Origin of the sequence: Vibrio sp. NFR (assembly GCF_027587095.1) — a bacterium.
Classification (GTDB): domain Bacteria; phylum Pseudomonadota; class Gammaproteobacteria; order Enterobacterales; family Vibrionaceae; genus Vibrio; species Vibrio harveyi.
On sequence record NZ_JAPPTN010000014.1, the window covers coordinates 1 to 57,671 of the forward strand.

Annotated in this window: 52 protein-coding genes and 8 tRNA genes (1 of these 60 running past the window's edge); 16 read left to right on the top strand and 44 right to left on the bottom strand. The window is 46.4% G+C overall.

The window, feature by feature from the left end; translation table 11 throughout:
• Positions 1-156: 156 nt before the first annotated feature.
• The 8 genes from fusA to fkpA all read right to left on the bottom strand — a co-directional run bounded on the left by fusA (position 157) and on the right by fkpA (position 6,196).
• Positions 157-2,256, bottom strand: a complete 2,100-nt coding sequence (gene fusA / locus OH463_RS21610) for an elongation factor G (protein ID WP_005451470.1) — start codon at positions 2,254-2,256, stop codon at positions 157-159.
• A gap of 138 nt (positions 2,257-2,394) precedes the next feature.
• Positions 2,395-2,865 (bottom strand): 30S ribosomal protein S7, encoded by a 471-nt coding sequence (rpsG, locus tag OH463_RS21615; RefSeq protein ID WP_005438390.1) that lies wholly within the window; start codon positions 2,863-2,865, stop codon positions 2,395-2,397.
• Between the two features lie 100 nt (positions 2,866-2,965).
• Positions 2,966-3,340 carry a 30S ribosomal protein S12 gene (rpsL, locus tag OH463_RS21620; protein WP_004399892.1) on the bottom strand — a complete coding sequence of 125 codons (375 nt, stop codon included), beginning with the start codon at positions 3,338-3,340 and terminating at the stop codon, positions 2,966-2,968.
• Positions 3,341-3,518: 178 nt separating this feature from the next.
• A complete protein-coding gene (gene tusB / locus OH463_RS21625; protein WP_005438388.1) occupies positions 3,519-3,794 on the bottom strand; it encodes a sulfurtransferase complex subunit TusB in 276 nt (91 codons plus the stop codon).
• Between the two features lie 7 nt (positions 3,795-3,801).
• Positions 3,802-4,158 (bottom strand): sulfurtransferase complex subunit TusC, encoded by a 357-nt coding sequence (gene tusC, locus OH463_RS21630; protein ID WP_009697550.1) that lies wholly within the window; start codon positions 4,156-4,158, stop codon positions 3,802-3,804.
• Positions 4,155-4,550 carry a sulfurtransferase complex subunit TusD gene (gene tusD / locus OH463_RS21635; protein WP_005438379.1) on the bottom strand — a complete coding sequence of 132 codons (396 nt, stop codon included), beginning with the start codon at positions 4,548-4,550 and terminating at the stop codon, positions 4,155-4,157. The genes tusC and tusD overlap by 4 nt, the downstream gene beginning before the upstream one ends.
• A gap of 2 nt (positions 4,551-4,552) precedes the next feature.
• The gene (locus OH463_RS21640; RefSeq protein WP_005438378.1) at positions 4,553-5,269 is read right to left on the bottom strand and encodes a helix-turn-helix transcriptional regulator; all 717 of its coding nucleotides are present in this window, start codon (positions 5,267-5,269) and stop codon (positions 4,553-4,555) included.
• A 144-nt stretch (positions 5,270-5,413) separates the two neighbouring features.
• A complete protein-coding gene (fkpA, locus tag OH463_RS21645) occupies positions 5,414-6,196 on the bottom strand; it encodes an FKBP-type peptidyl-prolyl cis-trans isomerase (RefSeq protein ID WP_005451465.1) in 783 nt (260 codons plus the stop codon).
• A gap of 128 nt (positions 6,197-6,324) precedes the next feature.
• Here fkpA and OH463_RS21650 point away from each other — a divergent pair, with 128 nt between their 5' ends.
• Positions 6,325-7,311 (top strand): WD40 repeat domain-containing protein, encoded by a 987-nt coding sequence (locus OH463_RS21650; protein WP_005451464.1) that lies wholly within the window; start codon positions 6,325-6,327, stop codon positions 7,309-7,311.
• Positions 7,308-7,535 carry a SlyX family protein gene (locus OH463_RS21655; protein WP_005451463.1) on the top strand — a complete coding sequence of 76 codons (228 nt, stop codon included), beginning with the start codon at positions 7,308-7,310 and terminating at the stop codon, positions 7,533-7,535. The genes OH463_RS21650 and OH463_RS21655 overlap by 4 nt, the downstream gene beginning before the upstream one ends.
• Positions 7,536-7,629: 94 nt before the next feature.
• Here the strand turns inward: OH463_RS21655 and OH463_RS21660 are convergent, their stop codons facing one another.
• The 5 genes from OH463_RS21660 to kefG form a co-directional block, all read right to left on the bottom strand.
• Complete coding sequence (locus OH463_RS21660; protein ID WP_256902373.1) at positions 7,630-8,571, bottom strand: isoaspartyl peptidase/L-asparaginase family protein; 942 nt, start codon at positions 8,569-8,571, stop codon at positions 7,630-7,632.
• A 130-nt stretch (positions 8,572-8,701) separates the two neighbouring features.
• The gene (gene slyD, locus OH463_RS21665) at positions 8,702-9,277 is read right to left on the bottom strand and encodes a peptidylprolyl isomerase (protein ID WP_005432768.1); all 576 of its coding nucleotides are present in this window, start codon (positions 9,275-9,277) and stop codon (positions 8,702-8,704) included.
• 88 nt (positions 9,278-9,365) lie between these two features.
• The gene (locus OH463_RS21670; RefSeq protein ID WP_005432753.1) at positions 9,366-9,566 is read right to left on the bottom strand and encodes a YheV family putative zinc ribbon protein; all 201 of its coding nucleotides are present in this window, start codon (positions 9,564-9,566) and stop codon (positions 9,366-9,368) included.
• A gap of 35 nt (positions 9,567-9,601) precedes the next feature.
• On the bottom strand, positions 9,602-11,398 hold the full coding sequence (kefB, locus tag OH463_RS21675) for a glutathione-regulated potassium-efflux system protein KefB (RefSeq protein WP_005451461.1): 1,797 nt from the start codon (positions 11,396-11,398) through the stop codon (positions 9,602-9,604).
• Positions 11,382-11,969, bottom strand: a complete 588-nt coding sequence (kefG, locus tag OH463_RS21680) for a glutathione-regulated potassium-efflux system ancillary protein KefG (RefSeq protein ID WP_009697547.1) — start codon at positions 11,967-11,969, stop codon at positions 11,382-11,384. Before kefG ends, kefB begins: the two co-directional genes overlap by 17 nt.
• Positions 11,970-12,146: 177 nt before the next feature.
• On the opposite strand from kefG, the gene OH463_RS21685 reads away from it, so the two are divergent.
• The 6 genes from OH463_RS21685 to crp all read left to right on the top strand — a co-directional run bounded on the left by OH463_RS21685 (position 12,147) and on the right by crp (position 17,799).
• The gene (locus OH463_RS21685) at positions 12,147-14,066 is read left to right on the top strand and encodes an ABC transporter ATP-binding protein (protein WP_269992612.1); all 1,920 of its coding nucleotides are present in this window, start codon (positions 12,147-12,149) and stop codon (positions 14,064-14,066) included.
• Entirely contained in the window at positions 14,063-14,542 is a 480-nt protein-coding gene (locus tag OH463_RS21690; RefSeq protein ID WP_005451456.1) for a TIGR02444 family protein, read from the top strand. The genes OH463_RS21685 and OH463_RS21690 overlap by 4 nt, the downstream gene beginning before the upstream one ends.
• Before the next feature lie 100 nt (positions 14,543-14,642).
• Positions 14,643-15,650, top strand: a complete 1,008-nt coding sequence (locus OH463_RS21695; RefSeq protein WP_269992614.1) for a hydrolase — start codon at positions 14,643-14,645, stop codon at positions 15,648-15,650.
• Between the two features lie 70 nt (positions 15,651-15,720).
• Positions 15,721-15,933 (top strand): YheU family protein, encoded by a 213-nt coding sequence (locus tag OH463_RS21700; protein ID WP_005432763.1) that lies wholly within the window; start codon positions 15,721-15,723, stop codon positions 15,931-15,933.
• A 124-nt stretch (positions 15,934-16,057) separates the two neighbouring features.
• The gene (locus tag OH463_RS21705; protein ID WP_005432770.1) at positions 16,058-16,927 is read left to right on the top strand and encodes a phosphoribulokinase; all 870 of its coding nucleotides are present in this window, start codon (positions 16,058-16,060) and stop codon (positions 16,925-16,927) included.
• A gap of 239 nt (positions 16,928-17,166) precedes the next feature.
• Positions 17,167-17,799, top strand: a complete 633-nt coding sequence (gene crp, locus OH463_RS21710) for a cAMP-activated global transcriptional regulator CRP (protein ID WP_005381432.1) — start codon at positions 17,167-17,169, stop codon at positions 17,797-17,799.
• Between the two features lie 189 nt (positions 17,800-17,988).
• On the opposite strand, the gene OH463_RS21715 is transcribed toward crp, so the two are convergent.
• From OH463_RS21715 to OH463_RS21745, 7 genes are all read right to left on the bottom strand, one after another.
• Positions 17,989-18,780 (bottom strand): DUF1338 domain-containing protein, encoded by a 792-nt coding sequence (locus OH463_RS21715; protein ID WP_005451448.1) that lies wholly within the window; start codon positions 18,778-18,780, stop codon positions 17,989-17,991.
• A gap of 264 nt (positions 18,781-19,044) precedes the next feature.
• The gene (gene astD / locus OH463_RS21720) at positions 19,045-20,502 is read right to left on the bottom strand and encodes a succinylglutamate-semialdehyde dehydrogenase (protein ID WP_269992618.1); all 1,458 of its coding nucleotides are present in this window, start codon (positions 20,500-20,502) and stop codon (positions 19,045-19,047) included.
• 28 nt (positions 20,503-20,530) lie between these two features.
• A complete protein-coding gene (astA, locus tag OH463_RS21725) occupies positions 20,531-21,550 on the bottom strand; it encodes an arginine N-succinyltransferase (protein WP_005438349.1) in 1,020 nt (339 codons plus the stop codon).
• A gap of 108 nt (positions 21,551-21,658) precedes the next feature.
• Complete coding sequence (locus OH463_RS21730) at positions 21,659-22,870, bottom strand: aspartate aminotransferase family protein (protein WP_269992622.1); 1,212 nt, start codon at positions 22,868-22,870, stop codon at positions 21,659-21,661.
• Between the two features lie 361 nt (positions 22,871-23,231).
• On the bottom strand, positions 23,232-23,819 hold the full coding sequence (locus OH463_RS21735; protein ID WP_050922681.1) for an aminodeoxychorismate/anthranilate synthase component II: 588 nt from the start codon (positions 23,817-23,819) through the stop codon (positions 23,232-23,234).
• 189 nt (positions 23,820-24,008) lie between these two features.
• Complete coding sequence (locus tag OH463_RS21740) at positions 24,009-27,179, bottom strand: ExeM/NucH family extracellular endonuclease (RefSeq protein ID WP_269992624.1); 3,171 nt, start codon at positions 27,177-27,179, stop codon at positions 24,009-24,011.
• A gap of 21 nt (positions 27,180-27,200) precedes the next feature.
• Entirely contained in the window at positions 27,201-28,277 is a 1,077-nt protein-coding gene (locus OH463_RS21745; RefSeq protein ID WP_009699971.1) for a porin, read from the bottom strand.
• 624 nt (positions 28,278-28,901) lie between these two features.
• Here OH463_RS21745 and OH463_RS21750 point away from each other — a divergent pair.
• Positions 28,902-29,297: a hypothetical protein gene (locus OH463_RS21750; protein WP_005451435.1), complete on the top strand. Its 396-nt coding sequence runs from the start codon at positions 28,902-28,904 to the stop codon at positions 29,295-29,297.
• Positions 29,298-29,348: 51 nt separating this feature from the next.
• Here the strand turns inward: OH463_RS21750 and trpS are convergent, their stop codons facing one another.
• The 5 genes from trpS to nsrR all read right to left on the bottom strand — a co-directional run bounded on the left by trpS (position 29,349) and on the right by nsrR (position 35,164).
• Positions 29,349-30,386, bottom strand: coding sequence for a tryptophan--tRNA ligase (trpS, locus tag OH463_RS21755; RefSeq protein WP_009703488.1), 1,038 nt, complete (start codon positions 30,384-30,386; stop codon positions 29,349-29,351).
• Between the two features lie 116 nt (positions 30,387-30,502).
• A complete protein-coding gene (locus OH463_RS21760; protein ID WP_005438341.1) occupies positions 30,503-31,189 on the bottom strand; it encodes a phosphoglycolate phosphatase in 687 nt (228 codons plus the stop codon).
• 125 nt (positions 31,190-31,314) lie between these two features.
• A complete protein-coding gene (rlmB, locus tag OH463_RS21765) occupies positions 31,315-32,058 on the bottom strand; it encodes a 23S rRNA (guanosine(2251)-2'-O)-methyltransferase RlmB (RefSeq protein ID WP_005451431.1) in 744 nt (247 codons plus the stop codon).
• A 76-nt stretch (positions 32,059-32,134) separates the two neighbouring features.
• Positions 32,135-34,621 (bottom strand): ribonuclease R, encoded by a 2,487-nt coding sequence (gene rnr, locus OH463_RS21770; protein WP_005451428.1) that lies wholly within the window; start codon positions 34,619-34,621, stop codon positions 32,135-32,137.
• Between the two features lie 117 nt (positions 34,622-34,738).
• The gene (gene nsrR, locus OH463_RS21775) at positions 34,739-35,164 is read right to left on the bottom strand and encodes a nitric oxide-sensing transcriptional repressor NsrR (RefSeq protein ID WP_005451426.1); all 426 of its coding nucleotides are present in this window, start codon (positions 35,162-35,164) and stop codon (positions 34,739-34,741) included.
• A gap of 111 nt (positions 35,165-35,275) precedes the next feature.
• Here nsrR and hmpA point away from each other — a divergent pair, with 111 nt between their 5' ends.
• Positions 35,276-36,460: an NO-inducible flavohemoprotein gene (gene hmpA, locus OH463_RS21780; RefSeq protein ID WP_029789504.1), complete on the top strand. Its 1,185-nt coding sequence runs from the start codon at positions 35,276-35,278 to the stop codon at positions 36,458-36,460.
• Positions 36,461-36,566: 106 nt separating this feature from the next.
• On the opposite strand, the gene motX is transcribed toward hmpA, so the two are convergent.
• Both motX and OH463_RS21790 read right to left on the bottom strand, forming a co-directional pair.
• Positions 36,567-37,202, bottom strand: a complete 636-nt coding sequence (motX, locus tag OH463_RS21785) for a flagellar protein MotX (protein WP_005451422.1) — start codon at positions 37,200-37,202, stop codon at positions 36,567-36,569.
• 230 nt (positions 37,203-37,432) lie between these two features.
• The gene (locus OH463_RS21790) at positions 37,433-38,749 is read right to left on the bottom strand and encodes an adenylosuccinate synthase (RefSeq protein ID WP_005451418.1); all 1,317 of its coding nucleotides are present in this window, start codon (positions 38,747-38,749) and stop codon (positions 37,433-37,435) included.
• 173 nt (positions 38,750-38,922) lie between these two features.
• Between OH463_RS21790 and OH463_RS21795 the strand changes: the two genes are divergently transcribed.
• Entirely contained in the window at positions 38,923-39,108 is a 186-nt protein-coding gene (locus OH463_RS21795) for a DUF2065 domain-containing protein (protein ID WP_005451416.1), read from the top strand.
• A 107-nt stretch (positions 39,109-39,215) separates the two neighbouring features.
• Here OH463_RS21795 and hflC read toward each other — a convergent pair whose 3' ends face one another.
• From hflC to tsaE, 8 genes are all read right to left on the bottom strand, one after another.
• Positions 39,216-40,196: a protease modulator HflC gene (gene hflC / locus OH463_RS21800; protein WP_005438334.1), complete on the bottom strand. Its 981-nt coding sequence runs from the start codon at positions 40,194-40,196 to the stop codon at positions 39,216-39,218.
• Positions 40,197-40,198: 2 nt separating this feature from the next.
• Complete coding sequence (hflK, locus tag OH463_RS21805; protein ID WP_005451415.1) at positions 40,199-41,401, bottom strand: FtsH protease activity modulator HflK; 1,203 nt, start codon at positions 41,399-41,401, stop codon at positions 40,199-40,201.
• Between the two features lie 45 nt (positions 41,402-41,446).
• Complete coding sequence (gene hflX / locus OH463_RS21810) at positions 41,447-42,736, bottom strand: ribosome rescue GTPase HflX (protein ID WP_005451407.1); 1,290 nt, start codon at positions 42,734-42,736, stop codon at positions 41,447-41,449.
• A 38-nt stretch (positions 42,737-42,774) separates the two neighbouring features.
• Complete coding sequence (gene hfq, locus OH463_RS21815; RefSeq protein WP_005451405.1) at positions 42,775-43,038, bottom strand: RNA chaperone Hfq; 264 nt, start codon at positions 43,036-43,038, stop codon at positions 42,775-42,777.
• Positions 43,039-43,232: 194 nt separating this feature from the next.
• Complete coding sequence (miaA, locus tag OH463_RS21820) at positions 43,233-44,165, bottom strand: tRNA (adenosine(37)-N6)-dimethylallyltransferase MiaA (protein ID WP_005451402.1); 933 nt, start codon at positions 44,163-44,165, stop codon at positions 43,233-43,235.
• Complete coding sequence (mutL, locus tag OH463_RS21825; RefSeq protein WP_269992629.1) at positions 44,162-46,225, bottom strand: DNA mismatch repair endonuclease MutL; 2,064 nt, start codon at positions 46,223-46,225, stop codon at positions 44,162-44,164. The genes miaA and mutL overlap by 4 nt, the downstream gene beginning before the upstream one ends.
• 18 nt (positions 46,226-46,243) lie before the next feature.
• Complete coding sequence (locus OH463_RS21830) at positions 46,244-47,974, bottom strand: LysM peptidoglycan-binding domain-containing protein (RefSeq protein ID WP_050940799.1); 1,731 nt, start codon at positions 47,972-47,974, stop codon at positions 46,244-46,246.
• Positions 47,968-48,432 (bottom strand): tRNA (adenosine(37)-N6)-threonylcarbamoyltransferase complex ATPase subunit type 1 TsaE, encoded by a 465-nt coding sequence (tsaE, locus tag OH463_RS21835; protein WP_005438321.1) that lies wholly within the window; start codon positions 48,430-48,432, stop codon positions 47,968-47,970. Before tsaE ends, OH463_RS21830 begins: the two co-directional genes overlap by 7 nt.
• 297 nt (positions 48,433-48,729) lie before the next feature.
• Here tsaE and queG point away from each other — a divergent pair, with 297 nt between their 5' ends.
• The gene (gene queG / locus OH463_RS21840; protein WP_005451394.1) at positions 48,730-49,857 is read left to right on the top strand and encodes a tRNA epoxyqueuosine(34) reductase QueG; all 1,128 of its coding nucleotides are present in this window, start codon (positions 48,730-48,732) and stop codon (positions 49,855-49,857) included.
• A 528-nt stretch (positions 49,858-50,385) separates the two neighbouring features.
• On the opposite strand, the gene OH463_RS21845 is transcribed toward queG, so the two are convergent.
• From OH463_RS21845 to orn, 9 genes are all read right to left on the bottom strand, one after another.
• Positions 50,386-50,462, bottom strand: a tRNA-Met gene (locus OH463_RS21845).
• Between the two features lie 280 nt (positions 50,463-50,742).
• Positions 50,743-50,818, bottom strand: a tRNA-Gly gene (locus OH463_RS21850).
• Positions 50,819-50,853: 35 nt separating this feature from the next.
• Positions 50,854-50,929, bottom strand: a tRNA-Gly gene (locus OH463_RS21855).
• 35 nt (positions 50,930-50,964) lie between these two features.
• Positions 50,965-51,040 (bottom strand) — tRNA-Gly (locus tag OH463_RS21860).
• Between the two features lie 18 nt (positions 51,041-51,058).
• Positions 51,059-51,135 (bottom strand) — tRNA-Met (locus OH463_RS21865).
• A gap of 39 nt (positions 51,136-51,174) precedes the next feature.
• Positions 51,175-51,250: transfer RNA gene (locus OH463_RS21870), tRNA-Gly, on the bottom strand.
• An 18-nt stretch (positions 51,251-51,268) separates the two neighbouring features.
• Positions 51,269-51,345 (bottom strand) — tRNA-Met (locus OH463_RS21875).
• Positions 51,346-51,400: 55 nt separating this feature from the next.
• Positions 51,401-51,476: transfer RNA gene (locus OH463_RS21880), tRNA-Gly, on the bottom strand.
• A 156-nt stretch (positions 51,477-51,632) separates the two neighbouring features.
• On the bottom strand, positions 51,633-52,178 hold the full coding sequence (gene orn, locus OH463_RS21885) for an oligoribonuclease (RefSeq protein WP_005448335.1): 546 nt from the start codon (positions 52,176-52,178) through the stop codon (positions 51,633-51,635).
• Between the two features lie 129 nt (positions 52,179-52,307).
• Between orn and rsgA the strand changes: the two genes are divergently transcribed.
• The 4 genes from rsgA to OH463_RS21905 all read left to right on the top strand — a co-directional run.
• Positions 52,308-53,372, top strand: coding sequence for a small ribosomal subunit biogenesis GTPase RsgA (gene rsgA, locus OH463_RS21890; protein WP_005448333.1), 1,065 nt, complete (start codon positions 52,308-52,310; stop codon positions 53,370-53,372).
• Between the two features lie 116 nt (positions 53,373-53,488).
• Positions 53,489-54,346: an archaetidylserine decarboxylase gene (gene asd, locus OH463_RS21895; protein WP_038898566.1), complete on the top strand. Its 858-nt coding sequence runs from the start codon at positions 53,489-53,491 to the stop codon at positions 54,344-54,346.
• 174 nt (positions 54,347-54,520) lie between these two features.
• Positions 54,521-55,936, top strand: a complete 1,416-nt coding sequence (locus OH463_RS21900) for an SLC13 family permease (protein ID WP_005448329.1) — start codon at positions 54,521-54,523, stop codon at positions 55,934-55,936.
• A gap of 278 nt (positions 55,937-56,214) precedes the next feature.
• On the top strand, positions 56,215-57,671 hold the 5' portion of the coding sequence (locus OH463_RS21905) for a methyl-accepting chemotaxis protein (protein ID WP_017190943.1). Its footprint extends 424 nt past the window's final position; only the first 1,457 of its 1,881 coding nucleotides appear in the window; it begins with the start codon at positions 56,215-56,217; its stop codon lies beyond the right edge, outside the window.

Consider the following 57,671-nt stretch of genomic DNA (forward strand, 5'->3'; position numbering starts at 1 on the left):
CAATCGTGTTCCTTCCTAGTTATGATTCGCCGTGATCATTATTGATCTCGACGCGCCAGAAATTGTTATTTTATGCGCCAACGCCTGTTAGCGCAATATTTGGACGCATTGATCTTTAAAAAAAGCTGGACTTTTTTTCAGCTCAAAGCGTTTTAATTAGTAACCACGGTCTGCAATGATTTTATCTGCGAAGTTTTTCGGTACTTCAGCGTACTCGTTAAACTCCATAGAGTAAGACGCACGGCCTTGAGTTGCAGAACGTAGGTCAGTTGCGTAACCAAACATCTCAGATAGTGGAACTTGAGCACGAATGATCTTAAGACCAGCCACACCTTCATCCATACCTTCGATCATACCGCGGCGGCGGTTTAGGTCACCAACAACGTCACCCATCCAATCTTCCGGCGTAGTTACTTCAACATTCATCATTGGTTCTAGAATCACAGGTTGTGCTTCTAGTGCACCTTTCTTGAATGCCATCGAGCCAGCGATCTTGAACGCCATCTCGCTTGAGTCAACATCGTGGTAAGAACCGTCAAATAGTGTTGCTTTAATATCTAGAACAGGGTAACCCGCTAGAACACCACTATTCATTTGTTCTTCGATACCTTTCGATACCGAGCTGATGTATTCCTTAGGAACCACACCACCCACAATCTCGTCTACGAATACGAAACCTTCACCAGGCTCTGAAGGTTCAAGTTTGATCCATACGTGACCGTATTGACCGCGACCGCCAGATTGACGAACGAACTTGCCTTCTACTTCCGCTTTACCACGAATGGTTTCACGGTAAGCAACCTGAGGTTTACCAACGTTACAGTCAACGCTGAATTCACGCTTCATACGGTCAACGATGATATCTAGGTGAAGCTCACCCATACCAGAGATCAGAGTCTGACCTGTTTCGTCATCCGTTTCCACGCGGAATGATGGGTCTTCCGCTGCCAGTTTACCTAGCGCGATACCCATTTTCTCTTGGTCTGCTTTAGAACGAGGTTCTACAGCGATCTGAATTACAGGTTCAGGGAATTCCATGCGTTCTAGAATCACTTTGTGGTTCTGGTCACATAGTGTGTCACCTGTTGTAACGTCTTTCAGACCGATAGCAGCTGCGATATCACCAGCGCGAACTTCTTTTACTTCTTCACGCTTGTTCGCATGCATCTGAACGATACGACCGAAACGCTCTTTCTTGTCTTTTACTGAGTTGTAAACAGCATCACCTGAGTTCACAACACCTGAGTAAACGCGCATGAAAGTTAGCGTGCCCACGAATGGGTCAGTCGCGATCTTGAATGCTAGTGCTGAGAACGGTTCGTTGTCGTCTGCGTGACGCTCAACTTCGTTCTCTCTTTCGTCGATACCTTTAATTGCAGGTACGTCGATTGGCGATGGCAAGAACTCGATCACTGCGTCTAGTACTGCTTGAACACCTTTGTTTTTGAACGCACTACCACAAGTAGCCAGTACGATTTCGTTGTTTAGTGTACGAGTACGTAGAGCTTGTTTGATCTCTGCTTCAGACAGTTCACCTTCTTCAAGGTACTTGTCCATTAGCTCTTCAGTTGCTTCTGCTGCCGCTTCAACTAGGTTGTTGCGCCATTCTTCTGCAAGCTCTTGCATGTCAGCTGGAATTTCGTCGTATGTGAACGACATACCTTGGTCGGCTTCATTCCAGTTGATCATCTTCATCTTGATAAGGTCGATAACACCACGGAAATCATCCTCTGCACCAACGTTTAGTTGGATTGGAACAGGATTCGCACCAAGACGGTTTTTAATTTGGTCCACAACGCGTAGGAAGTCAGCGCCTGCACGGTCCATCTTGTTTACAAATACCATACGTGGAACGTGGTACTTGTCAGCTTGACGCCATACAGTTTCAGACTGAGGTTCAACACCAGATGAACCACAGAACACAACAACTGCACCATCAAGTACGCGTAGAGAACGCTCTACTTCGATAGTAAAGTCAACGTGTCCAGGAGTGTCGATGATGTTAACGCGGTGCTCTTGGAATTGTGCTTCCATACCACGCCAGAAGGTAGTAGTCGCCGCAGACGTGATTGTGATACCACGTTCTTGCTCCTGCTCCATCCAGTCCATGGTTGCTGCGCCATCGTGAACTTCACCGATTTTATGAGACAGACCAGTGTAGAACAGAATACGTTCAGTAGTGGTTGTTTTACCTGCATCTACGTGAGCACAGATACCGATGTTACGGTAGCGCTCAATAGGAGTTTTGCGAGCCACGATTGAATCCTCTTAACTTAGAGATAGGGACTATTGCTATAACTAAAAAATGCTATCCCCTAGATATAGCAATAGTTCCTAGCATAGGCATAGGAACTAAAGAAGTGCTGCAAGGAACCTTGCAGCACTGAAAAGGTATTACCAACGGTAATGAGCGAACGCTTTGTTTGCGTCAGCCATGCGGTGAACGTCTTCACGTTTCTTAACCGCAGTACCTTTGTTCTCAGACGCGTCTAGCATTTCAGCAGCTAGGCGTTGAGCCATAGATTTTTCACCACGCTTACGCGCAGCTTCAACCAACCAACGCATAGCAAGTGCGTTACGGCGAACCGGACGTACTTCTACAGGTACTTGGTAAGTTGAACCACCTACACGGCGAGATTTAACTTCTACCGCTGGGCGAACATTTTCAAGAGCTTCTTCAAAAATAGCTAAGTGGTCTTTACCAGACTTTTCAGCCATAGAATCTAGTGCAGTGTAAACGATTTTTTCTGCAGTAGATTTTTTACCGTCAACCATTAGGATGTTAACGAATTTTGCCAGCAGTTCAGATTTGAACTTTGGATCTGGAAGGATCTTACGCTGACCAATGACGCGACGACGTGGCATGGATTTTCTCCGTTGTCTTCTTCAGGTTTTATCCAAAACTTTTCAGTTTTTTCAAAAAATTAAAAATAATTTAGTGTTTGGCCTTACTTAACGGAATCCATTAAGACTTAGGACGCTTCACACCGTACTTAGAACGACCTTGTTTACGGTCGTTAACGCCAGCACAGTCAAGTGCACCGCGAACAGTGTGGTAACGTACACCCGGAAGGTCTTTTACACGACCGCCACGGATTAGTACAACACTGTGCTCTTGAAGGTTGTGACCTTCACCGCCGATGTACGATGTAACTTCGAAGCCGTTTGTCAGACGTACACGACAAACTTTACGAAGTGCTGAGTTAGGTTTTTTAGGTGTAGTAGTGTAAACACGAGTACATACACCACGTTTTTGTGGGCACGCTTCTAGTGCAGGCACGTTGCTTTTAACAACTTGCTTTGCACGTGGCTTACGTACCAACTGGTTAATAGTTGCCATTAACTAGCTCCTGATTTACTTGAAAGTAAGCTTTGTGAAAAATCTATCCCTAACAGCACTTGGCAGTTAGGGACGCAAAATTCTATGCAGCAGTGAGAGGTGTGTCAAGAAATATACGGATCTTTTTTGTTCAATTAGGGTAATTAGTCCGTAAAGCTCAATCGACAGGAAAGAAGGGTTAATCCCAAGTCAGAGATTTGGCTTGTTTTGCTGTTAGTTCAACAAAGCCAGCATAGCCAATCACCTCAATAGATGGGCTGATACGATTGCTCATACCACGGGCTTCAATATCGCTTTGTAGCGCAAACACTGATGGACCTTTTACCTTGCTGAACGCCTTATGCTGAGGGTTCGCAGCATACACGGCATCTTCAATCAACAAGACATCATCTTGCTCACTGTACAGTGCCATTGCATCGTCTAATGCAGCTACGGATTTGATGATATGTAACATGGCTTCCTCAGAATGACAGCAGTTTGCCCGCTTGTTGTAGTTGAGCTTTTAGTTGCTCTGTATTTAGCGCCTCTGCATTAATGACTAAATCGGCTTGAGCCAAGCCACGCTCGGCAAGCGAATCGGCACAAACAAACACTTGCTCAATGTCGTACAAGTCGAACAACTTCAACATTGGAGCGTAGTCTTTGCTTAAGATGCCTTTAGGCTCTTGTCCAAGCAGTAACTGATACACACCATCCCCAACAAATAGAACGGTGATGTCTTCACAGTACGCAGACGCTGCTAACAGCGCATCCACACCTTCACGCCCTGCATTGTTACCATGAGGCGCGCTACGAAATAGGTAAGTTAACTGACTCAAAACTGAACCACTCTATCTTGCGTTAACATGGCTTCGGCTAAGCTCCCCAAACCGGCTTGCTCGAACCCTGTCGCTAGGTTGTTCTGCTCAAGACCATGTTGATTCGCCTCATCTTCGCTGATGATGCCGCGACGCAAAGCGGCTGCTACGCAGGTTTCCAAACGAACATCGTGTTGCTGTGCGAGTGATTGCCATGCTTTGGTTAGGTCAAACTCGTCGTTGGCAGGCACGCTCAAAGCCGTACCATTGGTGACGCCATCTTGGTAAAAGAACACACTCACCAAAGTATGTCCTTGTTCAATTACTGCTTGTGCGAATTGATATGCGCTGCGCGCCGATTGACTGCCGTAAACCGGGCCGTTCACTACCAGCGTGTAAGTTAATCCACTCACGCTTATTCGTCCTCAGTCTTACGCTGACGAATGTATAGGTAAACGGTGTGTTTAGAGATATTCAGGCGATCTGCGACACGGTTGATAGCGTCTTTGATATCGAAAATACCTTTGTCGTACAGTTCCATCACTATCTGACGGTTTTTGGTGTTGTTCGAGACGGATTTGTCGGCGTTGATCTCTTCAATCGTACGCTCAACCGTTTGGTCTACGAGTTCTTCAACATCACTTGCGAAGTTAACGGATGACGCCGCTTCTTTCGCTTCTTGCGTTGGCATGAAAGATTGCAGCACTTGAGAGAAAGGCGCATCAAGGTTGACGTTGATACAAAGCAAACCAATCACACGGTTTTCGCCGTTACGAATAGCAACGGTGATCGACTTCATTAATACGCCGCCTTTAGCGCGGGTGAAGTACGAACGTGAGAAGTTACGCTCAGAACCTTCGATGTCTTTCAGCATCTTAAGTGCTAAGTCAGTGATAGGAGAACCTACCTGACGACCGGTGTTCTCACCGTTAGCGATTTTGATTGCAGAGGTATTGAGGTCTTCCAGTGAGTGAAGAACGATCTCACAGAACGGACCAATAAGACTGGCAATGCCGTCAACGACCGCTTCGTAAGATCTCAAGATGATTTTATCGTGCTCGGTAAATGGCATCACGTTGACAGATTCCATTTCGAGCAACATTTCCGCATTTATTGTTTCTGTAGTTGTCATAAGCCTTCGAGCGAAAAATCAACAAATTGGTGTAAGTTTATCAGAAAATTTGAAAGGCAACCTAGCAAACTCACCAACTAGTGACCTAGAACAAAAAAGGCCCGTAAAACGGACCTTTTTTCATCGAGTTATCGCTAAGGATAATTATTGAGCAGCGTTGTCGTTCTCAATTTTTAGTAGCTCAACTTCGAATACTAGCGTTGAGTTAGCAGGAATGCTCGGTGTGTCTTGGTCACCGTATGCTAGCTCTGGCGGGATAACGAATTTGAACTTAGAACCTACAGGCATTAGCTGAACACCTTCAGTCCAACCTGGGATTACGCGGTTTAGCGGGAATGTTGCTGGTTCGCCACGATCGTAAGAGCTGTCGAATTGAGTGCCGTCGATCAGAGTACCTTTGTAGTGTACTTGAACTGTGTCGGTGTCTTTTGGCTTCTCGCCTTCAGCCGGTGTTTCAACTTTGTATAGAAGACCAGATTCTGTCTTCACTACGCCTTCTTGCTTCTCGAATTCCGCACGGAAGTCATCACCAGCTTTCTTCGCTTCAGCTGCTTTCTCAGCCGCTTGCTTTTGCATGGTTTCTGCAACACGCTTGTCTAGAGACTCTAGAGCGGCACGAGTTTCTTCTTCGTTTAGCGCTGCTTTATCTTTAAATACGTCTTCGATACCTTTAAGAACTAGGTCTTTGTTTAGGTTGATGCCAATTTCGCTTGGTTTTTCAATGCTAGTGCTTAGGTAGTTAGCAAATGAAACACCGATCGCGTAAGCCGCTTTGTCATCGTCTGTTTTAAAGTGAACTGCTTTACCAGTTTCTGCTTGAACTTGTTCTGCTTGAGGTGCTGCTTCTGGTTTTGTTTCTTCTTTTTGACAACCTACCGCTAGCATTACTGTTGCAGCAAGTAGCGACACTTTTAAAACTGATTTCATTAAATTCTCCCAATAATGGCTTAGCCACTGGTTGTTGTGCACAAATCTTCTATGAGACTAGTGAAGACAATCGTTATACCAATATACTAGCTATATGTCTTAAGACACAAACCGGATTATTAGATGTGATGCAAAGAATTTCTCATTTATTCCTATATTTAATTGTCATCACCACGTTAAATGGATGCTTTTTTACCGATCGTGATGTTCAACGTTGGTCACTCGAACCACAAGGTTCCACCAGCTTTGCGCTCAGCCGAGATGGTCGATTTGCGCTGCTGTACTCCAAAGAGCACCAATTGGTTCTTTGGGATTTGGAGCAAAACAAACAACTCGCAAAGCTGGGTGAACTCGATCAAGCCGCCAACGTGGTCTCCCATATTCGCATTTCAGACAATGGTCGTTATGCAGTCACAGCAAGCCAAATGAACTTCGCTGTGTGGGATCTCGGATGGACTCAAGCTGAAGGGCTGTGGTCTATCGATGACGCACTGATTCGAGACGTTGATATCACCAGTAACGGTGAACAGGTATTACTTGGACTGTCCAACGGTAAAGCGATTTACGTCAACTTAGTCACTGGTCGTCGGCTAGAGTTCCTTGCGCACCAAGAAAAAGTCAATTCTGTCGCTATCTCGCCCAACGGTCGCTTCGCTCTCACAGGTGGCAACGACTACAAAGCGTATCTGTGGGATACCGAAACAGGGCTGGTATTGCGTACCTTTGAGCACGACCAACGTGTAGTCAGAGTCGCTTTACAGAGAGATGGCAAACTGGCCATGACCTCAGACGGTGGCAACCAAGCCATCATCTGGAATTTAGAGACGGGTGAAGAAGTCACGCAACTGAGCAGTTGGTCTCGTCAGTTAATCTTTTCGACGGCGCGCTTCTCCGATGATGGCAGCTTGTTAGTAACTGGCACACCTTCAGGTCGTGTGATGGTGTGGGATACCCAGACCGGCAAACGCGTCGATGGATTTGAAGTTGAGCCGAAAAAAGATACTCGCCCTCCCCGCGCGGTCGTGTATGATGCAGCCTTTGATTCCAAGCAACGTGTAATTACTGCCACTTCTGCGGGCATTGCCCAAGCTTGGCAGCTAGAGAACGGATCATGACAGATAAAATCATTCAGCAATTGGAAGCACGCATCAATGACTTAGAATGTCAGCTTGCGTTCCAAGAACAGACTATTGAAGATCTGAACGGCGCCTTGTCGCAGCAACAACTGCAAATTACCAAGATGCTCGATCAGATGAAATATGTGGTAGGTAAAGTGAAAAATATGGACTCGTCGAATTTAGCCGATCCGTCAGAAGAAACCCCACCACCGCATTATTAAAATGCAGGCTCAAATAGCATAAAGCCCAGAACGTGTTCTGGGCTTTGTTGTATTCGCTACTTAAAAATGTTGCTTAGGAATGAGCGGGACGAAATTATTCGTCTGCGTAGATTTTAACGGTCAGCTCGCCTTGCGTATTGATGCCAGCTCGGTACATGCCAGAACTGTTCATCGCAAAGTGCAGCTCACCTTTAGCATCAATTGCAATCAAACCACCTTCGCCGCCCATTGCTTTTAAATCACCCTGAATAATGTGTTCGCACGCCGTATGAACGTCTTCTTGCAAATAACGCATGCGTGCTGCAACGTCTTCCGCAACACGTTTACGAATAAAGAACTCACCGACCCCCGTAGTGGAAACCGCGACGACACCATTCTCTGCCACCGTACCACAACCAATCAGAGCGGAGTCTCCCACTCGACCGTATTTCTTGTTGGTCACGCCACCAGTACTGGTGGCAGCGGCTAAGTTGCCTTGTTGGTCCAATGCCACTGCACCAACCGTACCGTGCTTACGATCATCTGGGTAACGAGATTCCGACAGAGCAAACAGTCCTTTCTCACGCATAGACAGCAACTGCTCATAGCGGCGATCGGTAAAGAAGTAATCCTGCTCGGTGTACTCATGACCTTGTTCAAAAGCAAACTTCTCTGCGCCCTCGCCCACCAACAATACATGGTTGCTGTTTCGCATCACGTCACGAGCGAGTTCAATGGGGTTTCTGATATGACGCACCCCAGCGACTGCCCCTGCGTCTTGATGTCGACCATCCATCACAGAGGCATCCATTTCGACCATCTCGTTATGGGTCAGTACTGAGCCTTTACCCGCATTAAAATTAGGAGAGTCTTCCAGCACTTTCACTGCCGCCACGACCGCATCTATGGCTTCACCACCTGTTGCTAGGATTTGATGCCCCGCTTTTACCGCAGCTTCTAAATCCGCCAAGATGGATTGTTGCAGTTCGTCACTCATCTGTTCACGCAAGATAGTGCCTGCACCGCCATGAATGGCAATCGAGAAAGGTTTCGTCATCGCTTTGTCCAACTGTTATTCCTTGTATGATTGGCACTACACCCCAGATAAACAAAAAGCGCAAGTTGAAACCTCAACCTGCGCTTTTTAAAGCTTTACTAGATAGCGTTATCTAGTGAAGAGCGTGCGATTAGTGAGAACCGCAACCGCCGCCGCCACAACATTCGTGGTCGTCAGCTTTTTCTTCGCCACCACAGCAGCCGCCTTCGTGATCGTGGTCGTGACCGCCACAGCAGCCGCCACCTTGGTGGATGTGACCGTGTTCGATCTCTTCAGCTGTCGCTTCACGAGTAGCCATAACTTCTACTTCGAAAGTTAGTGTTTGACCAGCTAGCATGTGGTTGCCGTCTACAACAACTTCGTCGCCGTCTACTTCAGTTACTTCTACAGGGATTGGACCTTGGTCAGTATCTGCTAGAAAACGCATGCCAACTTCGATTTGGTCAACGCCTTGGAATACGTCTGCAGGAACACGTTGCACTAGTGCATCGTTGTGGTCGCCGTACGCATCTTCAGGAGCTACTGTTACTGAGAACTTGTCGCCAGCCACTTTACCTTCTAGTTCTTTCTCAAGACCAGTGATTAGGTTGTTGTGACCGTGAAGGTAATCAAGAGGTGCTTCAGAAGTTGATTGATCAACAACAACACCGTCTTCCAACATTACTTTGTATGCAAGGCTTGCAACAACGTTCTTTTCAATTTTCATACTAACTCCAGGGAGATTAATTGACCTAACCAGAATGGGGTTAAGTACCGAGATGATAGTATTATGGGGATCAATTAACGAAGTTCAATTACTCAGGCTTAAAAATCCCGATCATTTCTTGTTCTGAGTGTTTATTTTTTTCTACAGATTGCGGTTTACGCTGCTCGGTATAATCGCAGTCGACACACTCAACCAGCTCAATGTTGTTATCAATCCACCAGCGCAGAGTATCTTGCTGACTGCATTGCGGGCAGCTTGCACCCGCGATAAAACGTTTCTTGGCTTTCACTTTTGTTCCTTTTCCCGCTTGATGCTGCGCGGGTACTACTTCCAATGATTTGGCGACTGTTGGTCGCTTTCCATTTCACGACCGAAGATTTCTTCTAGTTCTTTACGTGCTTCTTTCGAGCGTTGAGCGAGTTCTTTGTCCTCATTGTGCTGAGGCAACAAGTCTTTGAGCATAGCATTATCTAGCTTGCGAAAATGTGCTTCTGCCCGCTTTGCTTGATACGGGTGCATGCCTAATTCTACGAGCGCTTGGCGACCTAGATCTAATGCGCCTAAAAAGGTTTCTCGCGAGTAATTTTGCACGCCATGGTTCATTAACTGGTAGGCTTCTACGCGGCTGCGAGCACGGGCAAGGATCTTCAACTTCGGAAAGTGCGCACGGCAAATGTCGACAATCGCCATCACCTCATCTGGTGAGTCGGTACAGATCACTAAGGCTTCTGCTTTATCCGCTCCCGCGGCGCGTAACAAATCAATCTGAGTCGCATCACCATAAAACACCTTATAACCGTATTTACGCAGCAAGTGGATTTGGCTCGCGTCACTTTCTAGTACTGTTACTTTGATCTTGTTGGCGTACATCAAGCGGCCGACAATCTGACCAAAACGACCAAAGCCCGCGATGATCACACGTGGTCGACGATCCACCACATTGGTCGTGACGCTCTCTTCTTCTTGGTTAAGCGTGTGCGCAAACCATTTTTTCTGTCCCATGAGCAGCAGCGGCGTGGTCACCATCGACAAGCTCACCACCACCAACAAAAAGGCAACTTGCTCCTTGGTTAAGATACCTTCTTGGCTTGCCGCGGTGAAAATCACAAACGCAAACTCACCACCTTGGCTCAAAATCGCTGCCATACGACTGCGCGACTTCGCACGAACTCGAGCAGTGCGAGCCAAAACATACAGAACCAAACCTTTGACCACCACAAGAGCAATCACGGCACCAATAATTGCGAACGGTTGCAAGGCTAATAAACCAAGATTCACTGCCATACCCACAGCAATAAAGAACAAGCCAAGCAGCAGACCTTTAAACGGTTCAATCGCGATTTCTAGTTCATGACGGTATTCACTTTCTGCCAGTAACACACCCGCTAAGAAAGTACCGAGTGCCATCGACAGCCCCAGCTTTTGCATCGCAACAGAAATGCCAAGTACGACTAGGAGGGCGGCAACGGTGAAGAGTTCTCGCACACCACTCATCACCACAAAACGGAACAAAGGACGTAAGAGGAAATGACCGCCAACTAATAACGCAGCCACACTGCCTAATACCCAAATAGCATCTAACCAATCACCACCGCTTTGACCACCGGCGAGTAATGGCAGCATGGCGAGCATCGGGATGACGGCAATATCTTGGAACAGCAACACAGCAAAACCAGATTGTCCGGTTTCCGTGCCGGCTTGCCCCTGTTCTTCGATCACTTTTAGTGCAATCGCGGTGGACGAGAGTGCCAAGCCCATACCGATCACTAAGCTCACTTGCATGCTCAATCCAAACAGGCTGACGATGCTGCCTATCACCGCCGTGGTGACAATAACTTGAGCGCCACCCAGACCGAGGATTGGTCCGCGCATCTGCCATAACTTTTTAGGGTTGAGTTCCAAACCAATTAAGAACAGCAGCAACACCACCCCGAGTTCGGCGAAGTGGAGAATCGCGTCCACATCACTGATTAACCCCAGCCCCCAAGGACCAATTAGAACGCCTGCAATCAGGTAGCCAAGCACAGAGCCCAGACCAAGTCGCTGGGCAATCGGCACTGCAATAACGGCAGCAGAAAGGAATACCACACTACTTTGAAGAAACTCACTGGTTATCGCCATGGTAACCTCCTTGCTCATCCCACTCTCTCAGGGGGTTGTTCAGCCATTGACGATATTGTTCAGCATGCTGATAACGTTCGATGTCCGATACATTGCGCGACCAGTACAGCACTAAAGGCTCAATCCAATGCATCTGACATAAAGCGGCAGTCAGTTCAAACGGTTGTAGAATTTGCTCAAGTGGGTATTTGTTGTAACCCATCGGGCTGAACGCATCCTCTTTACCGCCAGTAGTGATCACACTGCGCCAGTACTTACCCGCTAATGCGCTACCATCACCGAACGCAAAACCTTTGCCCAACACACGATCCATCCATTCTTTCAACAGTGCAGGACAGGAATACATATAGAGAGGATGATGAAAAACGATCACATCATGCGTCATCAGCAGATCGTGTTCGTAGTTCACATCAATAAAGAAATCAGGGTACGCGCCATAAAGATCGTGCACGGTGACATGACCCAGTGATTCGATTTTTTTAATCATCACTTGGTTGGCAATAGAGTTTTGCGGTTCTGGGTGAGCATAAATAACCAGAACCCTCGGAGGAATGGGCGTAGCAACAGCCAAATGGTCGTCCTTGTGTTGATTTCTCAGGGAAAATTATCGTTATCAGTTTGTTATACTTTTTTGTATAGCATAATGCAATTAAAGCGCAGAGATCGACTTTTCCCGCCAATACCCCTACTATTCACCGCGAGATCAACGACCAAGAAACGCGCACTGCGCAAAGTGAATTAAAACTCTATGATTACCTTCTCTGATATTCAGTTACTGCGTGGCGGTAAACCTCTTTTAGACCAAACATCTGCAACCATTCACCCGGGCGACAAAGTGGGTCTGGTTGGTAAAAACGGCTGTGGTAAATCAACTCTGTTTGCCCTACTAAAAGATGAACTGTCGATTGATGCAGGCTCATTTAGCCAACCTCAACATTGGGAATTGGCTTGGGTTGCACAGGAAACGCCTGCACTCGACCGTAGCGCACTGGAATACGTGATTGATGGTGATCGTGAGTTCCGCGATCTTGAAGCTCAACTGGCGATCGCCGAAGAGAAAGACAACGGCACCCTAGTTGCGGAGATCCACGGCAAAATTGAAACCATTGGTGGTTACAGCATTCGCGCACGTGCTGCCGAACTGCTTGATGGTCTGGGCTTTAGCCAAGAGCAAATGAGTTGGAACCTGACTCAGTTCTCGGGTGGTTGGCGTATGCGCCTTAACTTGGCTCAAGCGCTATTGTGTCGTTCTGATCTACTGTTACTCGACGAACCAACCAACCACTTGGATTTGGACGCGGTAATGTGGCTAGAGCGCTGGCTACAAAACTACCCTGGCACACTGATTCTGATCTCGCACGACCGTGACTTCTTGGACCCGATCGTTGGTCACATCATTCACATCGAGAACCAGCAGTTGAACGAATACACGGGTAACTACTCGTCATTCGAAAACCAACGCGCACAAAAGATGGTGTTGCAACAGGCGATGTTCGAGAAGCAACAGAAACAGATGTCGCACATGCAAAGCTACATTGACCGCTTCCGTTACAAAGCATCCAAAGCGCGCCAAGCACAAAGCCGTATTAAAGCGCTGGAGCGTATGGAGAAGGTACTGCCAGCGCAGTTCGATAACCCATTTAGTTTCCAGTTCCGCGATCCTGCAGCCCTACCAAACCCAATCATGATGATGGATGAAGTATCGGCAGGCTACGGTGACAACCTGATCTTAGAGAAGATCCGCCTTAACTTAGTGCCGGGCAGCCGTATTGGTCTACTTGGTCGTAACGGCGCGGGTAAATCAACCTTGATCAAATTGCTGTCTGGTGAGCTCAAAGCGCAAGGCGGCGATCTCACTTATTCACAAGGCGTGAAGATCGGTTACTTCGCTCAGCACCAACTAGAAACACTGCACCCAGAAGAAACACCGCTGCAGCACATGATGCAAATCGCACCAGATCAAACCGAGCAGCAGCTACGTGATTATCTAGGTAGCTTTGGTTTCCAAGGTGATAAAGCGCTTGAGAAAGTCGCACCGTTTTCAGGTGGTGAGAAAGCACGTTTGGTATTGGCATTAATTGTGTGGCAGAAACCGAACCTATTGCTACTCGATGAACCGACCAACCACTTGGACTTGGACATGCGCCAAGCACTGACCATGGCACTGCAAACATTCGAAGGTGCGATGGTGATTGTTTCGCACGATCGCTACCTATTGCGTGCAACCACAGATGATTTGTACCTTGTGCACGATCGCCAAGTCGCACCATTCGACGGTGACTTGAACGATTACTACAAGTGGTTGACCGAGCAACAAAAAGCCGAGCGTAAAGAAGCACAAGCTGCTCAACCAGTTAAAGATAACGCCAACAGTGCAGCGGCGAAAAAAGAGCAAAAGCGACGCGAAGCAGAATTTCGTAAGCAGACCGCACCAATTCGCAAAACGCTGACACAGTTAGAAAACAAAATGGATAAGTTAGGTGAAGCTCTAGCGAAAGCAGAAGAGCAATTAGCGGATAACTCGCTGTATGAAGCCGAAAACAAGGCTAAACTTAACGAAGTGTTGGCGCTTCAAGCTTCTAGCAAAGCAGATCTTGAAGAAGTAGAAATGGAATGGATGTCTGCCCAAGAAACACTCGAGCAGATGGAACTAGAGTTTAATCAATGACAAACGAGCACGCAGAATACACTCTTACCCTAGAACACCTTTGGCAGTTCAGTCTGCAATTTTATGGTGTGCGAGAAGTGAAGGAAGCGTGCTTATCATTGCAAAACAACTACCACGGCAACGTGAACCTATTACTGCTGCTCAGATGGCTCGATGAGCAGCAGGTGATTTTCCAAGAGCAAGACTGGCACATGGTGCAAGGCTGCCTTGGTCGAAGTGAAACCCTGCTCCACTCTTACCGTGAACTTCGTCGCCACCTCAAATCACAAGTTAATGACGCGCTTTATCGCGAAGCATTACAGTTCGAATTGCAGCTCGAAAAACAGCAACAGTCCGACCTCGTCGACTGCGTCAACTCACTCAGATTAGTCAAGAATGATGGCGAACCACTGACGCTGAGATACTGTCGCCAGTTAGGTGGAGAGCATCTGCAACAGGCATTCTCCATTCCAGTTCCAAACATTCAATATCCATAAATCAGTCATAAACCAGTAAAATATCTATACTAAAGCTATAAAGGATTATATTAATAAGTTCTTCAGCGAACATTGAAGGACCATATAAGAGCAGTTAGGTATGACACAATTTTTCGCAGCCGCCGGGATTAAGAACCCGCATCTTCAGACGCTATTGCCACGCTTTATCCGCAAGAAAGCGTTGTTTACGCCTATTTGGCAAACACTCGATACACCGGATGGTGACTTCTTAGATTTGGCGTGGTCACAACAGCCAGATTCTGAAGCCGCTCACAACAAACCAATCTTCGTCCTCTTTCATGGCTTAGAAGGCTGCTTCTATAGTCCGTATGCGAACGGTTTGATGAACGCCTTCTCTAAATCAGGTTGGCTGTCAGTGATGATGCACTTTCGTGGTTGCAGCGGTAAGCCAAACAAGAAAGCCCGCGCCTATCATTCTGGCGAAGTAACGGATGCTCGTTTCTTTCTTGAGCAACTCAATCAGCAATTCCCTAACAACCCTAAAGTTGCGGTCGGCATTTCCCTTGGCGGTAACATGCTGGCGAACTACTTGGCTGAGTATAAAGACGACCCAATATTAAGTGCCGCAACCATTGTCTCTGCACCACTGGACTTAGCAGCATGTGCCAATCGTATTGAACAGGGCTTCTCGAAAGTTTACCGACGTTACTTGCTCTCTTCACTCAAACGCAATGCACTGCAAAAGCACGACTTAATCCAAGGTGAACTCGCCTTGTCGTATAACTCGATCAAACGCGTGACTCGCTTGTATGAATTTGATGACTTGATCACCGCGCCTCTGCATGGTTTTAAAGACGCGCAAGATTATTACGATCAATGTTCAGGCTTAAGCAAGTTGCAACAGATCACCTTGCCAACCTTGATCATCCACGCCAAAGACGATCCGTTTATGACCGAAGAGGTGATCCCAAAATTCGTATTGCCAGACAACATTGATTATCGGCTTTATGAACATGGTGGACACGTTGGCTTCCTGACGGGCACGGCATTAAAACCTAAGTTCTGGTTGGAAGAAGCATTACCGGCTTATTACGAAAGTATCGCTGCTGACTACCTTTCTGCTGTATCCGTACCGCGAACACAGTAAACTACCTAGGCGCGCCAGACACCAACAACCTAAGAGGCGCGCTTAAACATCATAAAAGTTTGAGGTATTTATGATCATTCCATGGCAAGACATTGCGCCAGAAACACTAGAAAACCTGATCCGAGAATTCGTGCTACGTGAAGGCACCGACTACGGCTCAGTCGAAGTTTCACTGCAGAGTAAAATCGATCAGGTCAAATCCCAATTAGAGAAAGGCGAAGCGGTCATCGTATTTTCTGAGCTTCATGAAACGGTTGATATCCAACTAAAAGCAAAGTTTTAGACCCTTCACATTTTACCGTATCCCACTCGATGACAAGGGCTTGTTACGTGCTATAGTGGGTTATCGACCGTGCAGCATACGTGTGCTGCACTTTACAGGTAAGTAATTTTCGACAAGGTTTGTCATGTCAGCGAAACACCCAATCATTGCGGTTACTGGTTCGTCCGGTGCCGGCACAACCACCACTTCTGAAGCCTTCCGTAAGATGTTCAATATGATGAACGTCAAACCAGCGTGGGTTGAAGGTGACAGCTTCCACCGCTTTACACGTCCAGAGATGGATGTCGAAATCCGCAAAGCGCGTGAGCAAGGCAAACACATCAGCTACTTTGGTCCACAAGCCAATGACTTTCCGGGGCTAGAAGAGTTCTTCCGTCAGTTCGGTGAAGATGGCACTGGCAGCGTGCGCCGCTATCTGCACACTTTTGATGAAGCCGTTCCATACAACCAAATGCCGGGCACCTTTACGCCTTGGCAAGATCTGCCAGAAAACAGCGATGTGCTGTTCTACGAAGGTTTACACGGTGGCGTGGTAGATGGTGATGTCAATGTGGCGCGTCACGTCGACTTTCTAATTGGCATGGTGCCGATTGTGAACTTGGAATGGATCCAAAAGTTTGTTCGTGACACGCGCGATCGTGGTCATTCAAGAGAAGCGGTGATGGATTCGATCGTGCGCTCGATGGACGATTACCTGAACTACATTACCCCGCAATTTTCTCGCACACATATCAACTTCCAACGCGTACCAACCGTCGATACTTCTAACCCACTTAACGCTAAAGGCATCCCTAGCTTGGATGAAAGCTTCGTAGTGATCCGCCTGCGCGGTATCAAGAATGTCGACTTCCCGTATTTGTTGGCGATGATTGATGGCTCCTTCATGTCTCGCCATAACACCATTGTGGTTCCTGGCGGTAAGATGAGCTTTGCAATGGAGCTCATAGTGAGACCGATTCTGCAGCAACTCATCGAAACCGGAAAAATTGGCTAAAAACCTCGTTAATTGAGTGTTTACTTTTCATACCGTGATCATGTGCACAGTTTTGCTTACAAAATCTCAATCATGGCACGATTAAAATCAAGAAATCGTTTCCGAAAAAGGATACTATTTCTAACCGAAACACAAGAGAGCTTGCAGCATATAAAAAGTGCTCTTATTCTAGTAAGCCAATTCAGGCTTAGCTAAAATATGGATAGCGCAAGCGTACCCTGCAGAGGAAGTGAGATATTATGGTTCTAGGTAAACCTCAAACCGACCCAACATTAGAGTGGTTTCTTTCACACTGTCATATTCATAAGTACCCATCAAAGAGCACGCTAATTCACGCGGGCGAAAAAGCAGAGACTTTGTACTACATCGTTAAAGGTTCTGTTGCGGTTCTTATCAAAGACGAAGAAGGTAAGGAAATGATCCTTTCTTACCTAAACCAAGGCGACTTCATTGGTGAGCTTGGTCTATTCGAAGAAGACCAAGAGCGTACAGCTTGGGTTCGCGCTAAATCTCCTTGTGAAGTGGCAGAGATTTCTTTCAAGAAATTCCGTCAACTTATCCAAGTTAACCCAGACATCCTAATGCGTCTTTCAGCGCAAATGGCTCGTCGTCTACAAGTTACTAGCCAAAAAGTGGGTGACCTAGCGTTCCTAGACGTAACTGGTCGTATCGCTCAGACTCTTCTGAACCTTGCTAAACAACCAGATGCGATGACGCACCCAGACGGCATGCAAATCAAGATCACTCGTCAAGAAATCGGTCAAATTGTTGGCTGTTCTCGTGAGACAGTAGGTCGTATCTTGAAGATGCTAGAAGAGCAGAACCTAATTTCTGCGCACGGTAAAACTATCGTTGTTTACGGGACTCGTTAATCTCGATTAACGTTTAAAAAATTTAAAAGCCACCAAATGCAAGTTTGGTGGCTTTTTTGTTTTTTGGGAGTTAGACATTGAGAGTCGAGAGCGCTGCGCTTCACAACGGACTTCATCCTTTGAGATGAAGCCTTCTCAGATTCCAAGTAAAAACCCTCTCGAAGCGAAGCGGTGCTCGTCTTGTATCTATTAACCGTTGGTACTCTCGAAGATCTTATCTGCCGATGCAGCTACAAATCCTGGGTACAACTCACCGTTATCCATTGGGTAGCGCTTGGCAAACTCGTAGAAGCCTCCAGGAATCACCTCAACGCCTTCAGTGAAGGTCACTGGCACTTTGTCTGCCATGGTCGATGATTGCTCTAGTAGCACCTCTGGCGTACCTTTTACTTCACCGCCATTCTCGTTGATGATAAAACCTACGGTGCGTAGGTGGTCGTTCACTTGCTTCACTTCTTCATGCTGATTGAGTTGATTCACACTCACCGTGAAGTGGTTCGCTCCGTAACCGTGCGCAGCAAGCCAAGAAGCGTACTCACTCTCTTTCGCTAAGATCTGGAAGTCAGCATAGCTAAGGTCCCACAAACGTCCGCCGTACAAGAAGTCACTGCTGGTCAATTTAGAAGCATCAACCTGCTCCACCAGTTTATGAACGATGGCTTGTAGCTCTGGTGAGCACTCATCCACTTTCAATTCACTGATGAAGACTTTTGGCTGTTTCGGATCTGGGTGCTCAAAATGTTTTGCCACCAGCTTTTTGCTTTCAAATACGTAGTCACCACAGGCTTTGTAACCCACCGCTAGGAATGGCTTCGCTAACGTTTCAATGCCTAGGGGAGCGACATTAAACGTACGTAGCGCAATATGGTCATTAATCAGAGGCTCATCTTCTTGAAGAAGCTGATGAACTTTAGCAGCAGAAGGGCAAAGACGTTGAATGTAGTCTTGCCATAGCGATTCAAATAACACATCGGGCGTCATAACGACTCCTTGTTATGAAATGTAGAGTTAGGGGTAAGAGGAAGTTGACCGCTCGTTCACAGCCCGTGGGCTGTCCAGAATCACGAACGAGCGGTCATCAACCTGTGACGGTATGTGTGGCATAAGTGCCAGTCAGTCAACACGCTCTGGAGAGTCTTAAGCTCGCCTTTGGCGTTTGCCAGCGCGCTTACCAGAATCCTAACTTGGTAAATAGCTCCGGCAGAGAGAAGCGGTGATACTTTGTCACCACTTCGTGTTTCTCTATTACAGGCTTACACCCGGGCTCAATGTGGCAGGTAAGACCGTCTCTTGTCCTTCCATTGATGCCATTGGGTACGCACAGTAGTCTGCTGCGTAGTAAGCACTTGGACGTAGGTTACCTGAGGCACCCGGACCACCAAATGGTGCATCACCACTTGCGCCCGTCAGCTGACGGTTGCGATTCACGATGCCAGCACGAATGTGGTCCACGAAGTATTCCCATTCTTGGTCATCGGTTGAAACCAGACCTGCAGATAGACCAAAGCGCGTATCATTCGCCAGCTCTACTGCTTTCTCTAGCCCTTCGTAGCGCACCACTTGCAGAAGTGGACCGAAGTACTCTTCATCTGGCAACTCAGCAATGTTCGTCACATCGATGATGCCCGGAGAAACAAACGCCGCTTCGCCTGCTTTTGCTTCAATCAAGCTTTCGCCACCCAGTGATTGCAAGTTCGCTTGTGCATCGAGAATGAACTTGGCCGCCGCTACCGAAATTTGCGGTCCCATGAAAGGCGCAGGCTCTGCAAATGGTTGGCCTACACGAATATTGTGTGTCGCTTCCACCAGCTTAGTAATGACTGCATCACCCTTATCGCCAAATGGAATGTATAGTCGACGAGCACAGGTACAGCGTTGCCCTGCACTGATGAAGGCTGATTGGATGATGGTGTAAACCGTTGCGTCTAAGTCACCGTAGTTATCCGAGATAACCATCGGGTTGTTGCCACCCATTTCAAGCGCCAGCATTTTGCCCGGCTGACCAGCAAACTGACGATGGAGAACATGACCTGTGTTTGCACTACCGGTAAACAGCACGCCATCAATGCCTTTCGCATCCGCCAGTGCAATGCCCGTCTCTTTCGCGCCTTGGACTAGGTTAATCACACCTTTTGGTAGACCGACCTCTTCCCACAACTTCATAGCGAGTTCACCCGTCCATGGCGTTTGCTCAGACGGTTTGAAGACGACGGTGTTACCAGCCAATAGTGCTGGCACGATGTGGCCATTTGGCAGGTGACCCGGGAAGTTATAAGGACCGAAGACCGCCATCACACCCAATGGGCGATGACGCAATACAATTTGGTTGCCTGCGGCTTCACGTGTCGCTTCACCCGTACGCTCGTGGTAAGCACGAATAGAAATAGCGATTTTACCCGCCATCGCTGCCGCTTCGGTGCGTGTTTCCCAGATTGGCTTGCCGGTTTCTTTGGCAATCACTTCAGCGATTTTTTCGCTGTTCTCTTTTACTTTCTCAGCAAAAGCCAGCACGATCGCTTCACGCTCTGCAAATGGGCGCTTCTTCCAATCAACAAACGCTTCACGCGCCGCAGATACCGCTTGGTTAACCTGCTCTGCTGTTGCGCCGTTGCCTTGCCAGATCACTTCTTGGTTGTAAGGCGACAGAGACGTAAATGCTTCACCCTGACCTTGTACCCATTCACCTGCAATCCAATGTGTCATTGTTTCTATCCTTAAATTCTGTCGTCAGTTACTGCGGAAGAAGGCGAACAAAATCCCCTTCCTCAACCAAGAGTGCATCCGCCAATTCTGGGGCTAGCACTACGCTTTGCGTTTCTGCGTCATACGCTGCTTTTGCTGCGGCTGCACGAAAGTTCTCGAATGATGAGTTACACATCAAGAAGTCTTGTGTGCTGGTGTGCTCCGAGATTTTGACTTGCGCGCGGAATGAGTGGCGTACCGATTCGATATTACGTAAGTCACACTCCACCGTTGGACCACCATCGAAAATGTCGACGTATCCACGGTTGGTAAAACCTTCACGCTCAAGCAGCTTCAATGCTGGACGTGTGTTGTCGTGCACTTTACCAATCACAGCTTGCGCTTCTGGGCTCAGTAGGTTGATGTAGATTGGCAACTTCGGCATCAAGTCGGCGATAAAGCCTTTCTTGCCGATACCAGTTAGGTAATCCGCAAGCGTAAAATCGATAGAGAAGAAATGCTCTTGAAGCCACTGCCAGAATGGCGAGTTACCGTTCTCGTCTGATACGCCACGCATTTCAGCAAAGATGGTTTCCGAGAAACGTTCTGGGTGCTCTGCCATCATTAAGAAACGGCACTTGGACATCAGACGCCCGTTCAAGCCACCACGGAATTTCTCACGTAAGAACAAGGTACAGATTTCACTGTTACCCGTGTAGTTATTACCAAACGTCAGCAGCTTCACCACGTTGTTTACGCCAAGCTTTGGTGACGAGTGCACCACTTTGCTGATGTGGTAAGAATAAAAAGGCACATCCCAGCCGATCGAAGCTTCAATACCTGTGGTACCTGCCACTTCACCAGTTTCAGATTCAAAACCCACCATTAGGTAGCCTTCATCACCGGCTTCCTTAACGTCAGGTTTGCCAAAACTGTATTCTGAGTGTTTGATTCGATTGGTTAACAGTTCTTCGTTAACCGGTAGAGATGTAAATCCATGACCTGACTCAACCGCACAGGTGTGCAGCGCGTCATAATCCGACATTGCGATAGGGCGAACTACTAGCATCAATACTCCCTCCAGATGCAAGAAGATCCTAACTATATTGTAGGAACAATACCCCCATCAGAGATCCTTGATGGGGGTTTCTAATTTGACGATAAGCGGAGATCGCGCTTAAACCAGCGTTGCGATCGCTTTATCTAGCTTCGCCAAACCTTCTTCGATTTCTTGTTGTGTGATAACGAGTGATGGTGTGAAACGTACGACATTGGCACCCGCAACCAATACCATTAGACCTTGTTTACCTGCAGCAACCAGTACGTCACGCGCACGACCTTGCCACTCTTCATTCAGTGCAGCACCAAGCAGTAGACCTTTACCGCGCACTTCAGAGAAGATGTTGTATTTCGCGTTGATCTTCTCCAGACCTTCACGGAACATCGCTTCACGCTCTAGTACGCCAGCCAGTACTTCTGGTTTTGTCACTTCTTCAACAACTGCTTCTGCAACTGCACACGCTAGTGGGTTACCACCGTAAGTTGAACCGTGCGTGCCCACTTTCATGTGCTCAGCCAATTTTACCGTCGTTAGCATGGCACCGATAGGGAAACCGCCACCCAGTGATTTCGCTGTGCTTAGGATGTCTGGCGTGATGCCTAGACCTTGGTATGCATAGAAGTGACCCGTACGACCGTTACCAGTTTGCACTTCATCGAAGATCAACAGTGCGTTATGCTTGTCACACAGCTCGCGAACCGCTTGAGCGAATTCAGGTGTTGGTGGAATGATGCCACCCTCACCTTGCAGAGGCTCCATCATTACGGCACAAGTGCGATCCGACATGTGTGCTTGAAGTGCTTCGATATCGTTGTAAGGAAGGTGTGTCACATCGCCAGGTTTAGGACCAAAACCGTCTGAGTAAGCCGCTTGACCGCCTACTGTTACCGTGAAGAAAGTACGACCGTGGAAACCTTGTTTGAATGCGATGATTTCAGATTTCTCTGTACCATGAACGTCTGCTGCGTAACGACGTGCTAGCTTTAGTGCCGCTTCGTTTGCTTCTGCGCCAGAGTTAGCGAAGAACACGCGCTCAGCAAAGCTGACTTCTGTTAACTTCTTCGCCAATCGCAGTGCTGGCTCGTTAGTCATAACATTACTTAGGTGCCAAAGCTTGTTACCTTGCTCAGTCAATGCGTTCACCATAACTGGGTGACAATGACCAAGACAGCTCACCGCAATACCACCAGCAAAGTCGATGTATTCATTTCCGTTCTGATCCCAAATGCGTGAACCTTCACCTTTTACAGGGATCATTTCCATCGGGTTATAGCAAGGTACCATTACCTCATCGAATAAACCGCGCTCTACTTTGTTTTCCGTTGTCATTGCACATTCCTTCTTGATACCGCATGCCTAGCAGATAAGCGAATTTAACCGGCACTCTTTGCCAGCAAATAATGTTTTGCATTTAAGCTATTGCGGCATTGTATTTACATTTAATTAACCATTTCAATAGTGATTTATTCTTTTCGCTTCCGAGCGCGACTACCCATACTCACTATCTATGATTATTTATGCACCAAGAAACGCAAATAGAGAAGCGATTTTTTATAAAAGTTATGTATAGCAAGGTTTAGAAAGAAAGGAGAAAAATGAATAGCCGCCACCAAATAGACAGAACGCATAGTTTTGCATTCCCATTCTCAGGCGAAAAACATGAAGAATTTGTTAAGAAAGGTGATCGCGATCAGATCGCTTTGCGCGCAAGAAAGTTCGCAAGCAGTTCGTGACCTTGTTCTGTCTTAATCGACTCAGGATGGAACTGTACCGCGTCAATTGGCAGGGTTTTATGCTGATAACCCATGATTTCGTCCATGGCTCCGTCAGGCAGTTCAGTCCAAGCGGTCAATTCAAACACATCAGGTAATGTGCCGTTTTTCACCACGAGAGAGTGGTAGCGGGTTACCGTAAGTGGGTTATTAAGGTTTTTAAACACACTGCGACCGTTGTGACGAATTGGTGATGTCTTGCCGTGCATCACTTGTCGAGCACGTACCACTTCCCCTCCAAACACCTGCGCAATCGCCTGATGACCAAGGCAAACGCCTAAGATTGGTAACTTACCAGCAAAGCATTCGATAGCTTGTAGAGAGATACCCGCTTCGTTAGGGGTACAGGGACCTGGAGAGATCACCAAATGAGTTGGGTTGAGCGCCTCAATGCCTTGGATGTCGATTTCATCGTTACGCACCACCTTTACGTCTGCACCAAGCTCGCAGAAGTATTGGTAAAGGTTGTAGGTAAAAGAATCGTAGTTATCGATGATCAACAACATAAAAGGTCGGTTGCTCCAATCCGTTTTGGCAATGCTTAAGTGGTGAATCGCCACGTTCGTGACAATCAAGGGCGGTATTTTGCTATACCAAGCAAGAAAGGCAAGTTTTTGCTGAATAAAAAGGCCAGCATAGGCTGGCCTTTGGTCTTTACAGCTATTTAGGAACTGTTTGTCAGGAAATAAATTCGCTTAGCCACGACGGCGTAGGAAGCCTAGACCTAGCATCGCAAGTAGCGCGCCAAAGCCAAATGAACCACCAGAACCATCTTTTTCTGGGTGAACAGGTTTCACATTGCTTGAATCACGTTTAATAAACTCCACATCCGTCACTTTCTGGTTAACAACACCTGAAGTTTCGTTGTTCAGAGTCATCGTCAGCTCATACTTACCAACTGGTAGTTTTGCTGAATCAAACATCACCATTTGCGCACCATCTTTATCCAGTGTCACTTTTGGTAGTGCTGGAGCATCAGCCGGAACAGGAGAAATAGACAAGGTTGCTACATCACCCTTTTGAGCCGTCGCTGGAACTGCGTAACCGATATCTGCGCGACCGCTCTTCGTTGCGATTGTCACAAGTCGCTCACCAGCCTCACCGTACTTGTAGCCTAGTGTAACGAGAGCAGAATCGTGGTCAGACGAACGGTATGGGTCTTGTGAGTAGAATGGGTTTGGTTCATTCGTATCACCGCCCTTGTACTTGCTGTTGTAATCGTACAGTGACGACTCTGGCGCATTGATGTGCCAATCAACAGCATCAATTAAGCGCTTATCTAGTGAACCAGAGATCAATAGGTGATCCAACGAGCCCACTTCATCATTGTATGAGTAACTCCAAGCCGTTTCGCCTGCAGGCATCATTCGATCAACCGCGTTGATGTAGCCGTAAGTCTTAGTAATGACTTTGCCTTCTGGACCAAATTGAGGCAGTTTACCAATGAAGGTGTAACCCGCTGCAGTCAGAGTTTTACCTGTTGGGTTAGACGTTAGAACCAGCATTGGATCTTCGTGTGCGTAAGAGTTCATGTCACCAAGAACTACTTTGTCACCTTCGATCTTCGCCATCTCTTCACCTAGGTGGTAAGCCGCAGCAACACGGAAGTTCTCACAAGAACCCTGGAAGTCATCATCGCTCTTCACATTATCTTTTGAAGGATCGAATTTTTCCCATGTTTCCCAACCTTTCCAATCTTCGTAACAAGTCGAACCTTTAGATTTCAAGTGGTTTACCGAAACCGTTAGACGCTTACCTGTGTTCAAGACTTGGAAAGTAGCCGCTACCGTATTACGTTGGTAGTTATCACCGCTCTCACGGATTTCACCTTTGCTGTCTGTGATTGGAGCACCGTTTTCATCGACGATCATTGGTGCATGTTGACTTGGCATCGGGATAACTTGACCAGAGATCACAGAGACTTTTGATGGGCGGTAAATAATACCTGTAGTAATCGCATCAGAGCCGACCGTATCTTGGTCATCCAGAATGGTGTCGCCGTTTTTATCAAAACCAACGAACACGTAACGGTTGTGGATAGAGTTTGACTTATTACGGTCACCGTAATCTTCATCGTCGTACTTCGCATTGATTGCGGCAAGCAATTCATTGATTGCACCAAAGTCACCGAAACCATTGTTCTCGATTTCCATCAAACCAACGATATCCGCATCTAGACCGTAAATTGCTTCTACAATCTTGGCTTGTTGACGATCAAAGTCCAGCTGTGATTCAGCACCACGGTTGTCACCAAAGCTGTTATCAGAACCGCCATATGGTGAGTTGAAGTAGTTCAGTACGTTTTGTGTTGCGATACGAATGTTGAATGAATCAGCCGCAGAGTACGCATCGTTTGTTTCCTTGATCGAAGGCGCTTTAGTTCGATCGGTATTGTGGATGAACGCTTTGCTATCAACCGTATTCGTTGGGATCAAACGGAACTCGTTGTACGAGTAATGCAGAACACCTTCTAAACCAACGACAGAGTCGTTGATGCGGATGTAGTTTTTCTTTGGATCAGCAAAGAAATCTGGGTAGTAAGGAATTTGACCATTTGGTGCTTTAGCATCGGTATCAACATAAACACGGAAGTCATTGTTTTCTGCTTTTTGTGCCAGAGATTCTGCGCTGCCTGCTACATGATCTTGGTTTGGCTGTGGGTTTGGACGCTTGTATGCCAATACCATGTTGTTACGGAAGCTACCAAAATCAAAGCTGAACGAACGAGAAACACGCATGTTCTGCTCGCCATCTTCAGTTGCATCCATATCTTTCACCAATCGAACAGGCATGCCTTCTAGACGTTCCAGTGTCGAACGGAAGTTTTCATCATCGCTATCGATACGAACCATATCAACTGGCGTTGGTGGTACCTGAGAAGCGTTTTCTACTTCCCAAATGTCATTCGTTGGAATCAGTGTTGTTACACCATAGTTCTCTTTTACTTTGGCACGAACACAGATTTGTTGACCAACCATGTCTTGAGACAGCTCGCCTTTCGTCTGAACGAACACACCGTCTGATGTCTTAACATTACCATCAGCATTATTGTCGTAAAGGAAGAAACCCTTCACTAGATTCGTAGTTACCGCACTCACAACACCTGTCACTAAGTACTCATCTGCCGACTCGTAACCAGACTCAATCAGAGGCGATGAATAACCTTCACCTTGCACTTCACCAATGGTTTTGTAAGAAAGGCTGCCTGCAGCATCAGCACATGGCGTGTTTTCTGGTGGTGTAATTGGATCGTTATTTACTGCAGTAGGATCACCAAGACCACCGAAGTCGTCTTTTGCAAACTTGTCCCACTGAGATTCATCATATGTCGTCGCTTGTGTTGAACCTGCTTTACGGCGCATGGTTCGGTCATCCCAAAGCTTATCGCCCTTGTAACCGTAAGTACCAAAGATATCCTTAATGTCCGCTTCCGCTGAGCTTGTACCCAACCACACTGCGTCATCACCGTTGAAGTTCATTGCTGAGTGTTTTACTTCATCGTAAGTACCAGCAACAACTGTCACGTCCTTACCGCCCAAACGTTCAATGAACGCTCGCATTTCAGCACCCGCGTCACCATTAATAACAACGATGCTCTTACCAGGTTGTAAAGTTCTACCGTCCTTACCTTTCAGTACGTTGTTACCATCTTTATCTTTAATCTGGTTTTTGTAAGACGAGTAGTACAGCGACAGTGTACCGTCAAAGGTATGTGCTGCAGAGCCTATGTTGGTAATTTCGACGGCTTTATTTGATGCCGAGCCTTCAACATACTCAGAAATAATGATGTCGTTAATATCCGCAAATGCTGCGCCACTTAGTACACTACTAATCGCACCCGCGAGTAGGGTCATTTTTTTATTCATGGGAAATCTCTCTATCGTGGGTTAGAAGTAAACGCGCGCATAAGCGTAAGCGTCTTGAGCAGCATCACCAGCGTTCATTTCAAGCGCAATAATGCTTGAGCTGGTTGGTTTGTAGTTCACGCCTAGCGTGCCCCATGTGCGGCTTGTACCCCAGCTGTATCGCTTACCATCCCAAACATCACTGCTTGGATCCCACGCTTCATATTCTTCGTAGTTGTAAGAGCCCACTAGCTCCCACTGCTTGGTGAAAATGTATTTCGCAGAAACCAAAGCACCTTGGTTTTCTTGGGTCTGGTAATCATTGAAGATGCTTTGCTTGTTCTCTTTATCGGTGTTATCGACAACCGTTTCTTTGCGAGCAATATCTTCTTCTTCGTAGAACGCGTTGAAGCCTAAGTGAATGGTGTCGTTAACTGCGTAACGCATACCAAAACCAACCAAACGTTGTTCACCGTACTTCGACTTACCATCAGAACCACCGCGACCTTCTAAACCAACAACAGCTGAGAAGCTATCGCCAAAGTAGCCAATGTAGCCGTTCACAATGTCACCCAGCTCAGAACCAGATGAAGACTTACCACCGTAAGTGTATGAAGCACCGACTTTTACATCATCAAAGTAACGACCTTCGTATTTGATTGTTACGTCTTGGTCACCAGCTTCACCAGTTTCTACAGTTGTATCAAAAGTGAAGTCACCCCACTTATCGTAATCATCAAATGCTGTATCCGTCAGGCCGGCTTCAATGTACTGGTTTTCCCACACATCGTAGCCAACAAATAATTTATCGATGGTTAGAACTAGATCGCCAGAACCGTACTTCCAGTTCTCACGTTCATAATCTAGCTCTAGACGGTAGTGCATTTTGTCTCGCTTACCTTTGACGCCTAACGTAGCGAAAGAGTCATCGATGTAGCTTTTTTCATCAGTGTAAAATTCACCGTATTCGTAGTTTGCGCCAACATGTCCGCCAACACCCACTTCGCCATACAGTTTTAGAAAGTCTCCGTTGTCATCTTCATATATGGTCGCAGCATTGACCGCTGTCGCCATAAATAGCGAAGAGATCGCTATAGCCACTGCATTTCTTTTCAGCATGCCTATTTCCTTGTTGTATTTAATTTCAAATGGAATTTCGTTCTATATGTCAAACTGGGCTCTGGCGTTTATTTAACCAATACTATTGAGTGTTTAATCGGTAAGTTTTGAGCGCGAAAAGTCTCCTGACCTATTCCTTGCGAGGAAGATCACAGTTCAACTTGATTCATTTATTAACTAGATAAATCTCTCTTTTTTATGCAAAAAGAAAAGTAAAAGGCATGCTAATTGAGAAATGTTTCACAAATATTTAGTTATTATTATGAGGTGTTTTATACATTCAACAGATTTTGTTGTTAACAGAATTAACAATAACTTTAAATATGTAAAATTAGATCAATTACCCAGTTTTATATTTCCCATAATGTTAAGCAAAATATTAATAATGGTTTTAACAAGGCTGTTTCGTATATTACTTAGGTCATTTTCCGAGCAAAAAACATCAACACTTGCTAATTTAGCGGTTCATTTTCTTCATTTTATTGCGAATCATTCTCCTTTTAATGGTTGATTTTATAAATTAATCATTATTTTCGACACTAACACCTAGTCAATTTGATAATCAGGGGTTATAACAACGCAGCAGGATATCCATAAAAACTCATATTAAAAACAGGACTGAAAATGAGACGATTTCAACCAGTTGCGCTAACTCTCGCTTGCTCGGTATTTCTTGCTGGATGCCAAGCCATCCCAGACGAACTCAAGACAAGCCAACCATTAAAGCCGAACACAACCCAACACTTAATTGAGAACGCTAAAGCCGAGCTTAACCAGTATGAACACTTTGATGTAAGTGATGAGGGGATGATTACTTTCACCGCTCAGTTGCCGCGATTCTCGCGTTACGCTTGGGATCCAGTTTCGATTACCGAATCAAGCTATCAAATCGCATGCGAGGATCTGCGTTACTTCACGGAACGCGGTTTTGTGATAAAAGCATGGTTTGCAGGACCACGAGGACGTGCCGAGTACTACAATATGGCACGTTGCGAGGAAGAAGCCTCTTCCAGAAAATAAGCATAAAAAAAGCTCCACCAATGGTGGAGCTTTTTTGTATTCGAATTTTACCTATGGGCGAGCGACAAAACCTACAGCTTCGTACGCTTTCTTCAACGTTTCAGCCGCACGTGCCGATGCTTTCTCAGCGCCTTGCTTCATTACTTCGTTCATGTAAGCGCGGTCAGCACGAATGCGGTGATATTCAGCCTGAATTGGCTCAAGCATAGTAACCAGAGCCTCACCAACGTCTTTCTTGAATGGACCGTACATTTCAACACCTTGGTATTTCGCTTCAATCTCTTCAAAGCTCATGCCTGTTGCCGCAGAGTACAGACCCATTAGGTTAGAGATACCTGCCTTGTTGTCCCAGTCGTGAGCGATACGCGGTGGTGTTTCTGTGTCGGTTTGCGCTTTGTTGATCTTCTTAATGATCGACTTTGGCTCTTCCAGTAGCGTGATAACGTTCTTACGGTTGTCATCAGATTTAGACATCTTCTTGGTTGCGTCTTGAAGGCTCATTACACGCGCATTTACCGTCGGAATGTAAGGCTCTGGCACTTGGAAGATTGGCTGCTCTGGTGAGTAGATGTTGTTAAAGCGGTTAGCAATATCACGCGCTAGCTCTAGGTGTTGCTTCTGGTCGCTACCTACAGGCACTTGGTGTGCGCCGTACAGCAGGATGTCTGCCGCCATCAGTACTGGGTAGTCAAACAGACCAACGTTTACATCACCAAACTGGCTTGAGTTGTCGTTTGAGTAACGTGCAGATTTGTCTTTAAACTGCGTCATACGACCCAGTTCACCCATTTGGGTGTAACAGTTAAGAAGCCAACCAAGTTGAGCATGCTCTGGTACGTGTGACTGAACAAATAGCGTGCTCTTCTTCGGGTCAACACCAACTGCCAGACAGATCGCCAGTGCGTCTAGAGTCGCTTCATGCAGCGCTTTAGGGTCCTGACGAACCGTAATCGCGTGAAGGTCTACCACACAGTATTGGCAATCATAATCGTCTTGCATCTGCTGCCATTGACGTAGAGCACCCAAGTAGTTACCGATACTTAGTTCACCTGAAGGTTGAACACCACTCAATACAATGGGTTTGCTCATTAGAATGATTCCTTTGACTTCTTAATCTAATTAAATGAAAAAAACCGTGCAGTAATAGGTGCACGGTTTACTCAGTGTACTCATTAACGAGTATTTTGGAAGCTCTTTTGTAGCCGTTATGCAGAAACCGCTACAACGTCCAATAATTCTGCCAAACTGTCAGCGACAAAATCTGGATTTGATGCAGAGATAGACTCACCGTGGTTGTAACCATAAGTCAGACCAAATGAGGCACAGCCTGCATTCTTTGCCGCGAGAATGTCGTTCTTCGAGTCACCGACCATCAACATTTCACTTGGTTGGATTTGGTGTTTTTCCATCAGCCAGTTCAGTGCTACTGGGTTTGGTTTTTTCTCTGGAAATGCATCACCGCCAAGAACATCAACAAAGTATTTTGCGATGTCGTGCTTTTCTAAAACATCAGGCACAAACTTCGAAGGCTTGTTGGTTACCAATGCCATAACAAAGCCGGCTTTGTGTAACTCTTCCAGTGTCTCTTTTACCGTCGGGTAAAGGTGGCTTAATTTGTGACCGCTTTGATCATAGTAGTCATCAAACAGTACACGCGCTTTTGCACGAAGCTCTTCACTCAACTCTGGGTTGATGGTCAGGCTTTGGCTTAGTGAGCGTCCAATCAGCACGTCTGCGCCGTTACCAACATAGTCACGAACCTGCTCTTCTGAAACAGAAGGAAAACCAAGAGCTTGAACGGCTTGGTCTGCCGCAACCGCTAGATCCGGCACGCTATCAAGCAAAGTACCGTCTAGGTCAAAGGCAATGAATTTAATGTCTTGTTGAGTCATAACTTCCCTGAAGATTTTTATTTATAAATCGGTGAAAACGACAAAGGATGGCACCCCATCCTTTGTTTTTATCATTGTGTCTGACTTTGTAGTAACTATTTGTTTATTAGAAATTTATTTAGCAATTACTTTGCAGCAATACGCTGACGAACCGCTTCAAACAAACAAATGCCAGATGCCACAGATACGTTCAAGCTTGAAACGCTACCTGCCATTGGGATCTTAATCAAATCATCACAGGTTTCGCGAGTCAGACGACGCATGCCGTCACCTTCTGCACCCATTACGATAGCAAGAGGACCCGTTAGTTTTGCTTGGTAAATATCGTGCGTCGCTTCGCCCGCCGTACCAACAAACCAGATGCCTTGCTCTTGCAGTGTACGCATAGTACGAGCCAAGTTGGTCACTCGGATCAATGGCACGACTTCTGCTGCACCACAAGCTACTTTGCTTACAGTTGCGTTCATCGGTGCAGAGCGATCTTTCGGTACGATGATCGCTGCTACGCCAGCTGCGTCGGCATTACGTAGACAAGCACCTAGGTTATGCGGATCCGTCACGCCATCCAACACCAATAGTAGCGGTGACTCATGCTGCGCGAGGATGCCATCGATGTCGTTTTCGTTCAGCTGTTTCGCTGGCTTCACGCGAGCGATGATGCCTTGGTGGTTTGCGCCACGCGCTTTGTCATCCAAGGTTTTACGCGTCATTTGCTGAATCGAAACACCACATACCTGAAGGTCATTTAAAATTGGCATTAGGCGATCGTCTTGACGACCTTTTAGTACAAATGCTTCGATAAAACGCTCTGGTTCGCGCTCCAATACCGCCTTCACTGCGTGAATGCCGTAGATAAATTCGTTACTCATTGTTTAACCTGTTGTTCTGGTCGTATTGCCTGCGCCAATCTACCCCTTTAAATCCAGACTAGATTGGCGATTCAGCCTACTCAGCGTCGCTCTTAGTACGCTTAGTCTTTCTCGGCTTACTGTGTGGCTTTTTCTTGCGTGCTTTCTTCGGCTTTTTAGCACCTTCAGTGTCACTGCGTTTTGCTCCATTTTTGCGAGGTTTTTCTGCTTCAGCAGATTCTGGTCGCTTGGTTGGTTCAATCGCAGGTATTGCACGAGTGCCGCCTTTCGTTGCCGCACGTTTTTTCTCTTTCGCTTTGCGTTTGGCATCCGCTGCGCGTTTCTTCGCAGTCTTACCTTTGCCGCGTAGCTTACGGCTTGTTTCGATTAATTCAAAGTCAATTTGCTTGTCATTTAAGTTAACCGCAAGCACTTTCACTTTTACCGCATCGCCTAGGCGATAGATGTTACCGAAGCTTTCGCCGATAAGTCTTTGACCAATAGGATCAAATTGGTAGTAGTCGTTCGCTAGCGTTGAAATATGCACCAAACCATCGATATGCAGTTCCGTCAGACGAACAAAGAAACCAAAGCTGGTTACATTGGCAATAACACCATCCAGCTCGTCGCCAACATGGTCTTGCATGTATTCACACTTCAACCAATCTGCCACTTCACGAGTTGCGTCGTCTGCACGGCGCTCTGTCATCGAACATTGCTCACCGTAGAAGTCCATGTCGTCAAACGAGTAATGGTAACCGCCAGTTGGTGTCCAACGATCTTGGTTGCGACCTTCTTCTTTAGCAATCAGGTACTTGATTGCGCGGTGCAGCAACAGGTCAGGGTAACGACGAATTGGCGACGTGAAGTGCGCGTAACGTTTCAGCGCTAGACCAAAGTGACCGGCATTGTCTGCGTTGTATACCGCTTGCTTCATTGAGCGCAGTAACATGGTTTGAATCAGTTCTTTGTCCTGACGTTCTGCAATTTGTTTTACCAAATCTGCATAATCGGTTGGTGATGGCTCTAAACCACCTTTCAGATCCAGACCTAGCTCACTGAGGAAATCACGGAACCCCTGCAGGCGCAGTTCACCCGGAGATTCGTGAACACGGTATAACGCTGGCTCTTTTGCTTTCTCAACGTAAGACGCTGAAGCGATGTTCGCTAGGATCATACATTCTTCGATGATCTTATGTGCGTCGTTACGAATTACCGGCTCGATGCTTTCAATCTTACGATCCGCATTGAAGATAAATTTAGCTTCAACGGTTTCGAATTCAATCGCACCACGGTTATCACGCGCTTCTTTAAGTACTTTGTACATCGCGTGCAGCTCTTCAAGGTGAGGAACGACAGCGTGATAACGCATGCGCAGCTCTTCATCCCCTTCTAGAATCGCACCCACTTTGTTGTAAGTCAGACGCGCATGCGAGTTCATCACAGCTTCGTAGTGTTTATAGCCTGATAGCTTACCGGTGTCAGAGATGGTCATCTCACATACCATACACAAGCGATCAACCTGAGGGTTAAGTGAACACAAACCGTTTGATAGCACTTCAGGTAGCATTGGCACAACTTGCGATGGGAAGTATACCGAGTTACCACGGTTGATGGCTTCTTTGTCCAGCGCAGAGTCTGTACGCACGTAGTAACTTACGTCAGCAATTGCGACCCATAGGCGCCAACCGCCACTCTTTTTCTTCTCACAGTAAACCGCATCATCAAAGTCACGAGCGTCTTCGCCATCAATGGTTACTAGCGGCAAGTCACGTAGATCGACACGACCTTCTTTTGCTTCTTCTGGAACTTCTTCGCCCAGATTTTCGATCTGTTTATCGACGGCTGCTGGCCAATCGTGTGGAATTTGGTGGGTACGGATTGCTATTTGCGTTTCCATGCCCGGCGCCATGTTCTCACCAAGAACTTCAACCACTTTACCCATCATGCCACGTGAGCGAGAGCCGCGATCAGTAATCTCAATAACGACCACGTTACCCATACGAGCACCTGCTTTGTGCTCATTTGGGATCAGAATATCTTGGCTGATGCGAGAGTCATCTGGCACAACGTATGAGTAGCCGTATTCAAGGAAGAAACGCCCCACGATCTGCGTGTTACGCTCTTCTAAAACACGAACAAGACGACCTTCACGACGACCACGCTTGCTATTGTCAGTTGGTTGCACCAACACGTAGTCACCGTGGATGATGTGCTTCATCTGGTGATGCGGCAGTACAATATCATTATCCTTGCCGACACTGCCTTCTGGACGAACCCAACCATGACCATCTTTGTGACCAATTACGTAACCTTTCACCATCTCAAGTTTTTCTGGCAACGCGTAACACTGACGGCGCGTAAATACGAGCTGACCATCACGCTCCATTGCGCGCAGTCGACGGCGTAAACCTTCGTAATGCTCTTCACCTTCAAGTTTTAGCGCTTCAAACAAATCATTGCGATTCATCGGTACGCCCGCTTCTTCTAGAAACTCAAGAATGAACTCTCGGCTTGGGATTGGATTTTCGTAATTTTTGGATTCACGATCTGCGAAAGGATCGTTTGGAATATTGTCTGACATAGGCACGCCTATCTAGCAAGGAAGGTATAGAGCTAGTATATCCGAGTCTCTCGATAAGCTACAGAAATTGCTTTAAAAAAGAGTGTCAGTGAGAAGATTTATAGAACGTTAAGAAGGCTAAGGACGGGTAAGTAAGATCAGCAGTTCAGAATTATCACTTAATAGCTCTTCAATCGTGCAGCCATCTAATTCAGCCAAAAACGCCATTTTCGCTTTCGCTAGCTTTTCTTTTAGACGACATGCCGGCGTGATATGGCAAAATTCCACAGAACAATTCACCAAATCTAATGGTTCTAAATCACGCACCACACCACCGACAGTGATTTCTTGCGGCGCTTTCATCAAACGAATACCACCATTTTTACCGCGCACCGTATGCACATAACCAAGCTGACCAAGACGGTTAATCACTTTCACCATATGGTTACGTGATACACCAAATAAATCAGTCACTTCGGTAATATTTGTCAGCTCATCTTTTGGCAATGAAGCCAAGTAAATCAAGGTTCTGAGCGCATAATCGGTAAAGCTAGTTAACTGCATGTTGCTATCCTCTTTAGTAGCAAAATTGTAATTCTTTTCTTGATCGAAAGATACATTTGAGATACAACTTTAAACATGCATTACAAATACAACTTTAAATAGGAAGCCATTATGCTCAGCAACCAAACCATTGATATCGTGAAAGCAACCGCACCACTTCTTGCTGAAACCGGTCCGAAGTTAACGGCACACTTTTACGATCGTATGTTCACCCATAACCCTGAGTTGAAAGACATTTTCAACATGAGTAATCAGCGTAATGGTGACCAACGTGAAGCTCTATTTAATGCAATCTGCGCTTACGCAACCAACATCGATAACCTACCAGCACTGCTTGGTGCAGTAGAAAAAATCGCCCATAAACACACCAGTTTTATGATCACCAAAGATCAGTACCAAATCGTTGGTACACATCTACTTGCGACGATCGACGAGTTGTTCTCTCCGGGTCAGGAAGTGATTGATGCATGGGCAGAAGCTTATGGCGTGCTGGCCAATGTATTTATTCAGCGTGAAGAGCAAATCTACCAAGAGAATGCAGCACTGCAAGGTGGCTGGCGTGGCCTGCGTGAATTTGAGTTGGTGGGCAAGCAGCTTGAGAGCGAAAACATCTGTAGCTTTGTTTTCAAACCAACCGATGGTGAAGTGGTTTCTGAGTACAAACCTGGTCAATACCTAGGTATCTACATCAACAGTGATAAGTTCGAAAACCAAGAGATTCGCCAATACAGCCTATCCTCTGCGGTTCAAGAGAACACTTACCGTATCTCGGTAAAACGTGAAGAAGGCGGTAAAGTATCGAACTTCCTTCACGATGAGTTGAGCATCGGCGATAAGGTGCAACTTGCGGCACCTGCGGGTGATTTCTTTATGGATGTGGACGCGGCTACACCGGTTGTTTTGGTATCAGCGGGCGTTGGTCTAACTCCGACTCTATCAATGCTTGAGAGCCTTTCTGAGCACCAAGCACCAGTCACATGGGTACATGCTACAGAAAACGGTCAACAACACGCATTCAAACAGCACGTAAACCAGCTCGTAAATGCTAAAGAGAACATGAACTCGTTGGTTTGGTACAACCAACCAACAGCAGAAGACAAGATTGGTGAAGACTTCCACTTCACCGGTTTCGTCAACTTAACTGAAATTGAAGCAGCCCTTAAGCAAGACAACGTACAAGTCTACTTCTGTGGTCCTGTTGGCTTTATGCAGCACGTCGCGAAACAATTACTTGAGCTTGGCGTAGCGCAAGAGCAGTTCCATTACGAGTGCTTTGGTCCACACAAAGTCGTTTAATCGCCTGCAATTACGCTTCGGGAAAAACAACAAAGCCCACATGATGTGGGCTTTGTTGTATGTATTGGCAGAGCTTTATGAAGTTACTGGTGTTTTAAAAGTACACCTACCAGAAGGTGTCGCGGCGCTTAGCGCGCGCAATAATGTTTTGTGGCATGCGTTGCTCAAGACCGTTTCTCAGCATCGCAATACGTTTGTGCTTTCTTTGATCGGCAGTCACCGAATTATAAAGCCAACGGTAGGCATCTTCGTAATCCAAAGGGCTACCGTAATCACGCAGCAATAGCTCAGCAAGATGAATACGCGCATTTAAGTTGCCCATTGCCGCCGCTTCTCGCAGGTATGGGATTGCACGTTCTTTATCTTGTTGGACTAAAGTACCGCGAGAGTAATAGCGACCTAGCTGCTCTAGTGCAGCTGGCAAGCCTTGGTGGGCTGCGTTTTCCATGTAGTACAGACCGAGCTCTACGTCTTGCTCTACACATACGCCCCACGCCAACATATCGCCATAAAGGAATTCATAAGACGGCAAGTTAATGCGCGTCGCACGTGCCACGATATCTTCCACTAGCTGGCAGTTATCAGCGCGCACGCGTTCTAAGTGCTTATTCTGCTCAATAAGCTTAATAAGCTCTGCTTCGGTGTAGATGGGGACAGGCGCCCCTACATCGGCAACATCTGCCCAAGCCGATGTCGCACTCAGCATCAATAACAGTGAAGCAGCCACTGTTCGTAACTTCATAAATGTACTCTTTAAGGTATCTAAGAAACCAAAGATCAGCCAAGGATCTCCTCTGCTTGATAACCTTATCGGCAAAGGTCAGTTAAGCTTTAGGCAATTTTTGCCTCCTACTTAAGCTTAACGGCAAATATTTGCCACGGCGAGTCGCATTTTTCGGCAGTGAACCCAACTCACAGATACAAAAAAACCGGCTATAAAAGCCGGTTTTTATAATCTCTAACGAGTATCGATTAAGCTTCGAATGGGTGAACCTTAATGATAGTTTCGTTACGGTCAGGACCTGTAGAGATGATGTCTACTGGCACGCCAGTTAGCTCTTCGATACGCTTGATGTAATCTAGAGCAGCTTGTGGTAGCTCTTCGATTGATTTCGCACCGAATGTGTTCTCAGACCAACCTGGCATTGTTTCGTAGATAGGCGTTGCTTTTTCGAATGCTTCAGCAGCCATCGGAGAAACTTCTAGCGTAGAGCCATCTTCCATCTTGTAACCAGTACAGATTTTTAGCTCTTCTAGACCATCTAGTACGTCTAGTTTAGTTAGACAGAAACCAGATACAGAGTTGATTTGGATTGCACGACGCATAGCAACAGCATCGAACCAACCAGTACGGCGTAAACGACCTGTTGTCGCACCGAACTCGTGACCAACTTCACCTAGGTGTTTACCTACTGGATCTTGCTTGTCTAGACCGTCGTATAGCTCAGTCGGGAATGGACCTGCACCAACGCGAGTACAGTAAGCTTTCGCGATACCAAGGATGTAACCGATGTGACGAGGACCGAAACCAGAACCTGCAGCAACACCACCAGCAGTCGTGTTAGAAGAAGTTACGTACGGGTAAGTACCGTGGTCGATATCAAGTAGAGTACCTTGTGCACCTTCGAACATGATCTTGTCGCCGCGCTTACGTGCTGCGTCTAGTTCGTCAGTTACGTCGATAACCATTGAAGTTAGTAGTTCAGCGTAGCCTTTCGCTTGCTCAAGTACTTCTTCGTAGCTTACTGGCTCAGCTTTATAGAAGTTAACTAGTTGGAAGTTATGGAATTCCATTACTTCTTTTAGTTTCTCTGCAAAAGTAGCCATATCGAATAGGTCGCCAACGCGTAGACCGCGACGAGCAACTTTATCTTCGTATGCTGGACCGATACCACGACCCGTTGTACCGATAGCTTTTTTACCGCGAGCGATTTCGCGAGCTTGGTCCATTGCAACGTGGTAAGGAAGAATTAGAGGACATGCTTCAGAAATGAAAAGACGTTCGCGTACTGGAATGCCGCGCTCTTCAAGAGGTTTCATTTCTTTAATTAGAGCTTCAGGCGATAGTACAACACCGTTACCGATAACGCATTTTACGTTATCGCGAAGGATACCTGATGGAATTAAGTGAAGAACGGTTTTTTCACCGTCAATTACAAGTGTGTGACCTGCGTTGTGACCGCCTTGGTAGCGTACCACGTATTTTGCATCTTCAGTTAAAAGGTCTACGATTTTACCTTTACCTTCGTCACCCCATTGGGTGCCTAGAACGACTACGTTATTTCCCATCTTTCCAAGTCTGATTGCTAGTTAAAAATGGATTCTAGCACCGAATCACTCTTCTTGCAGTCATTTTTTGTTCACAGAGTTGATACTAGAATGCAAACTCGCCACCCCTGCTCATTTCGAAATCACTACATCGCTGATAATATTTACTTTTCAGAATTCAACTAGGAATCATGATGTCTGAGTCTATTTGGCTAGCGATAGGGCTAGTATTGATTGTTGAAGGTATTGGACCATTGGTCGCCCCAAATGGCTGGCGCAACATGGTGGCTCAGTTGAGTGAGCAGCCAGATAACCAATTACGCCGCATTGGTGGTTGCTTAGTGGTAGCAGGGGCTGTCATCGCTATCATGATGAGTTAATCACGCTTCTGACTCTATCTTGAATTTGTCTAGCAGATACCGTTAGAAACAAAAGATACAAAAAAGGCTCCATAACGGAGCCTTTTCAATTTGCGGTAACGCTTAGGTTATTTCGCTTCTGCGCCTTTCGCGTTGTTCATGTATTGGAAGAATTCACTCTTCGGATCCAGAACAAGGATGTCACTCTTAGAGCTGAACGATTTCTCGTAAGCCTTTAGAGAACGTAGGAAGCTGAAGAACTCAGGATCTTTGTTGTACGCATCTGCGTAGATCTTCGCTGCTTCTGCATCCGCTTCACCTCGTGTTACACGAGCTGTTTTGTCTGCTTCAGCAAGAATCGTCGCTACTTCAAGCTCAGCTTGTGCGCGGATTACTTCTGCTTTCTCACGACCTTGAGAACGGTGTTTACGAGCTACCGACTCACGCTCTGCGCGCATACGACGGTAGATAGATTCACTGATCTCATCTGGTAGGTTGATCTTCTTCATACGGAAGTCGACGATACGAACACCCAAGTCTTTCATTGCGCTGTCACGCGTGTCTTTCAACACTTCAGACATGATTAGGTCACGTTCGCCATCGATTTCTAATGCTTCACGAGCCGCCTCAGTGCTCACTTCATCACTGCTTGCGTCTTCTGGAAGTACGTCGTTATTACGTGGACCAGATACGATTTGCTTGATTTCACGAGAACCGATTTCTGCACGTAGAACGTCTGTTACTTTACGCTCAAGAAGCGCTTCAGCAGTCAGCGTGTTACCACCGCCAGTTGCTAGGTAGTAACGACCGAAATCCTCAATACGCCACTTCACGTAGGTATCGATGATTACGTCTTTTTTCTCAGACGTTACAAAACGGTCAGCACGACCATCCATTGTTTGGATACGCGCATCTAGTGTTTTCACGCGGTCAAACAAAGGCATTTTGAAATGCAGACCCGGCTCGTAAATACGAGTAATGTCGTTATTGTCTTTCAAGACACGACCAAATCGAACCACAATACCGCGGTCGCCTTCAGGAATCACAAACAGTGACATCAGCATCAATGCCAGTGCGATGACCAGTACAGGGATCATTAACTTACGCATTCTTAGTATCTCCCTTGACGTGTACCAGTTGAACGAGACTGCGTGTTCGAAGTGTCTTCTTGCGAACGCTCAGATTCCAATTGGATGTGATCGTACGTTGAAGTCGATTTCGATTTACGTTTAGTGTCTGTTTGACCATCTTGACCAGCCAGTTTATCGATTGGAAGGTAAAGAAGGTTGCCGCTAGATTCAGAGTCAATCAACACTTTCGATGTGCTTGAGTAAACCTCTTCCATCGCGTCTAGGTACAGACGGTCACGAGTTACACCAGGTGCCGCTTGGTATTCAGGCAGTAGTTTTTCAAACTGAGCTACTTGACCAAGAGCTTCGTTGGTTACACGCTCGTTGTAACCTTGCGCTTCTTTCTTCAAACGCTCTGCACGACCTGTTGCTTTCGGCAAGATTTCGTTCTTGTAAGCTTCTGCTTCACGGATGAAACGCTCTTCATCCTCACGCGCTGCGATTGCATCATCAAACGCATCTTTAACTTGCTCTGGCGGACGCGCAGACTGGAAGTTCACATCAACAATCACGATACCCATATCGTAGCTATCGATGATTTGATTTAGCGTTTCTTGTGTCGTTTGACGGATTTGCTGACGACCACTTGTTAGGATGCTATCCATCAGTGAGTCACCAATTACCGCACGTAGCGCCGAATCTGTTGCTTGACGCAAGCTGTCGTCTGCATTGGTTACGCGGTATAGATATTTGTATGGGTCAGCAACACGGTATTGAACGTCCATTGCTACTGTTACTACGTTTTCATCTTTTGTCAGCATTAAACCAGATGCACGTAGCGAACGAATCGCTTGCACGTTAACCGCTTCGTATTCGTCGATAAAACGAGGACGCCAGTTCAGTCCTGGGTCTACGATACGGTCGTATTTACCTAAACGCAGCACAACACCACGTTCTGCTTCACCGATGGTGTAAAAACCAGCGAAGAACCACACCGCAATCGCAATAACCGCAATTACGCCGAAGCCAATTGCGCCACCGCCACCGCCGATAGAAGAACCACCGCCGCCTTTTTTACCAAACTTGCCACCCAGCTTTTGACTCAGTTTGCTGAACACTTCATCTAAATCTGGCGGACCTTGATCTCGGCCACCAGGACGCTGGCCACCACGATTATTATTACCCCAAGGGTCATTATCGCGGCCATTGTTGCCGTTGTTATTTCCAGGCTCATTCCACGCCATTAGAAAGCTCCATCATTTGATATGACGTTATACTGTAGCAGTCCTTTAAGTGACTATAAAGTCGACTAAAACTGCCCCTTCTCTTTTTTCAAGTCTAGACCAATCTACCTGTTGCATTCGAATATCGATCAACAAGTTACCTTCCTGGTCATATTCCTCACGTTGAATACACTTCATTTGGAAGAATGTACTACGGAATCGTCCTTGATACTGTGGAGGAATTCGCAACTGATGCTCAACCATTTGCGACGCTAAACGCTCGGTCAGCGCGTCAAACAGAAGATCAATGCCTAATCCATCCATTGCAGAAACCCAGACCGCGCGAGGCACGCCTTCCTCATCTCGTTCTATACGTGGTTTCTGCTCTTCTAGATTGTCAATCTTGTTCATTACTACGAGCGTCGGCACTTCATGTGCATCGATCTCTTCTAAGACTTCATGAACAGCTTGAATATTCTCACGAAAACGCTCGTCACTGGCATCAACAACATGTAACAAAATGTCAGCTTCTTGCGTTTCCTGCAAGGTTGCTTTGAAGGCAGCAACCAAATCGTGAGGCAGGTGTCGGATAAAACCAACAGTATCTGCAAGTATTGCAGGTCCTACATCTGCTAACTCTATCTTACGTAAAGTTGGGTCAAGAGTAGCAAACAGTTGATCTGCCGCGTAAACGCCAGCTTCTGTAATACGGTTGAAGAGTGTCGACTTACCCGCGTTGGTGTAGCCCACGAGAGAAATGGTTGGTATTTCAGCTCGGTTTCGGGCACGGCGTCCTTGTTCACGCTGCTTGGCCACTTTTTCAAGTCGACGCAAGATAGCTTTGATTCTGTCACGCAATAAACGACGGTCGGTTTCTAACTGGGTTTCACCTGGACCACGTAGACCGATACCGCCTTTCTGCCTTTCAAGGTGCGTCCAACCGCGAATCAAACGAGTAGAAATATGGCGAAGTTGGGCTAGCTCAACTTGTAGCTTACCTTCGTGTGTTCGTGCTCGTTGAGCAAAGATATCGAGGATGAGACCGGTGCGGTCGAGAACTCGACATTTGCACAGTGCTTCGAGGTTACGTTCTTGGGCAGGAGAGAGGGAGTGATTAAAAATCACAATTTCAGCACCAGTTAATTGCACCGCAGTAGCAATTTCTTGTGCCTTACCCTCTCCGACATAGTATTTCGGGTGTGGGGATTGACGACTACCAGTCACAACTTGTAGCGTCTCTACCCCAGCGGAAGAAACCAGCATTTCGAATTCAGCTAGATCTTCCCATTCACCTTCTTGCGTGAAGTTGATATGAACAAGTACGGCTCGCTCACCGGATTCATAACGGTCAAACAAGCAATCAACTCCTTATTGTAAAAATACTAAATGAAGAATTAATCTTCAGATTTCTCTTGTGGACGATCACCTTGAGCACGATCACCGCTGTGGTGGCTAACTGGACGAGCCGGCACAACTGTAGAGATTGCGTGCTTGTACACCATTTGGTTAACAGTGTTCTTCAATAGGATCACGAATTGATCGAAAGATTCGATCTGACCTTGCAGTTTGATACCGTTCACAAGGTAGATAGATACCGGGATACGCTCACGACGTAGCGCATTTAGGAATGGGTCTTGTAGAGATTGCCCCTTAGCCATTTTATTTTCCTTATTTAATTTGTAGTTGTAATTATTTAGCTAGTGGTGCAATGCAAAAGGTACTGCTTTTTGCATCTGAGCTAAACGAATCAAAAATGCACCCTAAGTAATTAGCAGCATAGTATAAAAACCGCCAATAACAGATCCTTTGAGAGTGCGTTCACGCAAAAACGATCACATTATACACAGCTATCTCAATCAGATGCTATTGCTTCTGACATGGTTTCAAGTGCCTGTTCAATGTTATCGCTATCCAACCAAGTTAAATCATTCCAGCTGCGTAACCAGGTGATTTGACGCTTGGCCAATTGACGAGTTGCACAAATGCCACGAAAAACGGCTTCGTCGCGTGTGCAGTCCCCATCTAAGTACTCCCACATCTGTCTGTAGCCAACGCAACGGATAGAAGGAAGATCAGGGTGAAGATCCTTGCGCGCATACAACGCTTTCATTTCCTCTTCAAAACCCGCTTCCATCATCTTATCGAAACGCAGTTCAATTCGACGGTGAAGTTCTGCCCTGTCCTTGGGAGCTATTGCAAACTGTTTGACTCGGTAAGGCAAGCTGTCGCCTTTAGTTTGAGTCAACTCAGTAAGAGTTTTACCTGAAATACGGAAGACTTCCAACGCTCTCGATAAACGTTGAGGATCGTTTGGATGAATTCTCGCAGCTGATACAGGATCAATCTCTTTCAGCTCATCGTGCAACACCGACCAACCTTTAGTCAATGCCTCTTGCTCAATTTGCTGACGAATTTCAGGATTTGCAGCAGGAAGAGGTGATAAGCCTTCAAGTAACGCTTTGTAATACAGCATTGTACCGCCAACTAAGAGCGGAATTTTTCCTTCTGCAACAATGTCATCCATTGCTTGTAGTGCATCACGACGGAAGTCCGCCGCAGAGTACGATTCGCTCGGGTCAAGAATATCGATGAGACGATGCGGCGCTAGACTCAGCTCGCGCTCATCAGGTTTCGCCGTACCAATGTTCATGTCTTTGTAGATCAACGCCGAATCCACGCTGATGATCTCAACCGGATATTTCTGGCGAAGACGAATCGCTAACTCTGTTTTACCTGATGCAGTTGGCCCCATTAAAAATAGCGCCAAAGGTAGTTTGTCTGTCATGGTCTTAATTTGGCAATCGTGGCAGAGAAATCAACAGCAGACACAAATTTCGTGTCTTCTAATGGCAATTGACCATGTCTTAGCTGTTCAAGTTCCGCAATAATTTGGATGGCTTCGGAAAGAGTATAGTGGCTCTTAACTGTGGTGACCTGCAAAGCAAGCCAATCTATCAGCTCAGATAATAACTGAGCCGTTGCCACTTCCCTCGTCACGCGAGTTTGCGCGTAAGATAACAGATCTGGTATCAAATTTTGTAAGTTTTGTTGACGCAATGGTGAAGGTACGCCCATGACCATCAAGGCTTTATCATTTCGAGCTTTTAGCTGAATGCCTAACTGAGCAAAATCTTGTTGGTAATCCTGCGCAAGTTGAACCAACTCCGGTTCCAATTTCACCGATAATGGTACCAGTAGTGGTTGCGCTTTTAATGCACCATCACTTGGTGTGAGTTGCCCCTTGGTTCGATAGAACTCAGCTCTTGGTAGTGCAACCAAAGCCACACCACTGTCGCTGCTCATTAATACGTACTGCTCATCGACCACAGCTAAAGCTTTGCTCAGCGCCATCACTGGGGTTAAAGCTGTCTCTGCTTGATTAGTGATCGCAGCCGCACTGGTTTCGCTTCGAGGTTCAAAATCAGGTGTCTGTAGCAATTCATGATACGCACGCACCTCTTGTTTGCTTGGTGCTGGCTCAGCATGACGCTGTTCTTTGTGTGCACTCGGTTTAGGCGCAGGTTTTGATTCAATCCAATCTGTTCTCTTGAACGAGTCCGCTACGCGCGCTTCCCGCACAGAGGAATCGCTTGGCATACGATCGCGAGGTTTCGTTTCGTAGTCTGAGCGCCCCGGATAGGCTGGGGTATTATCAATCGCTTGATACACGCGTTCTGGCACTGGGGAAGCGATATGTTCTGGAGCACCAGTTAGTTCTGGAGTGCTAGTTGCCTCTGGCGAACTTTCTGGTTCAGGGAGAGACGTCATTGCCTCAAGTGACTCTGCTGCCTCAATAGGATCTGCGTGGTGGAATGCAGATTCATTCACATGTGGCTTATCAATCACTGAACTTTGCGCAAGGGCATCTGCCAACGCTTGATAGATGAAATCATGCACCAGACGTGCTTGATGGAAACGCACTTCATGCTTTGCAGGGTGCACGTTAACATCCACTTGGTGCGGATCGAGCTCAATAAACAATACATACGCCGCGAATTGATCAGGTTTGAGGCTGGTTTCGTAACTTTGACGAATCGCGTGATTGATCAATTTGTCTCGCATCATGCGGCCATTCACGTAGCAATATTGTAGATCACTTTGCTGCCTAGCCCCTTCTGGCGTTGTAATCCAACCATGAAGCTTGAGCCCTTGATGTTCCAGTTCGATGCGCAGCATATTACGCACAAAAGCATTACCACATACCGCAGCAATGCGTTTTTCTGTTTGAAGCTGATTTTTTGCCGCGCGGTATTGGCGAATCATTTTACCGTTGTGGCGAACATTGATAGTGACATCAAAGCGACTTAACGCAATACGCTTTAGCAGCTCGTCGATGTGAGCAAATTCGGTTTTTTCCGTGCGGAGGAATTTACGGCGCGCAGGCGTATTAAAGAACAGGTCTAAGACTTCAACTGAGGTACCAATTGGATGCGCCGTCGGTTGGAGTTTGACCTTCATGTCACGCCCTTCAGAATAGGCACTCCACGCTTGTTCCTGTGCGGCTGGACGAGAAGTCATGGTCAAGCGCGACACCGAGCTAATACTCGCTAACGCCTCACCGCGGAACCCCAAACTCATGATGGCTTCGAGATCGTCCAATGTATGGATCTTAGACGTAGCATGGCGACTTAGCGCCAAACCTAACTCATCTTTCACAATCCCTTTGCCGTTATCGCGCACACGAATTAGCTTAGCGCCACCTTTCTCGATATCAATATCGATACGGGTTGCACCAGAGTCGAGACTGTTTTCTACCAGTTCTTTCACGACAGAGGCAGGTCTTTCAACTACCTCCCCTGCTGCGATTTGGTTTGCCAATCGTGCTGGCAAAATCTTAATGGTCATGATGAGTTATCAGTTCACTTACTTGTTTGGAATAATCAGTACCTGCCCGACGGCAAGCTCATCAGAGCGCAAGTTGTTCGCTTTGCGAATGCTAGAGACACTGACACCATATTTCGACGCAATCTTGCCTAGGTATTCTCCACGAGCAACCTTGTGTTTGCGAATTGGTTTGTCTTTCACCGCAACGGTGATCTTCAACTTCTGACCGACCCAAAGCGTATCTGATTTCAAATTATTTTCACGGCGGATATCAGCAATCCTCACTTTGTAGTGACTTGCGATCTTACCGAGGAACTCGCCAGATTTAACAGTGTGCGTAATTGTCTCAGTTTCTACCGTGTTAGGTTTATTCGGGATGGATACTGAAACGGCACCTGTACCCGGGATTTTCAGCTTCTGACCGACTGCTAAACCGCTTGATTTGAGTTTGTTCGCACTCATGATCGCTTTGGTCGACGAGCCATATTTCTGTGCAATCACAGAAAGCGATTCACCACGCTTCACGGTATGCACAACAGGTTTCGCAGAAGACGAGAACACCGTGCCTTCTGGTGGATTATCTTTCAAGTACTGTACGACAGCTTTAGTAATCGCACGCGCTAGCTTATCTTGGTGAGAGCGTTGGAATAGTAACTTCTCTTCCGTTGGGTTCGAGATAAAGCCCGTTTCAACCAAAACAGAAGGAATCTGCGGAGAACGCAAAACTGCCAAGCTGGTATTGATTGGTTTCGAGTTATGCAGGCGAGCAACTTTGCCCATCTCACCTAAAATGTTTGTCGCTAACTTATAACCTTCTTTTTGCGAATGGCTGAACTGAAGATCTAACAAAGTTTGGTTGACGTTACGGTCATTTGAATTGCTCACAAATGCCGTTCCAGAGCCACCAAGTAGCTCAGATTGTTTCTCGTGATTCTCTACCCAACGTGCAATTTCGGTATTGGCACGACGAGTATTTAACACGAACACCGAACCACCACGAGGTTTAGGAGAGGTAAACGCATCGGCGTGAATCGAAATTAATAAGTGTGCGTCATGTTCACGAGCAATCGCAACACGGCGATTCAAGTTGACGAAGTAGTCACCAGTGCGAGTCATGCGAGTTTTGATGCCAGGTACTGCATTTAGCTGGGCTGAAAGCTTACGAGAGATGCTCAATACCGCGTCTTTTTCATACTTTCGACGTGATGGACCAATTGAACCAGGATCTTCACCACCGTGACCTGGGTCGATCACGATCAGAATCTCTTGTGCACGTTGGACCGTACTCATGTCTTTGCTTGGTTTTGCCGGTTTGCTCGGCTTAGAAGTATTACTCGCCGCCGCTGATGTTTTCGCCCCATGTGGCAAATCAATCACCAAACGATGACCATACTGACCACCTGGCGTTGGTTTTAGCGTAAACAGTTCAGCTTTGACGCTCTTCTTCAACTCAAAAACCAAACGGTATGTGCTTTTGTTTGGCGGAGAGCTTTTACGAACACGCTTCAACACAGGACTGTCCGTTACCGTAACAGGCAACTTAGCTTGCATAGACGTGTTTTTAATATCCACGACCAAGCGATCCGGTCCAGTTAAAGAGAAATAGGAATAGTCAGCTTCCGCGCTTAAGTCGATGACAACACGAGTCTCATCTGGTGAAGGCCAAACTCGGAAACTTTTAACGACGTTAGCAAATGCTAAATTGGGGATGATAAGGAGAAAAGTGGCGACAAATGCCGCCACTACTCTAAATTTTGAAAGACTCAACATAGCTCCAATCGACTGAGTAACTGCACACCATATTCATTATTTGCCGTAAGTTCGGCTACGCGCTGCTCGCCTTGGTAGCGAATATCCACATCAAGATCCGGTTGTGGCAGCATTCCTTGCCCTTTTTCTGGCCATTCAACCAAACAAATCGCATCATCCGTGAAGTAATCGCGAATCCCCATGAATTCTAACTCTTCAGGATCTGCCAGTCGGTATAGATCAAAGTGGTAAACTTGCCACTTATCCAGCTGATAAGGTTCAACCAAAGTATAGGTCGGGCTTTTTACGTTTCCTTGATGGCCAAGAGCACGGACAAAACCACGACTAAAGGTTGTTTTACCCGCACCCAGATCGCCATGCAGATAAATAGTGGTTTGTTGGGAACAAAGTTGAGCCAACGCGGTACCTAGTGCTACCGTTTCATGCTCATCTTTCAGGTTAAATTGTTTCGTGCTCATTGATGTTTCTCTAACTAATGATCGTTGACTATATAAAAATCAAAAGAACAGGAATAGTAAACTGTGTTGGTTTTGAGAGACAAGCTTTCAAATGTCATATGTGCGAAAAAAGTAGCCAATAAGGCAAAACCTAATTACCTGATTCTATTGAATGCATAAACAAAATTGCTCATGCCTGCGTCAACTTTTGATGACTTTGTTTCAAAATCTATTTCCCGGCTTTATGTCTAGACTTTCTGGTAGCACCAATTCATAAGATCCGGTAAGATCCGCCCCCCTTTATCTCGGTGATAAAACATGAACTTCGAACAACTCGCTCAACAAATCAAAATTTGGGGTAAAGAGCTCGGCTTTCAGAAAGTCGGTATCTGCGATGTTGATCTTAGTGAACATGAAGCGGCTCTGCAAAAATGGCTTGATCAAGGCTACCACGGTTCAATGGACTGGATGGCTCGTCACGGCATGATGCGCGCCAGACCAAATGAACTTTTGCCGGGAACCGTGCGAGTGATTAGCGTACGTATGGATTACTTGCCACCAGAAGCAAAGTTTGCTTCCAATCTGGCAAACAAAAACCACGCTTATATCAGCCGTTACGCGCTCGGGCGTGACTATCACAAATTGGTGAGAAAACAGCTTAATAAACTTGGCAAACTTATTGAGCAAGAAGTAGGACAATTTGGCTATCGCCCTTTTGTCGACTCAGCCCCGATCCTTGAACGTCCATTGGCGCAAAAAGCCGGATTAGGCTGGACTGGCAAACACTCTCTGATTTTGGATAAAGATTGCGGCTCTTGGTTTTTCCTTGGTGAGCTGCTTATCGACTTACCTTTGCCTGTTGATGAACCAAGCGTTGATCAATGTGACAAATGTAAAGCTTGCATCACATCTTGTCCGACACAAGCGATTGTCGATGAAAAAGTCGTGGATGCGAGACGCTGTATCTCATATCTCACGATTGAGTTTGATGGTGTGATCCCAGAAGAGTTCCGCAAACCGATGGGAAACCGTATCTATGGATGCGACGATTGCCAATTAGTTTGCCCTTGGAACCGATATGCAGAAATCACTGAGCAAGAGGATTTTCATCGCCGCGAGAGTTTTGAAGACCCAGATCTCGTTACCATGTTCAATTGGGATGAGGCAACCTTCCTAAAACAAATGGAAGGGTCAGCAATTCGTAGAATTGGACACCTGCAATGGCTACGTAATATTTCTGTCGCACTTGGCAATGCAGAATACAGCCAGAGAACAATTGATGCCCTAGAAGCAAGACGCGGTGAAAGTGAACTGCTCGATGAACACATTGAATGGGCTCTTGCACAACAATTCAACCAACTTCCAGCAAATGAATCGGATTCTATTGAGACCAAGAAAAAGCGTTTAATCAGAATCGTAGAAAAAGGACTTCCAAGAGACGCATAATGCGTAGCTCATATGCAAGAGATTGAAAACTCTTTTTGCACGATCAATTCATGACCTTGTTCTCAATTCTGTAATGTGGAAAAAAATTATAGAGTCGAAGGAATTCGGGGAAGATAAAAAAGTTAAACACAACCTGAAGAAATGACTAGGATCAAAAAAACACAAATTAATGATCCTAATTTAACGCATCCGATCCGCAATAAAAGCAAGTTTTACTATATAAAACAAGCAGTTATGCAGTTACAGAAAACTTTTATTGTCCCCTCACAAAGAAAAGATCTTTCTTTATAGTCCTTCAAATTGAAGCTGAGAACACTTTATCAACCAACTTATCCACAGAATGACATATGTGGATAACTCTGTTAATTAAAGAACAGAAAGGGACCCGAACACCAGATTATTCGCTGTTCAGACAAGTCGTCTCATGTTTAAAACACAAACGAAATCGTCCGACATCAACTGATGCGGATTAAATATTGTTTTTCAGGGGTTCATGCTTCGCAGCATTATGAAAAGAGCGATGTGAATTGGTTGCGGGAGCCGGATTTGAACCGACGACCTTCGGGTTATGAGCCCGACGAGCTACCAAGCTGCTCCATCCCGCGTCCGTGTATCACTGCTTTTGCAGTAATAAGAATTGGAGCGACACACGAGGTTGCCCTATCTATAACAGAAAGGCGTGACCTCAACCTTGACAAGTTTTTGCTCTATAAACGAGCGAGTGTCGCAATTCATTGTTAAGCACAATGAAAGCTATAAAGCTGGAGCGACACACGAGGTTCCCTATTCATAATAGAAAGGCGTGACCTCAACCTTGGCAAGTTTTTGCTCTATAAACGAGCGAGTGTCGCAATTCACTGTTAAGCACAATGAAAGCTATAAAGCTGGAGCGACACACGAGGTTCGAACTCGTGACCTCAACCTTGGCAAGGTTGCGCTCTACCAACTGAGCTAGTGTCGCAATGTCACTGTTAAGCACAATGAGGGCTATCAAATTGGAGCGACACACGAGGTTCGAACTCGTGACCTCAACCTTGGCAAGGTTGCGCTCTACCAACTGAGCTAGTGTCGCAATGTCATTGTTAAGCACAATGAAGGCTATCAAATTGGAGCGACACACGAGGTTCGAACTCGTGACCTCAACCTTGGCAAGGTTGCGCTCTACCAACTGAGCTAGTGTCGCATATTCTCAGAAGAGAATTGGTTGCGGGGGCCGGATTTGAACCGACGACCTTCGGGTTATGAGCCCGACGAGCTACCAAGCTGCTCCACCCCGCGTCCGTATTTCATTGTTAAGCACAATGAGAGCTATAAAATTGGAGCGACACACGAGGTTCGAACTCGTGACCTCAACCTTGGCAAGGTTGCGCTCTACCAACTGAGCTAGTGTCGCATATTCTCAAAAGAGAATTGGTTGCGGGAGCCGGATTTGAACCGACGACCTTCGGGTTATGAGCCCGACGAGCTACCAAGCTGCTCCATCCCGCGTCCATAGTTCACCATTTAAGGCATGATGAAAGCCTTTCTTTCCACTTAAGAAAAGTGGAGCGACACACGAGGTTCGAACTCGTGACCTCAACCTTGGCAAGGTTGCGCTCTACCAACTGAGCTAGTGTCGCATCAACAACGTTTCCGCTGTTTAGGGCTGCGAATTATAAGAGCATTTTTTTGTGATGCAAGTCCTTCGTTCAAAAAAACTTTATTTTTTTACTGACAGATGAAAAAGCAAGCAAAACGCTCATTAATTACAACAATTTGGATCGCAGCCTTAACAGTTAGATCTTAAAGATCGTTTCGCGGTAGTACTTTAGCTCAGCAATCGACTCACGGATATCATCCAATGCCAGATGCGTGCCCTGCTTCGAAAAACCGTCTAACACTTCTGGTTTCCAACGGCGAGTCAGTTCTTTTAACGTACTCACGTCCAAATAACGGTAGTGGAAGTATTCTTCCAACTCAGGCATATGCTTGTACAAGAATCGACGGTCCTGACCAATACTGTTACCACAAATTGGAGAAACGCCTTTTGGTACCCATTTCTCAAGGAACTCGATGGTCTGCGCAACGGCATCTTGTTCAGAGACGTCACTGTTGCGAACGCGATCAACCAAACCACTTGCAGTGTGCGTATTGGTACACCAGTCATCCATCTTCGCCAGCTCTTCTTCTGGCTGATGAACGGCTAAAACTGGACCTTCAGCTAAAATATTTAACTCACTATCCGTGACGATAGAAGCAATTTCGATGATTTTGTGCGTTTCAGGATCGAGACCTGTCATCTCTAAATCCACCCAAATCAGGTTTTGATCGCTAAAGGACATGGTTACGCCGCCTATTTGTTTATCGATAAAAGAGGTACTATACCTGAAAATACTTGAAACACGATACTCACGAGTTTGAGCCGAAAGCGTGCTCAATCAGTTGAGTTAACTCACATTAAGTACAAGATTGTGGCAAAAAAGAAAAAGTTAACCAAAGGTCAGGTGCGCCGCGTACGCAGCAACCAACAAAAACGCCTAAAGAAGCAAGAAGAGTCTATCCAGTGGGATGAGAACATGCTGGGCGCAAGTAAACAGGGTCTCGTTATCACTCGTTTCGGTCAGCACGCTGACATCGAAGATCTAGAAACCGGTGAGGTGCAGCGCTGTAACCTTCGTCGTGGTATCGAATCACTGGTGTCTGGTGATCGCGTGCTTTGGCGTGAAGGGCTTGAGTCAATGGCAGGTATCTCTGGCGTGGTTGAAGCCGTAGAACCTCGCACATCAATGCTAACTCGCCCTGACTACTACGATGGCTTGAAACCTGTCGCCGCTAACATCGACCAAATGGTGATCGTGTCTTCGGTTTTGCCTGAGCTTTCGCTCAATATCATTGACCGCTACTTGGTGGCGTCAGAAACCCTGAACATCGCACCGCTACTAGTACTCAACAAAATAGACCTACTTGCTGATGAAGATCGAGCGATGTACGAAGAGTGGCTAGAAGAATACAAACGCATTGGCTACAAAGTACTGTTTGTGAGCAAGCAATCAGGTGAAGGCATTGCCGAACTTGAAGAGCAATTGCGTGATCGTATCAATATCTTCGTTGGTCAATCTGGCGTGGGTAAATCGAGCCTAGTAAACGCACTGATGCCTGAACTTGAGCAGGAAGTGGAAGAAGGCGAGATCTCAGAGAACTCAGGTTTGGGTCAGCATACAACCACAGCAGCTCGCTTGTATCACATCCCTACTGGTGGCGATTTGATTGACTCTCCAGGAGTACGCGAGTTCGGTCTGTGGCACTTAGAAGCAGAGGAAGTGACCAAAGCATTTGTTGAATTCCGTCCTTATCTTGGCGGTTGTAAGTTCCGCGACTGTAAGCACAATGACGATCCTGGCTGTATCTTGCGAGAGGCCGTGGAAAAAGGCGAAGTGAGTGAAGTCCGTTTTGAGAACTACCATCGCATCCTAGAAAGCATGGTGGAAAACAAAGCCAACCGTCAGTATTCACGCAGCAAGAAAGCTGATCTGTAGCCGAGATAACGCTGCAACTGTGTAAGAAATCATCACCTAATACTGACAAGCAGATGAAATTTCAGTAACATCACGCGCCCTAAAGCGAGAATCTAACAGAAGTATCGGAATTAAAGATGGACAAGATTAAAGTTGGACTGCAGTACTGGATCCCACAACACGGACTAACGCGCCTAGTGGGTAAACTGGCTTCAGCTGAGGCTGGCGGTCTAACAACAGCAATCATTCGCTGGTTTATCAAACAATACAATGTGAACATGGATGAGGCGAAGCACTCCGATCCTAAGCACTTCAAAACCTTCAATGAATTCTTTGTACGTGAGCTAAAAGAAGGCGCTCGTCCAATTACGGAAGGTGAAAAGGTGATCACTCACCCTGCGGACGCGTGCGTAAGCCAATTTGGTCCGATTGAAGATGGTCAGCTTATCCAAGCTAAAGGCCATAACTTCTCAGCACAAGAGCTACTAGGTGGTGACGCAAAACTGGCTGAAGAGTTCCAAGACGGCTCTTTTGCTACTTTGTACCTATCGCCTCGTGACTACCACCGCGTACACATGCCATGTGACGGTACGCTACGTCAGATGATTTACGTACCTGGTGACCTATTTTCAGTTAACCCACTAACCGCAGAGAACGTGCCAAACCTATTTGCACGTAACGAGCGTGTAGTGTGTATCTTCGATACTGAGTTTGGTCCAATGGCACAAGTACTGGTTGGTGCAACTATCGTAGGTAGCATCGAGCAAGTATGGGCAGGCACTATCACGCCGCCACGCGGTAACTCGGTTTACAAATGGGACTACCCTGCAGAAGGCGATAAAGCAGTTATCTTGAAGAAAGGCGAAGAAATGGGGCGCTTCAAGCTTGGCTCAACCGTTATCAACCTTTTCGCAAAAGATGCTATCGCATTCGATGAAAGCATGGAAAATGGTAAGGCAACCGTAATGGGTACACCTTACGCTCATCAGCAGTAAGACTCCTACTCAAACTGACTTTGAAGCCTCCGTTTACGGGGGCTTTTTTATTGACGAAAAGCAAAACTCTGTTCGAAATTTCGCCTCTCTTTTTCAAACTCGTACTTGCCTCTAAGTACCTAAAAGCGCAATCAATTACTCTGCGTTGAGGGATGATGATAAAAGGGGCTGCCAATGCCAAAGATGAGTGCGGACACACTGGTCAAATTACTGGTGTGTTTTTTGATTCCACTCGGTGTCTTAATGATGCCGATCGATGCCATTCCAATTGACGATCTCACTTTAATTCAACATCGTCTATTGGCTATTTTCCTTCTTGCTGCACTACTTTGGGTTTTAGAACCCGTCCCCGTATTTGCTACGTCCATTCTTATCATTGCTCTTGAATTGATTATGATATCGGACAAAGGCTTACATCTCTTTCGTACCCCTCCTCCGGGGCATGATTTGGGAGATTTGATTGCTTATACGGATATATTTTCTGCGTTCTCTTCTCCTATTATCATCCTTTTCATGGGTGGCTTTGCGCTCGCTATTGCCGCTTCTAAATACGAACTTGATAACAACCTCGCCCGTGTTCTTCTTAAACCGTTTGGCACTCAACCTAAGTTCATTATGTTGGGTTTAATGCTGATCACTGCCGTGTTCTCGATGTTTATGTCAAACACTGCGACTACCGTTATGATGCTTGCGCTATTGGGTCCTATCGTGGCATCTGCACCAAAAGGCGATTTGGGGATAAAAGCGCTAGTTCTCTGTATTCCAATTGCGGCTAATACAGGTGGTATCGCGACACCAATCGGTACCCCGCCTAACGCGATTGCCTTGCAATATTTAACCGGAGAAAACAGCATCGATTTCCTATCTTGGATGATGATGGGCTTGCCTTTTGTCTTAGTGCAACTAACGCTAGCTTGGTTCTTATTGCAAAAGCTCTTCCCTTCTAGTGAACCGGAAATGAAACTGCGCTTGGATGGTAAATTTAAGAAAAGCTGGCGTGCCATAGTGGTCTACGTGACCTTCGCTATGACCATCCTGCTATGGATGACAACTAAAGTGCATGGCATGAATACCTATGTAGTCGCTATCATTCCACTCGCGGTGTTTACCTTAACGGGCATCATGGGCAAAGAAGAGCTCAAGCTTATCAACTGGGATGTGCTATGGCTGGTAGCCGGTGGTATCGCTATTGGTATTGCGTTAGATAAAACTGGCTTGGCTGAAGCACTCGCACACGCAATTGATTATGAGTCCCTATCACCATTCGCTGTCGTTGTTGCCCTATCGATCGTGTGCTGGCTAATGGCAAACTTTATGTCGAATACCGCCACAGCGAACTTGTTGATGCCGATTGCAGCGGCGATTGGTGCTTCTATGCCAAGTCTGGTTGCTATCGGTGGCTTACAAGGATTGCTGGTTGTCGTCGCTTTCTCGGCTTCACTAGGTATGATCTTACCAGTATCAACACCACCAAACTCCCTTGCGTACTCAACGGGATTAATTGAAAGTAAAGACATGGCGAAGGTCGGTTTGATTATCGGCTTGGTCGGTCTGTTCATTGTCTATGGTGCGGTAATTATTCTGTTTTAGTCCATCGCTCTGCGGTAACAAAAGGTTGCCGCAGAGCTTTATCACCCATATACCTATCTAGTTTTGCATCACTCCCTCTGTTTTTATCTCAAATTTGATTCACTTAGCTAATCAATAAGTTGAATAAAAATCACACTATTCGACTCAAGTTTATCGAATATAGGTCGATAAATTTTGTACAGCCTTTCATGTAACTTTCAGTGCTTGAATCGTCTCATACCCTTTGGAGTCACAACTCGTGACGTTGATCTTTTTGTCTGTTTTATGAAGGTAAGACAATGAGAAATACCATCAAATTAAAAATACAGATTGCGATTGCAGTCATTATCGCCATTGTTAGTGGCGTTCAGGCTTGGGTTTCCGTCAATCAACTACGCGAAGAAACCACTTCTACCCTTAATCGAGAAATTCAAAACATCTCTCAATCGACCAACCGCTACATCAGTGACTGGCTTGCGATTCGTAGCGATATGATGCTCGCGAATGAAAACATCATCGCTGGCAGTGACGATGCCGATCGCGAGATGCTACTGACAAAGCGAGCCGGTAAGTTTCTATCGGTTTATGCTGGCTTCTCTGATGGCTCAATTGCCTACGGTGATAAATCTGAATCTTGGCCTTCTGACTACGATCCTCGCACTCGCCCTTGGTACCAAGATGCGATGGCGAAATCTGGTTTGATCATCACAGAGCCATACCAAGATTTCGATGGCAGCATTGTGGTTAGCTTTGCTAAGGCATTCAATCAAGGTAAGAAAGGTGTGCTTGCCGCTGACTTAGCGGTAACTGACATCATCAAAGAAGTCCTTAATATTCAGCTTGATAATGACGGTTTCGCATTCCTAGTTGATGGCAACAATAACTTGGTAGCTTACAAAGATGAAAAGCTTAGCCAAAAACCGCTGACAGAACTCAATCCAGCCTTAACTCATAGTACGATGATGACACTTGCTGGCGAAGCAAGGCTAGACACGATTCAATGGCCCAGCCAAGGCGATAAGCTGATTTACGTAGCTAAAGTGCCGAACACCGATTGGTCTTTAGGTATTGTGCAAGACAAACAAATGGCATTTGCGTCTGTCTCTGAACAAGTGACATTTACGGCTATTGCTTCTATCGTGCTGTACCTGATTATTGCGGCAATCAGTACTTACATCATCACTCGCTTGCTACAACCTCTCCAAACGCTGTCTGATGCGCTTTCAGAGCTATCACAGGGCGAAGGCGATCTTACGCAACGCATCAAGATCGAGCGCATGGATGAAATTGGCGAACTCGCAACCCACGTGAACCAGTTCCTTGCGCAAATGCAAACCATGTTAAAAAGCATTGTCGAGAACAGTGAACAGCTTTCAGAACAAGCGAATCAAGCAAATGAGCTATCTGCGATGGCTGCGGGTCGCGTTGAGCATCAACAAAACGACGTTAACCAAATTGCAACCGCCATTCATGAAATGTCAGCAACCGCTGCTGAGGTAGCAAGTCATGCAGAGCTGACAGCAAGCGCTTCACAAAACTCAGCGTCTGCTTGTATGGAAGGACAAAACGTCATCCAGAAGAATCGTGAAGCGATCGTAGAGCTCGCAGAGCAAGTTAGCGATGCAGCCAGCGTAATTTCGGAGCTAGAAGCAAACACGCAAAGCATCAACCAAATCCTATCGACGATCCAAGGTATTGCCGAACAAACTAACTTGTTGGCACTTAATGCTGCCATTGAAGCGGCTCGTGCTGGTGA

What these genes read in the sequence shown, in the direction of transcription:
- OH463_RS21705 (WP_005432770.1), top strand. Translation starts at nt 16,058, where the DNA reads ATGTCAGCGAAACACCCAATCATTGCGGTTACTGGTTCGTCCGGTGCC.
- OH463_RS21760 (WP_005438341.1), bottom strand. Translation starts at nt 31,189, where the DNA reads ATGACTCAACAAGACATTAAATTCATTGCCTTTGACCTAGACGGTACT.
- OH463_RS21695 (WP_269992614.1), top strand. Translation starts at nt 14,643, where the DNA reads ATGACACAATTTTTCGCAGCCGCCGGGATTAAGAACCCGCATCTTCAG.
- astD (WP_269992618.1), bottom strand. Translation starts at nt 20,502, where the DNA reads ATGACACATTGGATTGCAGGTGAATGGGTACAAGGTCAGGGTGAAGCA.
- fkpA (WP_005451465.1), bottom strand. Translation starts at nt 6,196, where the DNA reads ATGAAATCAGTTTTAAAAGTGTCGCTACTTGCTGCAACAGTAATGCTA.
- hfq (WP_005451405.1), bottom strand. Translation starts at nt 43,038, where the DNA reads ATGGCTAAGGGGCAATCTCTACAAGACCCATTCCTAAATGCGCTACGT.
- OH463_RS21735 (WP_050922681.1), bottom strand. Translation starts at nt 23,819, where the DNA reads ATGTTGTTGATCATCGATAACTACGATTCTTTTACCTACAACCTTTAC.
- astA (WP_005438349.1), bottom strand. Translation starts at nt 21,550, where the DNA reads ATGCTAGTAGTTCGCCCTATCGCAATGTCGGATTATGACGCGCTGCAC.
- OH463_RS21745 (WP_009699971.1), bottom strand. Translation starts at nt 28,277, where the DNA reads ATGCTGAAAAGAAATGCAGTGGCTATAGCGATCTCTTCGCTATTTATG.
- rlmB (WP_005451431.1), bottom strand. Translation starts at nt 32,058, where the DNA reads ATGAGTAACGAATTTATCTACGGCATTCACGCAGTGAAGGCGGTATTG.
- hflC (WP_005438334.1), bottom strand. Translation starts at nt 40,196, where the DNA reads ATGCGTAAGTTAATGATCCCTGTACTGGTCATCGCACTGGCATTGATG.
- OH463_RS21660 (WP_256902373.1), bottom strand. Translation starts at nt 8,571, where the DNA reads ATGACGAAACCTTTCTCGATTGCCATTCATGGCGGTGCAGGCACTATC.
- asd (WP_038898566.1), top strand. Translation starts at nt 53,489, where the DNA reads ATGGACAAGATTAAAGTTGGACTGCAGTACTGGATCCCACAACACGGA.
- OH463_RS21740 (WP_269992624.1), bottom strand. Translation starts at nt 27,179, where the DNA reads ATGAATAAAAAAATGACCCTACTCGCGGGTGCGATTAGTAGTGTACTA.
- OH463_RS21655 (WP_005451463.1), top strand. Translation starts at nt 7,308, where the DNA reads ATGACAGATAAAATCATTCAGCAATTGGAAGCACGCATCAATGACTTA.
- slyD (WP_005432768.1), bottom strand. Translation starts at nt 9,277, where the DNA reads ATGAAAATTGAAAAGAACGTTGTTGCAAGCCTTGCATACAAAGTAATG.
- miaA (WP_005451402.1), bottom strand. Translation starts at nt 44,165, where the DNA reads ATGACAGACAAACTACCTTTGGCGCTATTTTTAATGGGGCCAACTGCA.
- OH463_RS21640 (WP_005438378.1), bottom strand. Translation starts at nt 5,269, where the DNA reads ATGACAACTACAGAAACAATAAATGCGGAAATGTTGCTCGAAATGGAA.
- orn (WP_005448335.1), bottom strand. Translation starts at nt 52,178, where the DNA reads ATGTCCTTTAGCGATCAAAACCTGATTTGGGTGGATTTAGAGATGACA.
- queG (WP_005451394.1), top strand. Translation starts at nt 48,730, where the DNA reads ATGAACTTCGAACAACTCGCTCAACAAATCAAAATTTGGGGTAAAGAG.
- tusB (WP_005438388.1), bottom strand. Translation starts at nt 3,794, where the DNA reads ATGTTACATATCATCAAATCCGTAGCTGCATTAGACGATGCAATGGCA.
- OH463_RS21750 (WP_005451435.1), top strand. Translation starts at nt 28,902, where the DNA reads ATGAGACGATTTCAACCAGTTGCGCTAACTCTCGCTTGCTCGGTATTT.
- OH463_RS21730 (WP_269992622.1), bottom strand. Translation starts at nt 22,870, where the DNA reads ATGACAACGGAAAACAAAGTAGAGCGCGGTTTATTCGATGAGGTAATG.
- rpsL (WP_004399892.1), bottom strand. Translation starts at nt 3,340, where the DNA reads ATGGCAACTATTAACCAGTTGGTACGTAAGCCACGTGCAAAGCAAGTT.
- OH463_RS21650 (WP_005451464.1), top strand. Translation starts at nt 6,325, where the DNA reads ATGCAAAGAATTTCTCATTTATTCCTATATTTAATTGTCATCACCACG.
- OH463_RS21715 (WP_005451448.1), bottom strand. Translation starts at nt 18,780, where the DNA reads ATGACGCCCGATGTGTTATTTGAATCGCTATGGCAAGACTACATTCAA.
- OH463_RS21790 (WP_005451418.1), bottom strand. Translation starts at nt 38,749, where the DNA reads ATGGGAAATAACGTAGTCGTTCTAGGCACCCAATGGGGTGACGAAGGT.
- rnr (WP_005451428.1), bottom strand. Translation starts at nt 34,621, where the DNA reads ATGTCAGACAATATTCCAAACGATCCTTTCGCAGATCGTGAATCCAAA.
- kefB (WP_005451461.1), bottom strand. Translation starts at nt 11,398, where the DNA reads ATGGCGATAACCAGTGAGTTTCTTCAAAGTAGTGTGGTATTCCTTTCT.
- mutL (WP_269992629.1), bottom strand. Translation starts at nt 46,225, where the DNA reads ATGACCATTAAGATTTTGCCAGCACGATTGGCAAACCAAATCGCAGCA.
- OH463_RS21900 (WP_005448329.1), top strand. Translation starts at nt 54,521, where the DNA reads ATGCCAAAGATGAGTGCGGACACACTGGTCAAATTACTGGTGTGTTTT.
- crp (WP_005381432.1), top strand. Translation starts at nt 17,167, where the DNA reads ATGGTTCTAGGTAAACCTCAAACCGACCCAACATTAGAGTGGTTTCTT.
- OH463_RS21795 (WP_005451416.1), top strand. Translation starts at nt 38,923, where the DNA reads ATGTCTGAGTCTATTTGGCTAGCGATAGGGCTAGTATTGATTGTTGAA.
- hflK (WP_005451415.1), bottom strand. Translation starts at nt 41,401, where the DNA reads ATGGCGTGGAATGAGCCTGGAAATAACAACGGCAACAATGGCCGCGAT.
- tsaE (WP_005438321.1), bottom strand. Translation starts at nt 48,432, where the DNA reads ATGAGCACGAAACAATTTAACCTGAAAGATGAGCATGAAACGGTAGCA.
- motX (WP_005451422.1), bottom strand. Translation starts at nt 37,202, where the DNA reads ATGAAGTTACGAACAGTGGCTGCTTCACTGTTATTGATGCTGAGTGCG.
- OH463_RS21700 (WP_005432763.1), top strand. Translation starts at nt 15,721, where the DNA reads ATGATCATTCCATGGCAAGACATTGCGCCAGAAACACTAGAAAACCTG.
- rpsG (WP_005438390.1), bottom strand. Translation starts at nt 2,865, where the DNA reads ATGCCACGTCGTCGCGTCATTGGTCAGCGTAAGATCCTTCCAGATCCA.
- OH463_RS21690 (WP_005451456.1), top strand. Translation starts at nt 14,063, where the DNA reads ATGACAAACGAGCACGCAGAATACACTCTTACCCTAGAACACCTTTGG.
- nsrR (WP_005451426.1), bottom strand. Translation starts at nt 35,164, where the DNA reads ATGCAGTTAACTAGCTTTACCGATTATGCGCTCAGAACCTTGATTTAC.
- OH463_RS21830 (WP_050940799.1), bottom strand. Translation starts at nt 47,974, where the DNA reads ATGTTGAGTCTTTCAAAATTTAGAGTAGTGGCGGCATTTGTCGCCACT.
- trpS (WP_009703488.1), bottom strand. Translation starts at nt 30,386, where the DNA reads ATGAGCAAACCCATTGTATTGAGTGGTGTTCAACCTTCAGGTGAACTA.
- OH463_RS21685 (WP_269992612.1), top strand. Translation starts at nt 12,147, where the DNA reads ATGATTACCTTCTCTGATATTCAGTTACTGCGTGGCGGTAAACCTCTT.
- hmpA (WP_029789504.1), top strand. Translation starts at nt 35,276, where the DNA reads ATGCTCAGCAACCAAACCATTGATATCGTGAAAGCAACCGCACCACTT.